46 protein-coding genes, 1 tRNA gene and 1 pseudogene (2 of these 48 only partly in view) are annotated in these 56,572 nt (G+C 70.7%); 29 read left to right on the top strand and 19 right to left on the bottom strand.

Annotated elements, in window-relative coordinates; genetic code table 11:
• Positions 1-353, bottom strand: partial view of a patatin-like phospholipase family protein gene (locus tag OCEPR_RS04905; protein WP_041554033.1) — the beginning only. It extends 412 nt beyond the left edge of the window; only the first 353 of its 765 coding nucleotides appear in the window; it begins with the start codon at positions 351-353; its stop codon lies beyond the left edge, outside the window.
• A 107-nt stretch (positions 354-460) separates the two neighbouring features.
• Here OCEPR_RS04905 and OCEPR_RS04900 point away from each other — a divergent pair, with 107 nt between their 5' ends.
• On the top strand, positions 461-1,225 hold the full coding sequence (locus OCEPR_RS04900) for a serine/threonine-protein kinase (protein ID WP_013457602.1): 765 nt from the start codon (positions 461-463) through the stop codon (positions 1,223-1,225).
• Between the two features lie 52 nt (positions 1,226-1,277).
• Here the strand turns inward: OCEPR_RS04900 and OCEPR_RS04895 are convergent, their stop codons facing one another.
• From OCEPR_RS04895 to OCEPR_RS13000, 3 genes are all read right to left on the bottom strand, one after another.
• Positions 1,278-2,417 (bottom strand): citrate synthase/methylcitrate synthase, encoded by a 1,140-nt coding sequence (locus OCEPR_RS04895; RefSeq protein WP_013457601.1) that lies wholly within the window; start codon positions 2,415-2,417, stop codon positions 1,278-1,280.
• 119 nt (positions 2,418-2,536) lie between these two features.
• The gene (locus tag OCEPR_RS13005) at positions 2,537-3,337 is read right to left on the bottom strand and encodes a HesA/MoeB/ThiF family protein (protein ID WP_013457600.1); all 801 of its coding nucleotides are present in this window, start codon (positions 3,335-3,337) and stop codon (positions 2,537-2,539) included.
• Positions 3,324-3,713, bottom strand: coding sequence for a M67 family metallopeptidase (locus OCEPR_RS13000; RefSeq protein WP_013457599.1), 390 nt, complete (start codon positions 3,711-3,713; stop codon positions 3,324-3,326). The genes OCEPR_RS13005 and OCEPR_RS13000 overlap by 14 nt, the downstream gene beginning before the upstream one ends.
• A gap of 93 nt (positions 3,714-3,806) precedes the next feature.
• On the opposite strand from OCEPR_RS13000, the pseudogene fusA reads away from it, so the two are divergent.
• Positions 3,807-5,780: pseudogene (gene fusA / locus OCEPR_RS04880) on the top strand (elongation factor G); the annotation flags it as partial.
• 58 nt (positions 5,781-5,838) lie between these two features.
• Here fusA and rpmE read toward each other — a convergent pair.
• Positions 5,839-6,069 (bottom strand): 50S ribosomal protein L31, encoded by a 231-nt coding sequence (gene rpmE / locus OCEPR_RS04875; RefSeq protein ID WP_013457597.1) that lies wholly within the window; start codon positions 6,067-6,069, stop codon positions 5,839-5,841.
• 162 nt (positions 6,070-6,231) lie between these two features.
• On the opposite strand from rpmE, the gene OCEPR_RS04870 reads away from it, so the two are divergent.
• The 7 genes from OCEPR_RS04870 to OCEPR_RS04840 all read left to right on the top strand — a co-directional run bounded on the left by OCEPR_RS04870 (position 6,232) and on the right by OCEPR_RS04840 (position 11,712).
• Complete coding sequence (locus OCEPR_RS04870; protein ID WP_013457596.1) at positions 6,232-6,564, top strand: SPW repeat protein; 333 nt, start codon at positions 6,232-6,234, stop codon at positions 6,562-6,564.
• Between the two features lie 162 nt (positions 6,565-6,726).
• Positions 6,727-7,263: a bifunctional pyr operon transcriptional regulator/uracil phosphoribosyltransferase PyrR gene (gene pyrR / locus OCEPR_RS04865; RefSeq protein ID WP_013457595.1), complete on the top strand. Its 537-nt coding sequence runs from the start codon at positions 6,727-6,729 to the stop codon at positions 7,261-7,263.
• Positions 7,260-8,168, top strand: a complete 909-nt coding sequence (locus OCEPR_RS04860; RefSeq protein WP_041554620.1) for an aspartate carbamoyltransferase catalytic subunit — start codon at positions 7,260-7,262, stop codon at positions 8,166-8,168. The genes pyrR and OCEPR_RS04860 overlap by 4 nt, the downstream gene beginning before the upstream one ends.
• Positions 8,165-9,466, top strand: a complete 1,302-nt coding sequence (locus tag OCEPR_RS04855) for a dihydroorotase (RefSeq protein ID WP_013457593.1) — start codon at positions 8,165-8,167, stop codon at positions 9,464-9,466. Before OCEPR_RS04860 ends, OCEPR_RS04855 begins: the two co-directional genes overlap by 4 nt.
• Complete coding sequence (locus OCEPR_RS04850; RefSeq protein ID WP_013457592.1) at positions 9,447-10,238, top strand: iron-sulfur cluster-binding protein; 792 nt, start codon at positions 9,447-9,449, stop codon at positions 10,236-10,238. The genes OCEPR_RS04855 and OCEPR_RS04850 overlap by 20 nt, the downstream gene beginning before the upstream one ends.
• Positions 10,235-11,140: a dihydroorotate dehydrogenase gene (locus tag OCEPR_RS04845; RefSeq protein ID WP_013457591.1), complete on the top strand. Its 906-nt coding sequence runs from the start codon at positions 10,235-10,237 to the stop codon at positions 11,138-11,140. Before OCEPR_RS04850 ends, OCEPR_RS04845 begins: the two co-directional genes overlap by 4 nt.
• A 38-nt stretch (positions 11,141-11,178) precedes the next feature.
• On the top strand, positions 11,179-11,712 hold the full coding sequence (locus OCEPR_RS04840; RefSeq protein ID WP_013457590.1) for a hypothetical protein: 534 nt from the start codon (positions 11,179-11,181) through the stop codon (positions 11,710-11,712).
• Positions 11,713-11,778: 66 nt separating this feature from the next.
• On the opposite strand, the gene OCEPR_RS04835 is transcribed toward OCEPR_RS04840, so the two are convergent.
• Positions 11,779-12,423, bottom strand: a complete 645-nt coding sequence (locus tag OCEPR_RS04835; RefSeq protein ID WP_041554031.1) for a DsbA family protein — start codon at positions 12,421-12,423, stop codon at positions 11,779-11,781.
• Positions 12,424-12,502: 79 nt separating this feature from the next.
• On the opposite strand from OCEPR_RS04835, the gene OCEPR_RS04830 reads away from it, so the two are divergent.
• A complete protein-coding gene (locus OCEPR_RS04830; RefSeq protein ID WP_013457588.1) occupies positions 12,503-13,657 on the top strand; it encodes an acetate/propionate family kinase in 1,155 nt (384 codons plus the stop codon).
• Here the strand turns inward: OCEPR_RS04830 and OCEPR_RS04825 are convergent.
• Positions 13,636-14,376, bottom strand: coding sequence for a ZIP family metal transporter (locus tag OCEPR_RS04825; RefSeq protein ID WP_013457587.1), 741 nt, complete (start codon positions 14,374-14,376; stop codon positions 13,636-13,638). The genes OCEPR_RS04830 and OCEPR_RS04825 overlap by 22 nt on opposite strands.
• A 47-nt stretch (positions 14,377-14,423) precedes the next feature.
• Complete coding sequence (locus OCEPR_RS04820; protein ID WP_013457586.1) at positions 14,424-14,711, bottom strand: winged helix-turn-helix transcriptional regulator; 288 nt, start codon at positions 14,709-14,711, stop codon at positions 14,424-14,426.
• A gap of 61 nt (positions 14,712-14,772) precedes the next feature.
• Between OCEPR_RS04820 and OCEPR_RS12995 the strand changes: the two genes are divergently transcribed.
• Positions 14,773-14,916 carry a hypothetical protein gene (locus OCEPR_RS12995; RefSeq protein ID WP_013457585.1) on the top strand — a complete coding sequence of 48 codons (144 nt, stop codon included), beginning with the start codon at positions 14,773-14,775 and terminating at the stop codon, positions 14,914-14,916.
• Positions 14,917-14,927: 11 nt separating this feature from the next.
• The gene (locus tag OCEPR_RS04815; protein ID WP_013457584.1) at positions 14,928-16,484 is read left to right on the top strand and encodes an acyl-CoA mutase large subunit family protein; all 1,557 of its coding nucleotides are present in this window, start codon (positions 14,928-14,930) and stop codon (positions 16,482-16,484) included.
• Between the two features lies 1 nt (position 16,485).
• Here OCEPR_RS04815 and OCEPR_RS04810 read toward each other — a convergent pair whose 3' ends face one another.
• A complete protein-coding gene (locus OCEPR_RS04810) occupies positions 16,486-16,992 on the bottom strand; it encodes a hypothetical protein (protein ID WP_013457583.1) in 507 nt (168 codons plus the stop codon).
• A gap of 38 nt (positions 16,993-17,030) precedes the next feature.
• Here OCEPR_RS04810 and OCEPR_RS04805 point away from each other — a divergent pair, with 38 nt between their 5' ends.
• Both OCEPR_RS04805 and OCEPR_RS04800 read left to right on the top strand, forming a co-directional pair.
• Entirely contained in the window at positions 17,031-17,420 is a 390-nt protein-coding gene (locus OCEPR_RS04805) for a nuclear transport factor 2 family protein (protein WP_013457582.1), read from the top strand.
• A gap of 149 nt (positions 17,421-17,569) precedes the next feature.
• Positions 17,570-18,106 carry a hypothetical protein gene (locus tag OCEPR_RS04800; RefSeq protein WP_013457581.1) on the top strand — a complete coding sequence of 179 codons (537 nt, stop codon included), beginning with the start codon at positions 17,570-17,572 and terminating at the stop codon, positions 18,104-18,106.
• 63 nt (positions 18,107-18,169) lie between these two features.
• Here the strand turns inward: OCEPR_RS04800 and OCEPR_RS04795 are convergent, their stop codons facing one another.
• Positions 18,170-19,141 (bottom strand): NAD(P)-binding domain-containing protein, encoded by a 972-nt coding sequence (locus tag OCEPR_RS04795; protein WP_013457580.1) that lies wholly within the window; start codon positions 19,139-19,141, stop codon positions 18,170-18,172.
• A 68-nt stretch (positions 19,142-19,209) separates the two neighbouring features.
• Between OCEPR_RS04795 and OCEPR_RS04790 the strand changes: the two genes are divergently transcribed.
• From OCEPR_RS04790 to OCEPR_RS04775, 4 genes are all read left to right on the top strand, one after another.
• Positions 19,210-20,610 (top strand): class II fumarate hydratase, encoded by a 1,401-nt coding sequence (locus tag OCEPR_RS04790; RefSeq protein ID WP_013457579.1) that lies wholly within the window; start codon positions 19,210-19,212, stop codon positions 20,608-20,610.
• Positions 20,611-20,726: 116 nt separating this feature from the next.
• On the top strand, positions 20,727-21,347 hold the full coding sequence (locus tag OCEPR_RS04785; protein WP_013457578.1) for a superoxide dismutase: 621 nt from the start codon (positions 20,727-20,729) through the stop codon (positions 21,345-21,347).
• A 130-nt stretch (positions 21,348-21,477) separates the two neighbouring features.
• Positions 21,478-21,553, top strand: a tRNA-Lys gene (locus OCEPR_RS04780).
• Between the two features lie 49 nt (positions 21,554-21,602).
• On the top strand, positions 21,603-22,694 hold the full coding sequence (locus tag OCEPR_RS04775) for an ATP-binding protein (RefSeq protein WP_013457577.1): 1,092 nt from the start codon (positions 21,603-21,605) through the stop codon (positions 22,692-22,694).
• A gap of 4 nt (positions 22,695-22,698) precedes the next feature.
• Here OCEPR_RS04775 and OCEPR_RS04770 read toward each other — a convergent pair whose 3' ends face one another.
• Complete coding sequence (locus OCEPR_RS04770; protein ID WP_013457576.1) at positions 22,699-24,363, bottom strand: CTP synthase; 1,665 nt, start codon at positions 24,361-24,363, stop codon at positions 22,699-22,701.
• Positions 24,364-24,476: 113 nt separating this feature from the next.
• Here OCEPR_RS04770 and glgP point away from each other — a divergent pair, with 113 nt between their 5' ends.
• The 4 genes from glgP (at position 24,477) to OCEPR_RS04750 (ending at position 29,674) form a co-directional block, all read left to right on the top strand.
• Positions 24,477-26,984, top strand: a complete 2,508-nt coding sequence (glgP, locus tag OCEPR_RS04765; RefSeq protein WP_013457575.1) for an alpha-glucan family phosphorylase — start codon at positions 24,477-24,479, stop codon at positions 26,982-26,984.
• 104 nt (positions 26,985-27,088) lie between these two features.
• Complete coding sequence (gene miaB / locus OCEPR_RS04760) at positions 27,089-28,387, top strand: tRNA (N6-isopentenyl adenosine(37)-C2)-methylthiotransferase MiaB (protein ID WP_049773578.1); 1,299 nt, start codon at positions 27,089-27,091, stop codon at positions 28,385-28,387.
• Positions 28,384-28,800: a hypothetical protein gene (locus OCEPR_RS12260; protein WP_013457573.1), complete on the top strand. Its 417-nt coding sequence runs from the start codon at positions 28,384-28,386 to the stop codon at positions 28,798-28,800. The genes miaB and OCEPR_RS12260 overlap by 4 nt, the downstream gene beginning before the upstream one ends.
• A 7-nt stretch (positions 28,801-28,807) precedes the next feature.
• A complete protein-coding gene (locus tag OCEPR_RS04750) occupies positions 28,808-29,674 on the top strand; it encodes an FAD-dependent oxidoreductase (RefSeq protein WP_013457572.1) in 867 nt (288 codons plus the stop codon).
• Here OCEPR_RS04750 and OCEPR_RS04745 read toward each other — a convergent pair.
• The 4 genes from OCEPR_RS04745 to pdo are packed head-to-tail and all read right to left on the bottom strand — an operon-like array spanning position 29,671 to position 32,966.
• Positions 29,671-31,263, bottom strand: a complete 1,593-nt coding sequence (locus OCEPR_RS04745) for a gamma-glutamyltransferase family protein (protein ID WP_013457571.1) — start codon at positions 31,261-31,263, stop codon at positions 29,671-29,673. The genes OCEPR_RS04750 and OCEPR_RS04745 overlap by 4 nt on opposite strands.
• A gap of 58 nt (positions 31,264-31,321) precedes the next feature.
• A complete protein-coding gene (locus tag OCEPR_RS04740) occupies positions 31,322-31,837 on the bottom strand; it encodes a TlpA family protein disulfide reductase (RefSeq protein ID WP_013457570.1) in 516 nt (171 codons plus the stop codon).
• Positions 31,838-31,846: 9 nt separating this feature from the next.
• A complete protein-coding gene (locus tag OCEPR_RS04735; RefSeq protein WP_013457569.1) occupies positions 31,847-32,224 on the bottom strand; it encodes a rhodanese-like domain-containing protein in 378 nt (125 codons plus the stop codon).
• A gap of 52 nt (positions 32,225-32,276) precedes the next feature.
• Positions 32,277-32,966: a protein disulfide oxidoreductase gene (gene pdo, locus OCEPR_RS04730; protein ID WP_013457568.1), complete on the bottom strand. Its 690-nt coding sequence runs from the start codon at positions 32,964-32,966 to the stop codon at positions 32,277-32,279.
• Positions 32,967-33,114: 148 nt separating this feature from the next.
• Here pdo and OCEPR_RS04725 point away from each other — a divergent pair, with 148 nt between their 5' ends.
• Genes OCEPR_RS04725 through mnmE form a run of 3 tightly spaced genes read left to right on the top strand, consistent with a single transcriptional unit; the run spans position 33,115 to position 36,681 of the window.
• On the top strand, positions 33,115-34,074 hold the full coding sequence (locus OCEPR_RS04725) for a nitrilase-related carbon-nitrogen hydrolase (protein WP_013457567.1): 960 nt from the start codon (positions 33,115-33,117) through the stop codon (positions 34,072-34,074).
• A 12-nt stretch (positions 34,075-34,086) separates the two neighbouring features.
• Positions 34,087-35,367 (top strand): glutamate-1-semialdehyde 2,1-aminomutase, encoded by a 1,281-nt coding sequence (gene hemL, locus OCEPR_RS04720; RefSeq protein WP_041554028.1) that lies wholly within the window; start codon positions 34,087-34,089, stop codon positions 35,365-35,367.
• Positions 35,368-35,370: 3 nt separating this feature from the next.
• On the top strand, positions 35,371-36,681 hold the full coding sequence (gene mnmE, locus OCEPR_RS04715) for a tRNA uridine-5-carboxymethylaminomethyl(34) synthesis GTPase MnmE (protein ID WP_013457565.1): 1,311 nt from the start codon (positions 35,371-35,373) through the stop codon (positions 36,679-36,681).
• Positions 36,682-36,684: 3 nt separating this feature from the next.
• On the opposite strand, the gene OCEPR_RS04710 is transcribed toward mnmE, so the two are convergent.
• Complete coding sequence (locus OCEPR_RS04710; protein WP_013457564.1) at positions 36,685-44,745, bottom strand: translocation/assembly module TamB domain-containing protein; 8,061 nt, start codon at positions 44,743-44,745, stop codon at positions 36,685-36,687.
• 59 nt (positions 44,746-44,804) lie between these two features.
• Between OCEPR_RS04710 and OCEPR_RS04705 the strand changes: the two genes are divergently transcribed.
• Positions 44,805-45,074 (top strand): acylphosphatase, encoded by a 270-nt coding sequence (locus tag OCEPR_RS04705; protein WP_013457563.1) that lies wholly within the window; start codon positions 44,805-44,807, stop codon positions 45,072-45,074.
• 1,000 nt (positions 45,075-46,074) lie between these two features.
• Here the strand turns inward: OCEPR_RS04705 and OCEPR_RS04700 are convergent.
• Genes OCEPR_RS04700 through OCEPR_RS04690 form a run of 3 tightly spaced genes read right to left on the bottom strand, consistent with a single transcriptional unit; the run spans position 46,075 to position 51,372 of the window.
• Positions 46,075-47,823: an acyl-CoA dehydrogenase family protein gene (locus tag OCEPR_RS04700; RefSeq protein ID WP_013457562.1), complete on the bottom strand. Its 1,749-nt coding sequence runs from the start codon at positions 47,821-47,823 to the stop codon at positions 46,075-46,077.
• Positions 47,824-47,839: 16 nt separating this feature from the next.
• Positions 47,840-49,036: a thiolase family protein gene (locus OCEPR_RS04695; RefSeq protein ID WP_013457561.1), complete on the bottom strand. Its 1,197-nt coding sequence runs from the start codon at positions 49,034-49,036 to the stop codon at positions 47,840-47,842.
• Between the two features lie 14 nt (positions 49,037-49,050).
• Positions 49,051-51,372, bottom strand: a complete 2,322-nt coding sequence (locus tag OCEPR_RS04690) for a 3-hydroxyacyl-CoA dehydrogenase/enoyl-CoA hydratase family protein (protein ID WP_013457560.1) — start codon at positions 51,370-51,372, stop codon at positions 49,051-49,053.
• A 209-nt stretch (positions 51,373-51,581) separates the two neighbouring features.
• On the opposite strand from OCEPR_RS04690, the gene OCEPR_RS04685 reads away from it, so the two are divergent.
• From OCEPR_RS04685 to OCEPR_RS04675, 3 genes are all read left to right on the top strand, one after another.
• Entirely contained in the window at positions 51,582-53,222 is a 1,641-nt protein-coding gene (locus OCEPR_RS04685) for a long-chain-fatty-acid--CoA ligase (protein ID WP_013457559.1), read from the top strand.
• A 68-nt stretch (positions 53,223-53,290) separates the two neighbouring features.
• Entirely contained in the window at positions 53,291-54,967 is a 1,677-nt protein-coding gene (locus OCEPR_RS04680; protein WP_013457558.1) for a long-chain-fatty-acid--CoA ligase, read from the top strand.
• Positions 54,968-55,070: 103 nt separating this feature from the next.
• Positions 55,071-56,572 carry the 5' portion of a hypothetical protein gene (locus OCEPR_RS04675; protein ID WP_013457557.1) on the top strand. The gene runs 373 nt beyond the window's last position, so 1,502 of the gene's 1,875 nt are visible here — the first part of the coding sequence; the start codon lies at positions 55,071-55,073; its stop codon lies beyond the right edge, outside the window.

The following is a 56,572-nucleotide window of genomic DNA, read 5'->3' as shown; positions in this document are numbered from 1 at the left end:
TGCAGGTAGACGCTGCGGCCCCGGACCGCGTCGGTGGCCACGGCGGCGAAGGGGCGCTCGAGCCCCTCGAAGTTGCGCGGCAGGTAGCGGCCGAGGAAGTCGCGCAGCTTGCCCGCGGAGAGCAGCCCGCCGCTGGGGCGGAAGTTGATGAGGCGCAGCCAGCTGGTCTTGCGGGCCAGATCCAGGATCTCGTCGGCGGGCATCCCGCTCGCCCAGAGGCTGCCGATGATCGCGCCCATGCTGGTGCCGGCCACCGCGCTCACCGGCAGGCCCGACTCCTCGACCGCCTTGAGCGCGCCGATGTGGGCGAAGCCGCGGGCGGCGCCCCCCGCCAGGGCGATCCCGCGTTTCAACGTCCGGCCTTCTTGGAATTCGGGGCGGTTCGCAGCTTGCACGAACCCACTCTACCGCCGCCGGCGTGAACCGGGTGAGGCCCTTACGGGCACGTTATAGTTGGGTTGTGGGTATCCCTGGACGGGTGCTGTTGGGCGAGTACCGGGTCGTCCGCCCCATCGCGCGCGGCGCGTTGGCGACGGTCTACCTGGCGTTCGACCGGGAGGGCCGCCCTTTCGCCGTCAAAGTCTTTCCCGAGGGGTACGAAGCGCGCGCCGACCGCGAATGGCAGGTGGGGCGCGCCCTCGAGCACCCCAACGTCAACCCGGTGCTGCAGCGGCTCGACATCGACGCCCACCCCGCGGTCCTCCTCGCCTACGCGCCCGGCCGCCGGCTCTCGGAAGAGCCCCCGGCGCCGGGGGAGTTCCTGACCGTCTTTCGGCAGCTGCTCGCGGCGCTCGGGCACATGCACGAGCGGGGCTACGTCCACCGCGACGTCAAGCCCGAGAACGTCATCGTCGACGCCCGGGGGCACGCCCGGCTGATCGACTTCGACCTCTCCGGACCCAAGCGCGAGGCCACCCAGCGGCTGCGCCTGGGCACGATCGCTTACATCGCCCCCGAGCAGGTCCGCGGCGAGAACGTGACCCCGGCGACCGACGTCTACGCCGCCGGGGTGATCCTCTACTGGGGGCTGACCGGGGAGCTGCCCTACGTGGGCACCCCTCAGGTCGTGATGGAAAGCCACCTCCACGCCCCCCTTCCCGCGGCCGCCGGGCTCGAGCCCGACACCCAGCTGGGCGCGGTCCTGGGTCGGATGGTCGCCAAGGACCCGCAGGCGCGCTTCCGCGACGCCCGGGCGGTGCTGCAGGCGCTGGACGCGATCCGCTGAGCGCAAGAAAGAGCGCCGCCGGCCCGGGCCGGCGGCGCTTGCAGGCGACGGATCAGCGCTGATCGATGGGCACGTACTTGCGGTCGAGCTCGCCCACGAACTTGGCCTTGGGGCGGAGCAGGCGGTTGTCCATGCGCGCGTATTCGAGGATGTGGGCGGTCCAGCCCGAGATCCGCGCCACCGCGAAGACGGGGGTGAAGAACTCGGTGGGGATGCCCAGGTCGGAGTAGACAACGCCCGAGTAGAAGTCGACGTTGGGGTAGATGCCGCGCGGGTTGAGCACCTTGCCCGCCTCTTCCTCGACGATGGTGAGGATCTCGTACTCGGTGGACTTGCCGTGGGCCTTGGCCACGATCTCGGCGTACTTCTTGAGGATGACGGCGCGCGGGTCGAGCGCCTTGTAGACGCGGTGGCCCATGCCCATGATGCGCTCCTTGTTGGCCAGCTTGCCCTGGACCCAGCCGCGGGCGGCCTCGGGCTTGCCGATCTCCTGCACCATCTTCATGACCTGCTCGTTGGCGCCGCCGTGGCGCGGGCCCTTGAGGGCGCCCACCGCCGCCACGATCGAGGAGTAGATGTCCGAGGCGGTCGAGTGCACGGCCAGGGCGGTGAAGGTGGAGGCGTTCATGCCGTGCTCGGCGTGCAGGATCAGCGCCACGTCGAGCAGCTTTTCCTGCTCGGGGCTGGGGCGCTTGCCGTTGAGCATGTAGTAGAAGTTCGCCGCGTGCGAGAGCTCGGGGTCGGGCTCGATGGGCATGTGCCCCTCACGCAGGCGCTTGATCGCCGCGGTGACGGTGGCGAACTTGGAGATCAGGCTGACGCTCTTCTCGTAGAGGCTCTCGAAGGAGGTGTCCTCCTCGGTGGGGTCGAAGAGGCCGAGTTCGCTGATGGCGGTGCGCAGCGAGGCCATGGGGTGGGCCGTGCGCGGGTAGTCGGCGAACGAGGCCACCTTCTCGACCGCGATGCTGCGGTTCTTGACCAGTTTCTCCTTGAAGACCGCCAGCTCGTCGGCCGTGGGTAGTCGCTTGTGCAGCAGCAGGTAGGAGACCTCCTCGAAGCTGCTGTGCTCCGCGAGCTCCTGGATGGGGTAGCCCAGGTAGTAGAGCCTGCCGTTCTGGCCGTCGATGAACGAGAGCTCGGTCTCGGTGAAGACGACGCCTTCCAATCCCCGTGCGATTTCAGCCTCTGCCATATCGAACTCCTTTCCGAGCCCGGCGTGCAGACTTTGCGCCGGCTGTTCATCCACAAGTCTAGCATCGGGGACGCGGCCCCGCGGGGTAGCAACGTCCCCATCCGCGGCCTTAGGGCAAGCTACCGAGGAACGCCGCAGAACGCTTCGTAGTCGATCAGGCCCTTCTGCGTGGGGTGGTCGCCGCAGACCGGGCAGTTCGGATCGCGCTCCACCTTGAGCTCGCGGAACTCGACCTCGAGCCCGTCGTAGAGGAGCAGCCGGCCCGAAAGCGGGCGGCCGATCCCCAGCAGCAGCTTGAGCACCTCGGTGGCCATCAGGCTGCCGATCACCCCGGGCAGCACCCCGAAGACGCCCGCCTGGGCGCAGCTGGGCACGCTGCCCGGCTTGGGCGGTTTGGGGAAGAGGCAGCGGTAACAGGGGCCGCCCTGGTGGTGGAAGACCGAGACCTGGCCCTCGAAACGGTGGATCGCCCCGTAGACCAGGGGTTTGTCCGCGAACACGGCCGCGTCGCTCGCCAGGTAGCGCGTGGGGAAGTTGTCGCTGGCGTCGACGACGAGGTCGTAGTCGGCGAAGAGGGCCAGGGCGTTCTCCGAGGTGAGGCGCTGGGCGTGGACCTCCACGGTGACGTGGGGGTTGAGGTCGGCGAGCCGTGCGGCGGCGACCTCGGCCTTGGGCCGCCCCACGTCGGGGGTGGCGTAGAGGACCTGCCGCTGCAGGTTGCTGAGGTCGACGACGTCGTCCTCGACGATGCCGATGCGCCCCACGCCCGCCGCCGCGAGGTACATGAGCAGGGGCGAGCCCAACCCCCCGGCGCCCACCACGAGCACCGAGGCGGCCTTCAGGCGCGCCTGCCCCTCGGGCCCCACCTCCGGCAGGATCATGTGCCGGGCGTAGCGATCGAGTTCTTCACGGCTCCACACGAATCTCCACCTCTTCTCCCTCGGGCAGGAGGTAGGCGCGGGCGCGCCCCTCCGGCAGCCCCAGGATAACGTAGGGCACGCGCCAGGTGGCCTCCGCACGGTCGCGCTCGCTGGGGCGCGGCGGTCCGGCGGGGTGGCTGTGGTAGAGGGCGCAGACCTCGAGCCCCTCGGCGTCGGCGCGCCGCAGCGCCGCGAGCAGTTCGCCCGGCTCCGCGAGGTAATGCACGAGCGGGTGGGGGCTCGCGTTGGCGAGGGGCCAGGCCGCCTGGGCGCACCCCCGCCGCCCCACGAGCAGGCCGACGGCCTCCTCCGGCGCGCGCGCGCGGGCGTCGTCCCACATCGCCCGCCAGGCCCCCTTCCGCACGCACAGCCGCATGCCCCCAGCCTACCAGCGGGGACGTTTGGCCGAAGAAAACCCCGCTCGCACGCGTCGTATACTTGGTGCACGTAGGGAGGCAACGAAAGGAGGACGAACGTGATCCGTACCATCGCCTTCGCCGGACACTCCGGCAGCGGAAAGACGACCCTGGGCGAGGCGCTCCTCTACCTCACCGGGGCCAAGGAGCGGAGGGGGAGCGTGTCCGAGGGCACCACGACCTCGGACTACACCCCAGAGGAAAAGGCCCACGGCATCAGCGTACGTACGGCGGTGCTGCCCCTGGACTGGAAGGGGCACAAGTTTTTCGTGCTCGACACCCCCGGCTACCTCGACTTCATCGCCAGCATCCGCGGGGCGTTGACCGCGGCCGACGCCGCGGTGGTCACCGTGAGCGCCCCCGACGGCGTACAGATCGGAACCGAGCGCGCCTGGACGGTGGCCGAGCGGCTGGAACTGCCGCGCATGGTCGTGGTGACCAAGCTCGACAAGGGGGGCGACTTCTTCCAGCTGCTCGAAGACCTGCGCTCGACGCTGGGCAGCATCGTCCCGGTCCACCTGCCCTGGACGGAGGGGTCGAACTGGGTCGGCCTGCTCGACGTCCTGCGCAACAAGGCGCTGCGGTACGACGGCGAGAAGTACCAGGAAGTCGAGGTTCCGGCCGAGCTGGCCGAGCAGGTGGGGACGTACCGCGAACAGGCGATCGAAGCCATCGTGGAGACCGACGAAAACCTGCTCGAGCAGTACCTGGAGGAGGGCGAGGAACCCGCCCCCGAACAGGTGGCCAAGGCCTTCCACGAGGCCGTGCGCCAGGGGCTCGTCTACCCGGTCGCCATCGCCTCGGGCGAGACGCTGATCGGCGTGGAGCCGCTGCTCGACATCTTCCTGCAGGCCCTCCCCTCCCCCACCGAGCGCTGGGGCGAAGGGCCGCCGCTGGGCAAGGTCTTCAAGGTCCAGGTCGAACCCTTCGTGGGCAAGGTCGCTTACATCCGCCTCTACCGCGGTGAGCTGAAGCCCGGCGACGTGCTGCAGTCGGAAAAGGGGCCGGTCAAGTTCAACAAGCTCTACGTCCCCCGGGGCAACGAGCTGCTCGAGGTGGACCGGGCCGAGGCCGGCTACATCCTGGCGCTGCCCAAGGCCGACAACCTGCACCGCACCATGGCGCTGTGGGCCGAGGAACCCGAAGAGGTGCCGATGACCAAGCTGCCCGAGCCCACCACTTTCATGGCCATCGTGCCCAAGGGCAAGGGCGACGAGGCCAAACTGGGCGAGGCGGTGAACAAGCTCCTCGAGGAGGACCCCAGCCTGCGGCTCGAGCGCAACGAGGAGACCGGGGAGATGCTGCTTTGGGGCATGGGCGACATGCACCTCGAGGTGGCCAAGGAGCGGCTGCACGACTACGGAGTGGACGTCGAACTGAAGCTGCCCAAGATCCCCTACCGCGAGACGATCCGGCGCAAGGCCGAGGGCCAGGGCAAGCACAAGAAGCAGACCGGCGGTCACGGTCAGTACGGCGACGTCTGGCTGCGGCTCGAGCCCGCCGAGGACTACGAGTTCGTCTGGGAGATCACCGGCGGCGTCATCCCCACCAAGTACAAGGAGGCCGTGGAAAAGGGCATCAAGGAGGCCGCCAAGAAGGGCGTTCTCGCCGGCTTCCCGGTGATCGGCTTCCGCGCCGCGGTCTACGACGGCTCCCACCACTCGGTGGACTCCTCCGACCTCTCCTTCCAGATCGCCGCCTCGCTGGCCTTCAAGAAAGTGGCCGAGGCCGCAGGACCCACCCTGCTCGAGCCCATCTACAAGCTCAAGATCATCGTTCCTCAGGACAAGATGGGCGACATCCTCTCCGACCTCCAGGGCCGCCGCGGCCGGGTGCTGGGCTCCGACATGGACGGCGCCCTCGCGGTCATCCACGCCGAAGCGCCTTTGGGCGAGATCCTGGAGTACAGCCGGGTGCTGCGCAGCCTCACCGCCGGCCAGGGGGCCTACAACCTCGAGTTCAGTCACTACGCCGAGGTGCCGCCGCAGCTGGCGCAGAAGATCGTCGAGGAAGCGAAGAGCGAGTGACCCCACACAACCAAGACCCCCGCGCCGCGGCGCGGGGGTCGTTCCAGGCCGGCGGGGCCTAGGCCTTCTTTTTCTTGAGGTTCTTCTTGTACGAGTCCCCGAAGCGGCGCTGGAAGCGCTCGACACGGCCTTCGGTGTCCACGAAGCGCTGCTTGCCGGTGAAGAAGGGGTGGCAGGCGGAGCAGACTTCCACGTGGATCTCCGGCTTGGTCGAGTAGGTTTCGATGACGTTGCCGCAGCCGCAGATGATCTTGGCGGGGACCAGCTTCAGGTGAATGCCTTCCTTCATGGAGTCCTCCTTAGAGGGCGCACGGGCTTGGTCGTGCGGCCAACCAACGCCCCCCACTGTACCAACCGGGCGGGAAGCGCGCAAGCCCGCGGCCGCCGGAGGGAACGACTTGATATTGAACCACTCATGTTTTATAATGCTCGCGGAAGGAGGTGAGCTTACATGAAACGCTGGCAGGACTGGGTCAACCTGGTGCTGGGTCTCTGGCTGGTCGTTTCGCCGTGGATTCTCGCCTTCTCGCAGAACGCCGCCGCGCTCTGGAACGCGCTGATCGTGGGCGCGATCTTCGTCGTGCTCTCGCTGCTCGCCCTCTCCGACGCCAAGCCCTGGGAGGAGTGGTCCGAGCTCGTCGTCGCGCTCTGGCTCCTCGTCTCGCCCTGGGTGCTCGGCTACAGCGCCCTGAGCGCCGCGATGTGGAACGCCGTCATCGTCGCCATCGTCGTGGGCGTCCTGGCCTACACGGCCGCCAGCCAGCAACCCACCCAGGCCGCCTGAAGCCGAGGCACGCTCCGCTTGACCCCGCCCCCTCGGGCGGGGTAAATTGCCTTGACCTTTAAGCCCGTCCCGTGAGGCGGGGAAGGAGGACAAGGTGAACGAACAGCGGAACAATCCGGTAGCGGCGCGCCCCATGCGGGCGGTTTTTTTTAGGGGGGCGTGATGCGCTTCAAGGCCAAAGTGCTCGAGCCCGCCGAGATCGAGCGGGCGCTCCGGCGCATCGCCCACGAGATCATCGAGAAGAACAAGGGCGCGGGCGATCTGGCGCTGGTGGGCATCCACACCCGCGGCATCCCCCTGGCCGAGCGCCTGGCGGCGCTGATCGAGCGCTTCGAGGGCGTGCGTCCGCCGGTGGGCGTGCTCGACATCACCCTCTACCGCGACGACCTCAGCGAGATCGGGGTGCAACCTCGTGTGCGCGAGACCCGCATCCCCTGGGACGTGACCGGCCGCCCGGTGGTGCTGGTGGACGACGTGCTCTTCACCGGCCGCACCGCCCGGGCGGCGCTGGACGCGCTGGTGGACCTGGGTCGGCCGAAACGCGTCTACTTCGCGGTGCTGGTGGACCGCGGTCACCGCGAGCTGCCCATCCGCGCCGACTTCGTGGGCAAGAACCTGCCCACCTCGAAAAGCGAGGTCGTCAAGGTCAAGCTGCGCGAGACCGACGGCGAAGAGGGGGTGGAGCTGTGGGAGCGCTGACCCACCTGCTCGACTTCGCCGGCTGGGACCGCGCCCAGGTGGAGAGCCTGCTCGAGACCGCGCGGATGATGGAAGAGGTGCTCGAGCGCCCCATGAAGAAGGTTCCGGCGCTCAAGGGCTTCACCGTGGCCACCGTCTTCTTCGAGCCCTCGACCCGCACCAAGATCAGCTTCGAGCTGGCCGCGCGCAGGATGTCGGCCGACGTGGTGGGCTTTTCCGGCGCGGGCTCGAGCCTGGCCAAGGGCGAGTCGTTCAAGGACACCCTGCTCACCCTCCAGGCCATGGCCCTCGACGCCTACGTGATCCGCGCCCCGGTGGCGGGGATGGCCCACCAGGCGGCGCGCTGGCTGAGGGGCGCGGTCGTCAACGCCGGCGACGGCCGGCGCGCCCACCCCACCCAGGCGCTCCTCGACGCCTACACCCTGCTGGAGGACCTGGACTCCCTCGAGGGCAAGAAGATCGCCATCGTCGGCGACGTCGCCCACTCGCGGGTGGCCCGCTCGAACGCCGAGCTGCTGCCGCTTCTGGGGGCCGAGGTCTGGGCCGCGGGCCCCGCGGGGCTGCTGCCCGAGCGGCTTCCGGGCGCGCGGCTCTCGACCGACCTGGACGAGGCGCTCGCGGACGCCGACGCGGTGATGGTGCTGCGGCTGCAACGCGAACGCATGGACGAGGGGGCGCTCCCCTCGCTGCGCGAGTACGTGGCCGAATACCAGGTCACCGAGGCGCGGCTGGCCCGCGCCAAGCCGCACGCCCCGCTGTTGCACCCGGGGCCGATGAACCGCGACGTGGAGCTCGAAGGCACCCTGGCCGACGGGCCCCGAAGCCGCGTCGAGCGGCAGGTGCGCGCCGGTGAGGCGGTGCGCATGGCCGTGCTCTACCACCTGCTCGTGGGGAGGGCGGCATGAGGCTGCTCATCAAGAACGCCCGCCTCGTCGACGGCTCGGGGGAGCTCGGCACCGCCGACGTGCTCATCGAGGAAGGCCGCATCGCCTCGCTCGCGGGCGGCGACGCCGAGCGGGTGCTCGACGCCGGCGGCCGCTGGCTCGCCCCGGCGCTCACCGACCCCCACGTCCACCTGCGCACCCCCGGCCAGGAGACCAAGGAGGAGCTGGCCACCGGCCTGGCCGCCGCCGCCCGCGGCGGCTACGGCACGGTCGTGGCCATGCCCAACACCGAGCCGGTGATCCAGGAGCCCGAGCAGGTGCGGGCGCTTTCGGACGAGGCCCGCACCCTGCCCGGAGCGCGCCTTTTGGTGGCCGCGGCGCTGACCGAGAACCAGGAGGGTAGGAAGCTCACCCCCGCGGCGCTCTTGGCCCGGGCGGGGGCGGCGCTGCTCACCGACGACGGCCGCACCAACGAAGACGCGGGCGTGCTCGCCCGCGGCCTGGTCTACGCCGCCGCCGCGGGCCTCGCGGTCGCCGTCCACGCCGAGGACGCCGGGCTGCGCGGCGGCGGGGTGATGAACGACGGCCCCCTGGCCGCCGAACTGGGCCTCGCCGGCAACCCGCCCGAGGCCGAGGCCGCCCGCATCGCCCGCGACCTCGAGGTGCTGCGCTACGCCGCACGCAAGGCGGCCGCGCTGGGTCACGCGCCCCGGCTCTATCTGCAGCACGTCTCCACCGCCCGCGGCGCGGCGCTCGTCGCGGCGGCGCGGGCCGAGGGGCTGCCGGTGATGGGCGAGGTCACCCCCCACCACCTGACGCTGACCGAGGAGGCCTGGCGCGGCTTCGACGCCCGCTTCAAGGTGGCCCCGCCGCTGCGCACCGAAGGCGACGTCGAGGCGCTGATCGGAGCGCTGGAGCGGGGTGGGCTGTCGGCGGTCGGCACCGACCACGCCCCCCACACCGCCGCCGAGAAGGAGCGCGACCTGGAAAACGCCCCCTTCGGCATGCCCAGTCTTGAGGTGGCCTTTCCCCTGCTCTACACCGAGCTGGTGGAGCGGCGCGGGCTGCCGCTGGCACTGCTGATCGAGCGCATGACCACGGGCCCGCGCGCGGCGCTGGGCCTCGCGCCCGCGCGCCTGGCGGAGGGCGCGCCGGCCGACCTGATGCTCTTCGACCCCGCCGAGAAGCGCACGGTGGACCCCGCGCGCTTCGTCTCCAAAGCCCGCTACAGCCCCTGGGCGGGGCGCGAGCTCGTCGGCTGGCCGTTGCTCACCCTGGTGGCGGGAAGGGAGGTCTGGCGTGACGCCGGCCTCGCCTGAGCTCGCCCCCCGGCGGCCGCGCTGGGACGACCACGCGGTCACGATCGTCGCCAGCGAATCGCTGGGGCCCCACCAAAGGCTGGTGCTCGCGATGCCGACGCTCGAGGCGCGGTTCGGGCCGGGGCAGTTCTTGAACCTGAGCGTGCCGGGCCACGTGCTGCGCCGGCCGCTGGCGCCGTCCCGCCACGAGGGGGGGGAGGTCGAGCTGATCGTCACCCCCTTCGGCCCCGGGACCCGCGACCTGGTGGCGCTCCCGGTGGGGACGCGCCTCCAAGCGCTCGCGCCGCTCGGGAATTCCTTCCCGATTCCCGCGGACGAGGCCGCGCTGGTCGGCGCCGGGGCCGGGGCCGCGCCGCTGGCCTTCCTGGCCGAGACCCTGCTGCGCGCCGGTAGGCGCGTCCACGTCTTCCACGGCGCGGTCTCGAACGAGGACCGGCCGCTCGTCCAGGCGGTCTACGAACGGCTGGGGCTCGAGGTGCGCTACTTCAGCGAGGACGGCTCGCTGGGGCGGCGGGGCTACCCCACCGAGGGCCTGGCGGAGCTGCTCGCCGGCGGCGCCGAGGCGACCGTCTACAGCGTGGGGCCCTTCGCGCTGATGCGGGCGGCGGCGCGGCTGGCGATCGAACACGGCCGGCCGGGGTACGTGAGCCTCGACGTCCACATGGCCTGCGGCGTGGGCGCCTGCCTCTCCTGCGCGGTGCAGACGACCGCGGGACAGAAGCACGCCTGCGTGGACGGGCCCGTCTTCGAGGTGCGGGAGGTGGTCTGGTGAACCGGCTCGAGGTCGACTTCCTGGGCGTGCGCTTCCCGAATCCGGTGGTCACCGCGAGCGGCACCTTCAACTTCGGCCGCGAGTACGCCCACCTCTACCCGCTCAGCCGGCTGGGCGCGGTCACCACCAAGGGCGTCTCGCCGCGGCCGATCGCCGGCGCGCCCACCCCCCGCATCACCGAGACCCCGATGGGCATGCTTAACGCCATCGGGCTCGAGAACAAGGGCGTGGACGCCTACGTCGCGGACGAGCTGCCGTGGCTGAAGGCCCAGGGGGCGCGCGTCATCGTGAACGTCTTCGGCGACGAGGCCGCCGACTTCGCCCACGTCGCCCGCAAGGTAAGCCCCTACGCCGACCTGATCGAGGTCAACCTCTCCTGCCCCAACGTCCACGGCGGCCGGCTCCCCTTCGCCCACGACCCCGAGGCCGCTGCCGAGGTGGTCCGACGCGTCAAGGACGCCACCGACCGTCCGGTGCTCGCCAAGCTGAGTCCTAACGGCCCGCTGCTGCCGGTGGCCGAGGTGCTGGAAGCGGCGGGGGTGGACGGCTTCAGCCTGATCAACACCCTGCTGGGCATGCGCATGGACCTGGAGCGCAGGCGTCCGGTGCTGGGCAACCGCCAGGGCGGCCTCAGCGGCCCCGCCGTCAAGCCCGTGGCCGTGCGGCTGGTCTACGAGCTCTACCGACACACCGACCGGCCCATCCTGGGCATGGGCGGCATCGCCAGCGCCGAGGACGCGCTCGAGTTCGCCCTGGCGGGAGCGCGGCTTGTGGCCGTGGGGACGGCCACCTTCGCCGACCCCTACGCGCCGCTCAAGATCGCCCGTGGGCTCGAGGCCTTCTTCCAAGGCCGCGGCGAGCGCTGGCGCGACTGGGTGGGCGCCGCCCATACCCCCGACTGAGGGTGGTCGTCGATACCCCTGGGGCGTATGATGGGGCCATGAAGACCCTCCTGCGCACCTCCGCACTGCTGCTGGCGCTCGCCGCGGCCCTCGCCGCCTGCTCCAAGGCCCCGCTCACCGTCCCCCTGGAGGACTTCAGCATCTCCGTGGACGCGGTGGGCAACACCGCGGGGCAGGTCGTCTACCCCAAGAACGCGGCGCAGTTCGACCGGCCCGTGGTCGACGTCAAGACGATCCGCCTCAGCGGCCAGGTCACCGTGAGCTACACCGCGGTCCAGGCGCCGCTGGTGATGACCTTCTACGCCCGCACCGCCGATCCCGGAGCGGCCGGCTGCACCGATGCGGGCCTCGCCTGGATCTGCGACGCTGCCGGGGAGACCCCCATCAGCGGCGAGTACTCCTTCGCCAACGGCGAAACGCAGCAGGTGACGCTGGGCGACCCCAACCCCGAGGTGCTCGCCGACGGCATCAACCAGGGTCGGATCTGGATCGGCGCCGAGGTCACCTCGGGCGCGGCCACGGGGGTCACCTTCGACTTCACCCAGATGGTCGCCGAAGTGACCGTCTTCTAGCTCCGCGAGTCCAGAGAAACGCCCCCGCCGCGAGACCGGCGGGGGCGCGTGCACGGGGAACCCGGTTCAGTTGCCGGCGAGCGCCTCGTCGAGGATCTTCTTCCACTCGTCGTACGGGCGGAAGCCCTCAATGAACTTGCCGTTGACGAAGAAGGAGGGGGTGCCGCCGAGGCCGAGCTTGCGGGTGAGCTCCTGGTCGGCGAGCACCAGCGGGCGCTTCTCGTGGCTGCTCAGGCAGGCGTCGAAGCGCGCGGTGTCCAGGCCCAGCTGCCGGGCGTAATCGGAGAAGAACGAGGGCAGCTCGCTGGTGGGCACGCGGCCCCACTGCCCGGTGGCGCGGAAGAGGAGCTGGTGGTAGTCGTAGTAGCGGCCCTGATCGGCGGCGCAGGCGGCCGCTTCGCCGGCGAGGATGACGTTGTCCTGACCCGCGAAGGGGAAGTCGCGGAAGATGTAGCGCACCTTGCCGGTGTCCACGTAGTCCGCGAAGATGCGGGGCAGGCTCTTCTCGGAGTGGTCCTTGCAGTGGGGGCAGAGGTAGTTCGAAAACTCCACGACGGTGACCGGGGCGTCGGGGCTGCCGTAGACGAAGTGGGCTCCGGCGGCGGGGTCCGCTTCGGCAGTCGCCTGTTTCGGCGCGCTGCTCAGGTACCATAGGCCGCCCCCAAGCAGTATGGCGATGCCCAGGACCATAAGAAAGATGGCTCGTTGCATGTGAGCAGTATACGCATCCCAGATGAAAAAGGACGCAAAGCCGCGGCCCCGCCCGCCCCGGGTGGATTAGGGTGAGGGCATGAACGTCCTGGTACTCAACGCCGGATCGTCGAGCCTCAAGTTCTCGCTGACGGACACCCGCGCGCACCGCCACCGTCTGCGGGGCCTGGTCGAGCGCATCGGGCTCCCGCAGGCGCAGCTGACCGTCGAAGGCCGGACCGAGGCCGTCGCCGCTGCCGACCACGCCGAGGCCCTGGACGCGGTGCTGCGCCGCCTCGACCTCGACCTGGTCGAAGCCGTCGGTCACCGGGTGGTGCACGGGGGCGACTTCACCGCCTCGAGCCGCATCACCGACGAGGTGCTCGAGCGCCTCGAGGCCTTCGTCCCGCTGGCGCCCCTGCACAACCCCGCGAACCTGGCGGGCATCCGCGCCGCCTTGGCCGCGCTGCCGCAGCTCCCCCAGGTGGCCGTCTTCGACACCGCCTTCCACCAGAGCCTTCCCGAGCGGGCCTGGCGCTACGCGCTCCCGCGCCGGCTGGCCGACGAGCGGCGCTACCGCCGCTACGGTTTTCACGGCACCTCGCACCGCTACGTCTCCGGCAAGCTCGCCCAGGCCCTGGGGCGACCCCTCGAGGAACTGCGCGTCGTCGTCCTGCACCTGGGCAACGGCGCCTCGGCCACCGCGGTCCGTTTCGGGCGCAGCGTCGATACCAGCATGGGCTTCACCCCGATGGAGGGGCTGGTCATGGGCAGCCGCAGCGGCGACCTCGACCCCGGCTTGGTGCTCGAGCTCGTGCGCCGCCACGGGGTCGAGGCCACGGACCGCCTGCTCAACAAGGAGAGCGGGATGCTGGGGCTGGCCGGGCACTCCGACCTGCGCGACGTCCACCGCAGGATCGCCGAAGGGGACGCGCACGCGGCCCTGGCGCTGGAAGTCTACTGCTACCGGATCAAGAAGTACCTGGGGGCCTACGCCGCCGCGATGGGCGGCCTCGACGCGGTGGCCTTCACCGCGGGCGTGGGCGAGAACGACCCGGTGGTGCGGGCGCAGGCGCTCGAGGGGCTCGAGTTCCTGGGCATCGAACTGGACCGCGAAGCCAACGCCCGCGGCGGCCCCCGCATCACCCGCGAAGGCAGCCGGGTCTCGGTCTGGGTGATCCCCACCGACGAGGAGCTCGCGATCGCGCTCGACACCGAGCGCGTGCTCGCAGGTCAGCCGCCCAGCAGCACCTGAAAGGCGACCATGGCGATGCTCGCCAGTACGATGGCGCTGGCCACTGCGCCGGCGTCGGCGTCCTCGAGGGCGTCGGGGATCAACTCGGAAAACGCCATCCAGATCATCGCGCCGGCGGCGAAGCCGAGGCCCGCCGGCAGGACCGGTTTGAACCACTCCACGAAGAGGAAAGCGGGAACGGCCATGATCGGCTGGGGCAGCGAGGAAAAGACGCTCCACAGCGCCGCCTTCCACCAGGGCACCCCGCGCGGCACGAGCACCAGGCTGATGGCCAGGCCCTCGGGAATGTTGTGCACGGCGATCGCGATCGTCACGAAGAGGCCGAAGGCGATCCCGCCCCCGAAGGAGACGCCGACGCCCACCCCCTCGGCGAAGGAGTGAAGGGTCATGACCCCGACGATCAGGAGCGCCTTGCGGGCGTCCAGGCCGTTGAGGTTGCCGATGCCGACGTCTTCGTAACGCTCCAGGAACCGGTGGCTCCAAACGATGAAGACGAGGCCCACCACCGCGCCGATCAACGTGCGCGTCAGGCTGTAGCCGACGCCCTCGTAGATCAGCCCGAAGCTGGCCGCGAGCATCAGGCCCGCGGCGATCGCGTTGCCGATGCCGAGCCACGCCCGCGGAAAACTACGTGCGAAGGCGAAGGGCAGCGCCCCCAACCCGGTAGCGATCGCGGTGATGAGGGCGTAATTGAAGACGGCGAAGGCCTGGCTCTCCATAGGGAGGTATCTTACTGCAAGTAGTTACTACTTGCAACCTACGGAGGCTAGCCGATCTTCTTCGCCAGTTTGTACAGGGTGTCGAGCAGCTCCTTGCCCAGCGGGGTGAGGGTGTACTCGACGCGCGGGGGCACCTCCGGGTACGCCTTGCGCTCAATCAGGCCAAGTTCGGCCAGTTCCTTGAGGCGCTCGGAAAGGGTGCGGGGGCTCACTTTGGTGGCGCGCTCCAAATTGGTGAAGCGAGTGGGGCCCTGCGAAACCGCGTTGATGATGTCCCACCCCGCCTCGTGCGCGATCGCCTTCAGCACTAGTTTGAATTTTCTATAGTCTTCCATACTTCCTGCAGTTTAGCACATTCGTGTCCGTATTAAAACCCTGTAAAAGTACAATACCACTATGGACCCCAAAGAAATCAAGCCCGACTGGAAAGATTTCTTAGCACTGGTAATCGCAACGTACCAGCTCGTACTCGTTCCCGTGTTGATCATCGTCGGCCTGGCGGCGCTCGCGATCTGGGGCCTGGGGCTTTTGCTGCGGTAAGCTGAACGCAAATGGCCGAGAACGACCACGCAACCGAAGGCCTCTACGAGCGGCTGCCCGACGATTACCGCGAACGGCTGGGGCGGCCCGGGGCCTACCCCTTCACGCGCGGGGTCTACCCGCGGATGTACCTGGACCGGCTCTGGACGATGCGCCAGTACGCCGGTTTCGGGTCGGCCGAGGAGACGAACGCCCGCTTCCGCTACCTGCTCGAGCGCGGCCAGACCGGCCTTTCGGTCGCCTTCGACCTGCCCACCCAGCTGGGGCTCGACCCCGACCACCCGCTGGCGCTGGGCGAGGTGGGCCGGGTCGGCGTCTCGATCGCCACGATCGACGACATGCGCCGGCTCTTTGCGGGCATCCCCCTGGACCGGGTCACCACCAGCATGACGATCAACGCCCCGGCGATGATGCTGCTCGCGCTCTACCTGCTCGTCGCCGAGGAGCAGGGGGTGAGCTGGGACCGGGTCGGGGGCACGATCCAGAACGACATCCTCAAGGAGTACATCGCCCGGGGAACCTACATCTACCCGCCCCAGCCCTCGATGCGGCTGGTCACCGACGTCTTCGAGTTCGCGAGCCGCGAGGTGCCGCGCTGGAACACGATCTCGATCTCGGGCTACCACATCCGCGAGGCGGGTTCGACGGCGGCGCAGGAGATCGCCTTCACCCTGGCTAACGGCAAGGCCTACGTGCGCGCGGCGCTGGAGCGCGGGCTCGAACTCGACCGCTTCGCCCCCCGGCTCAGCTTCTTCTTTGCGGCCCACAACGACGTCTTCGAGGAAGCGGCCAAGTTCCGGGCGGCGCGCCGCCTCTGGGCCCGGATCATGAAGGAAGAGTTCGGCGCCCGGAACCCCAAGTCGTGGATGCTGCGCTTCCACACCCAGACGGGCGGCTCGACGCTGACCGCGCAGCAGCCCCTGAACAACGTGGTGCGCGTCGCCTACCAGGCGCTCGCGGCGGTCCTGGGCGGCACCCAGAGCCTGCACACCAACGCCTACGACGAGGCCCTGGGGCTCCCGACCGAAGAGAGCGCCCTGCTCGCCCTGCGCACCCAGCAGATCCTCGCCTACGAGTCGGGGGTGACCCGGGCCATCGACCCGGCGGGGGGCTCGTTCTACCTCGAGTACCTGACCGACCGCCTCGAAGAGGAAGCCCGGCGCCTGATCGATCAGGTCGAGGAGCTGGGCGGCAGCGTGCGCGCCGTCGAGGCCGGCTTCATCCAGCGCGAAATCGAGGAATCGGCCTGGCGCTACCAGAGCGAGATCGAGAACGAAGAGCGCATCGTGGTGGGCCTCAACCGCTTCACCCTCGAGGAAGAGCCGCCGGTGCCGGTGATGAAGATCGACCCCGAGACCGACCGCCGGCGCGCCGCCGAGGTGCGCGCCTTCCGCGAGCGGCGCGACGCCGCGGCGGTGGAGCAGGCCCTGGAGGCGCTCGAGCGGGCCGCCCGCGGCCAGGAGAACCTCTTCCCCTTCGTCCTCGAGGCCTTCCGTCGGCGAGCCACGCTGGGCGAGGTCGCGGGGGCGCTGCGCGCGGTCTGGGGCGAGTACCAGCCCGCGGGCTAGGCTAGCGCCGCCGAGCCAGCGTGCGCCCCAGCACCGCCAACAAGGCCAGGGCGATAAACCCCCACTTCACCGGGGTGGCCACGAGGGCCACCCCGGCCAGCGCCGCGGGCTCGGCCGGGTAGGCGTAGAGCAGCAGCGCGTGCGCCAGGTTCTCCACGTAGTCGGCGGCCGCCGCCCAGATGGGCAGCGGCCAGAGCCGGCCCCCGGGATCGAGCCGCCACAGCCACGCCCCCAGGAAGAGCGCGTAGACCACGGGGTAAAAAGTATCGGCGACGAGGAAGAGGCCGTAGAGCCGCCGCACTTCGGCCCCGCCCGCGCGCAGCCAAGCGAAGAAGTCGGCCGGCGTCTGCAGCAGCACCACGTCCGGCGGCGGCGCCCCCGAGGCCAGCTCGATCGCCGGCACCAGGACCGCCGTGAAGACCGCCAGGAAAACGACCGTGACGGCGCCGAGCACGAAGAAGACGCCCGGCCGCGCCGCCGCCTGGACCCAGGGCAAGAAGACCCGCATGCCTTAGCTTACAAACTAGAATGGGGACGGAGGACCTCATGGAAAACGCAGCCGACGCGGTATGGAAGACCCTGCACCGCCACCTGGCGGCGATCTACGCGGGCGACTGGGCGGCCTACCTGGAAACGACCGCCGAGGACGTCGCCGTCTACGAGTGGTTCGTCACCCCGCACCGCATCGATGGGCTCAGTTTTCACGAGTTCATGATGGAGCACGACTGGATGGGCGTCGGCGCCGACTGGCGCTACGACCTGCTCGACCCGCGGCTGCAGCTCTACGGCACCACCGCGGTGGTGAGCTACACCCTGTTGCTGTCGATCCATCGGGAGGGCGGGATCGAGCACAAGACGATCAACGAATCGCGCGTCCTCATCGAGTTTCCCGAAGGTTGGAAGGTCGTGCACGTCCACAAGAGCCCGGCCGGCTGAGCGCGGCGCGGAGGAAGGCGAACCAAAATTAATACTCATTTACTTGATGGCATGTTCATATATGTGTCATGAGTTACTTTTCATGAGTCATTTGGCCCCTGGCCGACGCCTTTCGAGCTGTCTAAATTGGTCAGTGAAAGGAGACGCCGATGAAAAAGCGTTTGTACGTTTTGGCTCTCGCACTGGCCGGTCTCATCCTCGTCGTTTTCGCCGCCGAAAAGACCATGGACATCTACAACGGATCGCTGGAAGATCGGGTCAACGCCCTCGCCAAGATCCAACCGGGGCTGGGCACGGTCATGATCGAGTACGGCGACCGCTTCGCCAACACCTACTACGCCGCCAAGGGCGGCAACTGGGGTCTGGCGCAGTACCAGCTCAAGGAAGCCATCGAGATCCAGGAGGTCGGCGAGATCACCCGGCCGAAGAACGCGCCGCTGCTGGCCTCGTTCGAGCACGCCTACCTGGATCCGCTCGAGAAGGACATCCGCAGCAAGGACTGGGCCGCCTTCGAAAAGGACTACGCGGCCGCCGTGGAAGGCTGCAACGGCTGCCACAAGGCCACCGGGCACGCCTACGTGGAGTACCGCCTGCCCGAACGGCCCGTCGAGGCCTACATCAACTTCAACCTTAAGACCGATCCAGTGGGCGACGTCGAAGCCGGCGAGGAGCACGAGAACAAGTAGCCTCCCCGCGCGCCCGTGTCCGAGACCGGCGGTGGTTTCCACCGCCGGTCTTCGCCTGCAGGCTCAGCGGCCCAGACCGCGGGCGATCGCGGCCACGGCGATCCGGGCGTGCTCGCGTCCGTTCTCGATGAAAACGCTGCGGGCGTCCTCGCCGTACCCCGCGCTTCCGAGGGCGTAGAGGCCGGGCACGCTCGTCTCAAAGGTCTCCGAGAGCCGCGGCCGGCCGCCCTCGTAACGGACCCCCGCGGTGCGCAGCAGCGCGTCGTCGGCGCGGTAACCGATGAGGACGATCGCCCGGTCGGCCTCGAGCGCCTCCTCGCCCCCGGGCCCCGCCACCACGACCCGGCCGGGCTCGAACCGCCGCACCCGGGTGGCGAAACGGGCCGCGATCGCGCCCTCGCGCACCCGGTTCTCGAAGTCGGGCCGCAACCAGTACTTCACGCCCGGGCGCAGCGCCTCGCCGCGGTGCACCAGCGTAACCCGCGCCCCCGCACGCCAGAGGTCGAGCGCGGCCTCCACCGCGCTGTTCGAGCCCCCGACCACCACGACCCGCTCCCCCCAGTGCTCGAGCGCGTCCCGGTAGCCGTAGCGGACCATCGGCTCCTCCTCCCCGGGTACGCCCAGCCGCCGGGGGTTGAAGAAGTAGCCCGTGGCCACGACCACCGTGCGCCCCCAGACCTCGCCCGGACCGCGGGGCCCCTCGAACCGGACGCGGAAGGCGTCCCGCGCCCCCTCGACGGCGGTCACGCGGGTGCGGTGGACCAGGGGCGCGCGCAGCCGCTCGGCGAGGCGCCGGTAGTAGACCAGCGCCTCCTCGCGCGTGGGCTTGGCCCCGAGGACGGCCATGGGGTGACCGCCGATCTCGATCTTGCGCGCCTCGGAAAAGAAGGGCATGCGGGCGGGAAACCCCTCGATGCTCGCGGCCGGCCGGCGCGCCTCGAAGACGACGCCGCTCAGCCCGAACCGCTCCGCCTCGAGCGCGGCGGCCAGCCCCACCGGCCCCGCGCCGACGATCACCACGTCCACGAACGACATGCCCGCATCCTAGCGCCTAGGACGCCTGTCCAACAAACGGGTCGTAGAATCTGGACTGGAGGTCGACGATGGAATACAGGATCGAGAAGGATTCGATGGGCGAGCTGAAGGTTCCCGCCGACGCCTACTACGGCGCCCAGACGGCCCGCGCGGTGGAGAACTTCCCCATCTCCGGATTGCGCTTCCCCCGCACCTTCATCCAGGCCATGGGGGCGATCAAGCACGCCGCGGCTTCGGTGAACCTAGAGCTGGGGCTGCTCGACGAGGAACGCGCCCGCGCCATCCTCCAGGCCGCGGAGGAGGTGATCGAGGGCAAGCTCGACGACCAGTTCGTGGTCGACGTCTTCCAGACCGGCTCGGGCACCTCGACCAACATGAACACCAACGAGGTGATCGCGGGGCGCGCCAACGAGATCCTGACGGGCCGGCGCGGCGGCAAGGAACCGGTGCACCCCAACGACCACGTCAACTACGGCCAGTCGTCCAACGACACCATCCCCACGGCGATCCACGTCTCCCTCGCCGTCGAGGTGAACGAAAAGCTGCTGCCGGCGCTCAGGCACCTGCACCGGGCGTTGCTCGACAAAGCGAAGGCCTGGGACGACGTGGTCAAGATCGGGCGCACCCACCTGATGGACGCCACCCCCATCCGCATGGGCCAGGAGGCCAGCGGCTGGGCCCGTCAGGTCGAGCTTGCCATCGAGCGCATCGAGAGCACCCTGCCGCGCGTCTACGAGCTGGCTCAGGGCGGCACCGCGGTGGGCACCGGGATCAACACCCACCCCGAGTTCGGGCGCCGCGTGGCCGAAAAGCTGGCCGCCCGTTTCGGGATGCCCTTCCGCGAGGCGACGAACCACTTCGAGGCCCAGCACTCCAAGGACGCCGCGGTGGAACTCGCCGGGCAGCTGGCCACGGTGGCGACCGGCCTGATCAAGGTGGCCAACGACATCCGCTGGCTCTCCAGCGGCCCCCGCTGCGGCATCGCCGAGATCAAGCTGCCGGCGGTGCAGCCGGGCTCCTCGATCATGCCGGGGAAGGTCAACCCGGTGATGGCGGAGGCGCTGATGATGGTCTGCACCCAGGTCATCGGCAACGCCACCACCGTGCAGGTCGCCAACACCCACGGCAACCTCGACCTCAACGTGATGATGCCGGTGATCGCGCGCAACCTGCTCGAGTCGATCACCTTCCTGGCGAACGCGGTGCGCGTCTTCACCGACAAGGCCGTCGTGGGCATGGAGGCCGACCGCGAGAAGGCCGCGAGCTACGTGGAGTGGAGCCTGGCCATGGTGACCAGCCTGGCGCCGGTGATCGGTTACGACCGCGCCGCCCAGATCGCCAAGAAGGCCGTGGCCGAGGGCAAGACCGTGCGCGAGGTCTGCCTCGAGGAGCAGGTCCTCCCGGAGGACGAGCTGAACGCCATCCTCGACCCCTGGAAGATGACCGAGCCGGGCATCCCCGGACGCTAGGGGTTCCTCCGGTACGCCCGGGACGGCGCGCCGTCCCGGGCGTTTGACAATTCCGAGTAAAACGGTGCAGTATGCTAAGGATGCGCCCCCCGCGGGCGGGAAAGAAGGAGGTTGGAATGCCTTACCCGTTTGAACTGCCCGATCTTGGTTACGCCTACGACGCCCTGGAGCCGCACATCGACGCGCGCACGATGGAGATCCACCACACCAAGCACCACGGCGGCTACGTGAACAACCTGAACAAGGCCCTGGAAGGCCACGCCTTCCTGCACGGGGCGGGCCTGGAGGAGCTGCTCACCCACCTTTCCGCGCTGCCCGCCGAGATCCAGACCGCGGTGCGCAACAACGGCGGCGGCCACCTCAACCACAGCCTCTTCTGGGAGGTCATCGCCCCCGGAGGCGCCCACGCCCCCAGCGGCGAGCTGGCCTGGGCGATCGAAGACGCCTTCGGCTCCTTCGACGCCTTCAAGGACGTCTTCGCGAAGGCCGCGGCCACCCGCTTCGGCTCGGGGTGGGCCTGGCTGGCGCTCGACCCCTGGGGCCGGCTGCACGTCCTCTCGACCCCCAACCAGGACAACCCGGTGATGCAGGGCCTCACCCCCATCCTCGGCCTCGACGTCTGGGAGCACGCCTACTACCTCAAGTACCAGAACCGCCGCCCCGACTACATCGCGGCCTTCTGGAACGTGGTGAACTTCGACGTGGTGGGCGAGAAGTTCGCCGCCGCCCGCCGCTAGCCCGCCGGCAGGGTCCCGGGGCCCCCGCGGGGGCCCCGTTGCTTTGACCGCCCGCGCGGTTCCGCGCGCCTGGACGCGCCTTCTCGTCTTGACGCCTTCGGCGTTTCGGGCTAGAGTGGTGCTTGGCCTTGGGCCGTTAGCTCAATTGGTAGAGCCACCGACTCTTAATCGGTTGGTTGTAGGTTCGAGTCCTACACGGCCCACCAGCCACCGCCCCGCGAAGGGGCGGTTCTTTCTTGGCGCTAGAATGGGGCCATGACGCCCGAGCCGCCGCGGCTGATCCCGCTGCCCGAAGGGTTGCTGGGGCCCGACCCGGTCCGCGCCCTGCTCGCCGAGCCCCTGCCCCACGGCGACCCCTGGGGCTGGCTGCTCGCACGGGCGCTCTTCGGGGCCGAGGCGCTGGCGCGGCGGTTTTTGGACGGCACCCCCGCAGGACTGCTGCGCCTCGTCGACGAGGACCTGGAACGCCTGCGCGCCCTGCGCTCCTGGCTGCAGGCGAGCCACGCGCTTTCGGACCTGGGCTGCCGGGAAGCGCTGGCCGCCGAGTGGGCGGCGCTCGAGGTGCTCGACCAAGGCGGCGCGGAGAACCTGGTGGAACTCTTTCGCACCCACGGCCACGCGCCGTTCGCGCTCTACAGCGCCTTCGTATGGACCGGGGCGCTCGAGCCCGTTCCCCACCCGGACCCTGCCGACGAGGGGGTGCTCGTCGGTTACGAGCCCCAGCTCGCGCGCCTGCGCGCCAACGTCGAACGCTTCCTGAGCGGCAAGCCCGCGCTCCCGGTGCTCCTCTACGGCGCGCGCGGCACCGGCAAGTCCACCGCGGTCAAGGCGCTGCGCACCCGCTACGCCGAGCGGGGGCTGCGGCTGGTGGAGGTGCTGCCCGAAGGGCTGGAGCGCCTGCCCTCTCTGCTCGAGCGGGTGCGCGGCCTGCCCCAGCGCTTCGTGCTCTACATCGACGACCTGGCCTACGACGCCGCCGACCCCGGCTGGCGCAAGCTGAAGCTGCTCCTCGACGGCGCGGTCTGGGCCGCCCCGGACAACGTCCTCTTCGTCGCCACCTCGAACCGCAAGAACCTGATCCGCGAACGCTGGAGCGACCGGCCCGACCCCGACGCCGAGCCCGCCGCCTGGGACGGGGTCCAGGAAAAGCTGGCCCTCGCCGACCGTTTCGGCTTGCAGCTCACCTTTCCCCCCTTCGACCAGAAGCTCTACCTGCGGGCGGTGGCCCGGCACCTGGGGCGCGAGGAACTGGACGAGGCCACCCGCGCGGAGGCGCTGCGCTTCGCCATGGAAGGCCGCGGGTTCTCGGGGCGCACGGCGCGGCAGTTCGCCGACCTGACCGCCTGAGCCTTCAGGCCTCGCGGGCGTCCGCCGCCTCGCCGGCGGCCAGCACCCGGTGCGCCCGCTTGTGGTCCAAAGCGGCGGCGACGAAGGCGGCGAAGGGCGGGCTGGGGCGCATGGGGCGGCTCTTGAACTCGGGGTGCGACTGCAGGGCCAGGAAGAAGGGGTGGCCTTCCAGCTCGATGGCCTCGACCAGGCCGGTGCCGCGCCCCTGCATCCCCGGGGTCACGCCGCTGACCACCAGCCCCGCCTGGGTGAGCAGCTCGACGTAGGCGGGGTTGACCTCGTAGCGGTGGCGGTGGCGTTCGTGCACGGTGCGCGCCCCGCCGTAGACGCGCTCGAGCAGCGTACCGGGGCGGATCTGCATCGGCCAGTCGCCCAGGCGCATCGTCCCGCCCATGCCCTCGACCTCGAGCTGCTCGGGCATCAGGTCGATGACCGGATGGGGGGTGTAGGGATCGAACTCGGTGGAGTTGGCCGCCTCGAGGCCGGCGACGTGGCGGGCGAACTCGATGGTCGCGACCTGCAGCCCCAGGCAGATCCCCAGGTAGGGGATCTTCTGCTCGCGCGCGTACTGGACCGCACGGATCTTGCCCTCGATGCCGCGGATGCCGAAGCCACCGGGCACCAGGATGGCGTCCACCCCCTGGAAGGCCTCGCTCAGGTCGCCCTCGATCAGGCCCTCGGCGTCGATCCACTTGACCTCGACGCGCACGCGGTTCTTGATGCCCCCGTGCTTGAGCGCCTCGAGCAGCGACAGGTAGGCGTCGGGCATCTTCACGTACTTGCCCGCCACCCCCACGGTGACGACGTCCTCGGGTTCGCGCAGCACCCGCACGGCGTCGGTCCAGATGCCCAGGTTCGGGAAGACGGGCTCGAGGCCCAGCTTCTTCTCCACCAACTTGCCCAGCCCCTGCTCCTCCAGCACCAGGGGCACCTCGTAGATGTCCTTCACGTCGTAGCTGGAAAACACCGCCTCGGGCCGCACGTTGGTGAAGAGGGCGACCTTGCGGCGCACCTCCTCGGGCGGCTCCTTCTCGGAGCGCAGCACGATGGCGTCGGGCTGGATCCCCACCCCCCGCAGCGTGGCCACCGAGTGCTGGGTGGGCTTGGTCTTGAACTCCTCCGAGGTGCGCAGGTAGGGCACCAGGGTGAGGTGGATGTAGAGGGTGTTCTCGGCCGGCTCGTCGAACTGGAACTGGCGGATCGCCTCGAGGAAGGGCAGGCTCTCGATGTCGCCCACGGTGCCGCCGATCTCGACGATGGCGATCTCCGCCTCCTGCTCGGCGGCCACCTCGCGGATGCGGCGCTTGATCTCGTCGGTGACGTGGGGGATGACCTGGACCGTCTGGGACAGGTACTCGCCCTTGCGCTCGCGCTCGATCACGGCCTTGTAGACCTGACCGGTGGTGATGTTGTTCTTGCGGGAAAGGTCGAGGTCTAAAAAGCGCTCGTAGTGGCCGATGTCCAGGTCGGTCTCGGCCCCGTCGGCGGTCACGAAGACCTCGCCGTGCTCGTACGGACGCATCGTGCCCGCGTCGAGGTTGATGTAGGGGTCGACCTTGATCGCGGTCACGCGGTAGCCGCGCCCCCGAAGGATGGCCCCCAGCGACGAGGTCACGATGCCTTTGCCCAAGGAACTCACGACCCCGCCGGTTACGAAAATGTACTTCATCTTCACACCCTCCGGGATTTCAGCCTACCACAGGCCGGGGGCTGTACCCGTTCGGCTGGTAGCGTTTCCATACGCTCCGCGGCGTGCTACAATCTTCCCCAGCAGGAGGGCCCATGAACGTTCTTGGACGCATCACCGAACTTCCCGAGCTGCCCGAGCCGCTGGCCCCCCTCAAGGAGATGGCCTACAACGTCTGGCTCTGGTGGAGCTGGACCCCGGCGGCTCAGGAGCTCTACCGGCGGATCAACCCGGTGCTCTGGGAGGCCTGCCGCCACAACCCCGTCAAGCTCCTGCTCGAGGCCCGGCCCGAACGCCTCGCCGACCTGGCCGCCGACCCGGAGTACACCGCCAGCGTCGAGGCGGTCTACCAGAGCTTCAAGGCCCACCTGGCCTCGCGGCCGAAGCCCACCACCGGGACGGTCGCCTACTTCTCGGCCGAGTTCGGCTTCCACGAGTCGCTGCCCATCTACGCCGGCGGCCTCGGCATCCTCGCCGGCGACCACGTCAAGGCCGCCTCCAACCTCGGGGTCAACCTGGTGGGGGTGGGCCTCTTCTACCACCGCGGCTACTTCCACCAGCACCTCTCCCCCGAGGGCGTGCAGACCGAGTACCACGAGACCCTCCACCCCGAGGAGCTGCCGCTGCTGCCGGTGCGCGACGCCGAAGGGGAACCCGTCAAGGTGGCCGTCGAGATCGAGGGGCGGAAGGTCTGGATCACCGCCTACCAGGTGCAGGTGGCCACGGTCCCCGTCTACCTGATGAGCACCGACCTGCCCGAGAACGACCCCGCCGACCGCGAGATCACGGCGGAGCTCTACAACGCCGAGCCGGGGATGCGTCTGCGCCAGGAGATCGTCCTCGGCGTCGGAGGGGTGCGCCTGCTCCGCGCCCTCGGCGTCGAGCCCGAGGTCTGGCACATGAACGAGGGGCACTCCGCCTTCATCGGACTCGAGCGCATCCGCGAGCTCGTCGCCCAGGGCCTCGACTTCGACACCGCCCTCGAGTCCGTGGCCGCGAGCGCCCTCTTCACCACCCACACGCCGGTACCGGCGGGGCACGACGTCTTCGGCTTCGAACAGGTCGCCCACTACCTTCAGGGCTGGTGGGAACGCCTGGGCATCCCCCGCGAACGCTTCCTGAACCTCGCCCGCGAGGAGCGCGAGGACGGCGCGGTCTACTCCATGTCGGTCCTCGCCCTGCGCACCAGCCGCTTCGCGGGCGGCGTCTCCCGGCTGCACGGCGAGGTCTCGCGCAAGATGTTCCACGACCTCTGGCCGGGGCTGGAGCCCGAAGAGGTGCCCATCGGCCACGTGACCAACGGGGTGCACACCTGGACCTGGCTGGCCCCGGTGCTGCGCGACCTCTACGAGCGCTACTTCCCCGAGGGTTGGATGCACGCCCTCAGCCGGCCCGAGCACTGGGCGACCGACGCCCTCCCGGCGGGCGAGCTCTGGGCGGCGCGGCGGGCGCTGCGGGAGCAGCTGATCCGCGACGTGCGCGAGCGCCTCGGCGAACAGCGGCTGCGCGCCGGCGAACCGCCGGCGCGGCTGCGGGCGGCCGAGCGCGCCCTCGACCCCGGCACCCTCACCGTCGTCTTCGCGCGCCGTTTCGCCACCTACAAACGCGCCGACCTGCTCTTCCACGACCCCGAACGCCTGAAGGCGATCGTAAACGGCCCCTACCCCATCCAGATCGTCTTCGCGGGCAAGGCGCATCCGCGTGACGAGCCCGGCAAGGCGATGATCCAGAAGATCGTACGCCTGGTGCGGGAGCTCGAGCTGGAAGACCGGATCCTGGTGCTCGAGGACTACGACATCGCCCTCGCCCGCACCCTCGTCTTCGGCGCCGACCTCTGGCTCAACACCCCGCGCCGGCCGATGGAGGCCTCGGGCACCTCGGGGATGAAGTCGGCGCTCAACGGCGGGGTGAACTTCAGCGTCCTCGACGGCTGGTGGGCCGAGGCCTACGACGGTCAGAACGGCTGGGCCATCGGCACCGAACGCGCCTACGACTCGCTGGCGGCGCAGGACGCCGCCGACGCGGCCAGCCTCTACGACACCCTGGAGCACGAGATCCTGCCGCTCTTCTACGCGCGCGACGCCGAAGGCATCCCCACCGGCTGGCTGGGCCGGGTGCGCCGCAGCATCCGCACCGCCGGCGCCGCGTTCTCCGCCGAGCGGATGGTCAACGAGTACCTGAACACCTACTACAAGCCCGCCGAGGCCCACGGCCGGGTCCTCAGCGCCGACGGGCACGCGCGGGCGCGCGAGCTCGCCGCCTGGAAGAAACGCATGGCCGAGCGCTGGCGCCAGGTCCGCCTCGAGGCGCGCGCGCCCGGCGACCTGCGCCTCAACGGCAAGCCGCTCGAGGTGTCCGCGAGCGTGGACCCTGCCGGGGTCGACCCGCGCCACCTGCGGCTCGAGCTGCTGCTGCGCCGCGGCGCGACCGGTCCGCTGCAGCGCGTGGCCTTCCCCGAACCCGAGACGCACGACGGCCGGCTCCACTACCGCATCCGCTACCGCCCCGACCTTCCGGGCAGCTACGTCTACGGCGTGCGCCTCTCGGCCCAGCACCCCGACTTCGCCCAGCCCTTCGAGGTGGCCTTCGTCCGCTGGGCCTGAGCCCGTGCTAACCTGAAGCCGGCAAGGGACCCGGGATCCCCCCGGCCCTCCCTGGAGGAACCGTGAACGATCTTCGCGTCAAACTCATCACCTACGGCTGCCAGATGAACGAGTACGACACCCATCTGGTGGCCAGCGAGCTGGCCTCGATCGGCGCCGCTTTCGTCGACACCGTCGAGGAGGCCAACTTCGTCCTGGTCAACACCTGCGCGGTGCGCGGCAAGCCGGTGGAGAAGGTGAAGAGCCTGCTCGGGCAGCTGCGCAAGGAAAAGGAGCGGCGCAAGGAGCCCTTTCTCATCGGAATGATGGGCTGCCTGGCCAGCCTCGAGGAGGGGCAGGCGATCGCACGCAAGTTCGGCGTCGACGTGCTCCTGGGCGCGGGCGCCATCCACAAGATCGCCGAGGCGCTGGCCCAGACGGGGGCCTTCTGGGACGTGGGCTTCTACCGCGAAATCGACGAGGTCGTCCCGCCCCCGCCCCGGGGGACGCTCAGCGCCTTCGTGACGCTGATCCGCGGCTGCGACCACCGCTGCACCTACTGCGTGGTCCCGCGCACCCGCGGCCCTGAGGTGAGCCGGCACCCCGACCTGATCCTGCGCGAGGTCGAACAGCTGCTGGAGGCGGGCATCGTCGAGGTCACGCTGCTCGGGCAGAACGTCAACTCGTACGGCAAGGACGACCCCGCCTACCCCGACTTCGCCGACCTGATCCGGCGGGTGGCGGCGCTGGGGGTGCGGCGGCTGCGCTTCGTGACCAGCCACCCCATGAACTTCTCCGACCGCATCGTCGAGGCCATCGCCGAAACCCCGGCGGTGGGCCAGTACGTGCACCTTCCGGTGCAAGCGGGCTCGGACCGGGTGCTCCGGCGGATGGCGCGCGAATACCGGCGCGATTACTACCTGGAGCGGGTGGCGCGGCTGCGCGAGGCGCTGCCCGATCTGGTGCTCTCCACCGACATCATCGTCGGCTTCCCGGGCGAGACCGAGGAGGACTTCCAGCAGACGCTCGACCTTTACGACGAGGTCGGTTTCGACGCCGCCTACATGTTCATCTATTCGGCGCGCCCCGGCACGCCCAGCTACGAGCGTTTCGAGGACCTGCCGCGCGAGGTCAAGGTGGAGCGGCTGCAGCGGCTGATCGAGAAGCAGAAGGAGTGGAGCCTGCGGCGCAACCAGGCCTGGGTGGGGCGCGAGGTCGAGGTGCTGGTGCGCGGCCCGGCCAAGGAGGCCCACTGGGTCGAGGGCCACGACCAGAGCAACCACCCCGTGCTGCTCCCCGCCTCGGAGGCGCCGGTCGCTGGGCTCTACCGGGCGACGGTCGAACAGGCCACGCCGCACCTGCTCTTCGGAAAGGTAGCGGAGCGCCTGCTCGCCGCGCCCGAACCGCTGGAGGCGGCCTCATGAGCCCGCTGCTGCTGTGGCTGCTGGTCGCGTCGGGGCTGCCGGTCAGCTACGCCCTGAGCGCGCCGCGCCGCCTCCTCGACCCCATCCAGATCGTCCTCGTCGTCACCGCCTACGTCTTCGGCCTTTCGGTGGCCTGGTTCGCTTCGGGCTCCGGCGCGGTCGCGTGGGCCGCCGGGGTGCTGCTGGGGGCGCTCGTCGGCCGCTGGAACCGGCGGCTGGTGATCGGCGGCATCGGGCTGGCGGCCGCGGAGCAGCTGGCCCTCAAACTCGCCTGGCGTCACGGGGGCGCGGTCGAGCCCGCGGACCTGATCGCCGCCGGCGTGGACCCCGACACCGCCCGCGCCACCCTCGAGAACCTGGCCGCCCGCGGGCTTTGCCAGCGGGACGGCGAACGCTACCGCTTCGAACGGTAGGCGGCCCGTGGAAGCCCTGGTCGTCGGTGCCGGCATCGTGGGGCTGAACGTCGCCCTGGCGCTGCGGGAAGTCGGCTGGGGCGTAACCCTCGTCGACCCCGGGAACCGCCGCGGCCTCGCCGTGGCCATGGTGAACCCGGTACGCGGACGCCGCGGCAGCGTCGTCCCCGAAGCCGGGGCCGCCCTGCCCCTCGCCGCCGCGGTCTACGGCCGCTTCCTGCCGCTGCACCGGGGGGTGTGGCGGCCGGTGGAACCCGAATTGGAACCCAAGTGGCGGCGGAAGCTCGAAGGGAGCGCCGTCGCCCACGTCTGGCGCGAGGGCGGGGTCTGGTTGCCGGAGGCCTTCTGGGTCGAGGCGCGCGCGCTCAGGTCGCGCATGGCCGCGGGACTGCCCCGGATCCGCGGCCGCGCCGTGGCCTGGGGGCCGTCGTGGGTCCGGCTCGCCGGCGGACGCGTCCTGCGCGCGGACCGGGTCGTCTGGGCGGCGGGCGCCGAGGGGGCGGCGCTGGCGGGCGCGGGTGGCCGCTTCAGCGCCGGCAGCCAGCTGCTCGTAGCCGAACGCTTTCCGGTGGCCCGCGCCCGCGGCGTCTACGCCGCCGGCCCCGCGATCGGCGGTTCCTACCTGCCGCACACCGGGCGCTACGCCCCCCACGTGACGCGGCACGGCGAAGTCGCCTGGATGCTCGCGCGGGCGCGCGAGCTGCTCGGCTTCACCCCCAGGCCCACCGGGGTCTGGGCGGGGGTGCGCTGGCGAACGGACGGGACGTACCTCTTCGAGCGAAACGGGGGCTGGGCGATCGGCGGCTTCGGTTCCACCGCCTACCTACTCGCGCCGCTCTACGCCCGGCGGCTGGCCGACCGTCTGGGCGGCTAGAGCACCTGGGCCTGGCCGTCGGCGCGCGGCTCGCTGGCGGCCCACCAGACGCCGCCCTCGCGCAACAGGATCTGCCCTTTGCCGAACGGGCCCCCCTCGGCGAAGACGCGCACCGCGTGGCCCCGGTCGGCCAACCCCTGGGCCACGTGCTGGGGGACGGCTTGCTCGAGCCAGACCTCGCCCCCATCGGCCACCTGCCAGCGCGGCGCGTCGAGGGCGCTCTGGGGGTTCAGGTCGAAGAGGGCCAGGTTGAGGGCCAGCTGCAGGTGCCCCTGGGGCTGCATGAACCCGCCCATCAGCCCGAAGGGCCCCCAGGGCCGGCCTTCCTTGGCGAAGAAGCCCGGGATGATCGTGTGGTAGGGGCGCTTGCCCGGGGCGACGCGGTTCGGGTGGTCGGGGTCGGTTGCGAACCCCGCCCCGCGGTTCTGCAGGGCCGCGCCGGTTCCGGGCACGGCCACGGCCGCGCCGAAGCCCATGTAGTTCGACTGGATGAAGCTGACCGACTGCCCCCCGGCCGCCGCCGCCAGGTAAACCGTGCCCCCTCGGGGAAGCCCGCTCGGCGGCGGCGCCATGGCCTCGCGCCCCACGAGGCGCGCGCGCTCGCGCGCGTAGGCCTCGTCGAGCAGGGCCAGGGCCGGCAGGCGCATCCGGGCCGGGTCGGTCACGTGGGCGCGCACGTCGGCGAAGGCCAGCTTCATGGCCTCGATCTGCAGGTGGTAGGCCTCCACCGACTCGCGGGGGTGCCCCTCGAGGGGCAGGTGGCGCAGAATCTCGAGGGCGAGCAGCGCGGCCACCCCCTGACCGTTGGGGGGCAGCTCGAGGACTTCGAGTTCGCCCCAGCGGGCCCGGAGCGGCGCCACCCACTCGGGCGCATAGCTCGCCAGGTCCTCCGTGCGCAGGTAACCCCCGGTCGCGCGGGCGAAGCGCTCGAGCGCCGCTGCGAAGCCGCCCCTGTAGAACCAGCCGGGGCCCTCCTCGGCGATGCGGCGCAGGCTCGCGGCCAGGTCGGGATTGCGCCAGACCTCGCCGGGTTCGGGGGCGCGGCCTCCTGCAAAGAAGGTCTCGAGGAAGTAGGCGTGGACCTCGCCCTCGAGGTCGCGGTAGGCGCGGGCGGCGCGCCGCCAGGCGCGGGCCGTCTCCGGCGAGACCGGGAATCCTTCCTCGGCGTAGCGGATCGCAGGAGCCAGCACCTGGTCCCAAGGCAGCCGGCCCCAGCGCTCGTGCAGGGCCGCCCAGGCCGCCACCGCGCCGGGCACGGTTACGGACGGCCACCCCCAGCGCGGCATCGCCGCATCCCCCAGCCAACGCTCCGCCGGCAGCGCCCGGGGGCTGGGGCCGGAGGCGTTCAACCCGAAGACCTCGCCCCCATCGGCGACGATCGCGAAGGCGTCCGAGCCCAGGCCGTTGGAGGTGGGCTCGACCACCACGAGCGCCGCGGCCATGGCCACGGCGGCGTCGACCGCGCCGCCGCCGCGATCGAGCATCCGCAGCCCTGCCGAGGCGGCAAGCGGCTGGCTGGTGGCCACCGCGCCGCGGGCGCCGAAGAGCACGTGCTTTCGGGAGGGGTAGGGGTAGCGGGTCGGATCCATGACCCCATCCTAAAGCGAAGGGCCGCCGCCCGCGGGCGGCGGCCCCGTGGTTCCCCGTTCAGGGCGCGATCTGCGCCAGCGAGGCCTCGAGGATGCGGGGGCTGATCTCACCCACGTGCTTGGCGACGAGCCGGCCCCCTGCGTCGAAGAAGTAGGTGGTCGGCAGGCCGGTGGTGGCGAGCTCGCGCTGGAGGACGTTCTGGGGATCGAGGAGGACCCACTCCATGACCAAACCGGAGTCGTCCAGGAACGAGCGCACCAGCGGGGCCGAGCGGCCCTGGTCCTGGCTGGCGAAGACGAAGGCGACGTCCGAGCGCTCCGCGGCGGTGCGGGCCAGAAGGGGCATCTCCCGGCGGCAGGGCGGGCACCAGGTCGCCCAGAGGTTGAGCACCAGGGGGCGGCCGACGAACTGCCGGAGCTGCACCTCGCGCCCGCCCAGGCTGCTGAGGCGGACGTCGGGAACGTCGACCCCGGCCGGGCTCCTCCCGGGGCGGCTCGGAGCGAGCAGGTACCAGCCGAGCAGCGCGGCGGCGAGGACCACGGCGATCAGGGCGGTGAGGTTGACCTTCTTCATCGCCCCTCCTTAGCGAACGACCGGGTAGTTGCGCTGGATCCAGGCGAGGATGCCGCCCTGTTCGTTGTAAATGTTGCGGAACCCCTTCTTCTTGAGGAACTCCGCGGCCTGCTGGCTGCGGTTGCCGCTGCGGCAGTAGAGGTACACCGGCTTGTCCTTGGGAAGTTCCTTGTACCAGCTCTCGATGGTCTGCAGCGGCCGGTTGACCGCTCCGGCGATGTGCCCCTCGGCGTACTCGGCGGGGGTGCGGACGTCGACGATGAGCACGTCGGGCCGCCCCAGCTGGGCGTAGAGGTCGTCGGCGGTGACGTTCGTGTACGAGCCTTTGGGGGCGCAGGCCGCCAGAACGAGCAGCAGGATGCCCCACAACACGGTCCACTTGCGCATACCACGTCCTCCTAACCGAAGCGGAGGGGGCCGGGCCCCCTCCGCGAATCTGCTACGCCGTCGCCGCGACGGCCTTCTTGACGGCTTCCAGGAAGGCGGAGACCGGCTGGGCGCCCAGCACCCGCTGCACCCCGCCGTTGATGATGGCGTCGGGCACGCCGCTGATGTTGTACTTCTGCGAGAGCCCGGGGAACTCCTGGGCCTCGACCATCTCGCCCATGATCTTGGGCGAGGCGTAGGCGAAGCGGTGGGCGGTGCGCACCGCCTGCGGGCAGTAGGGGCAGGTGGGGGTGACGAAGACCTGCATGGTGACCTCCGAGGGGAGGTCGTTCAGCTCCTTGACCACGTCCTCGGGCAGGCCGTGGCCGTCGCGGCCGATCATCTCGATGTCCTCGAGCAGGCTGGCGAACTCGTAGCCGGCGGGGATGCCGCGGTAACGCACGTTGACGGCGTCCGACCCCTGCTCGCGCAGGATGATGGTGGGGGCGTCCTCGACCCGCATCTCCTCGGCCTTGGCCTTGCCCTCCGGGGTCGAGAGGTCGTGGACCACCAGGTGCACCTTGTCCGAAAGCGGTGCGATCTCCTCGAGTAACTGTTGCGTCTCCTTGCAGTACATGCAGGGCTCCTTGCCCGGCGCGACGATCGTGGAGGTGTCGGTGAAAAGGACCAGTTCCACGTCGCGGGTCAGGTTGCCCAGGCGGTCGCGGACGATCTGCTGTTCTTGTTCTCCCAGTAACGGCATGCTTCCTCCTCGGTCTGTGTCAGGGATATACCCCGGTAGGGGTATCAACACACGTATCAGAGTTTAGCATAAAAAGACGGGTTTTGTGTGGCCTGGGCTACCCCATACCCGATCGGCGCAGGCGGGCGGGGGTGGGGTACCCTGGGGTATGGACGTCCACTTGGTCGCGGTGCAGGCGCGCGTCGAGCCCGAGGCCTACCGCAGCGCCGCGGCGTTTCGCGAGCGCACCCTCGAACTCGCCCACCGCGCGGTGGCGGGGCTGCCGCCCCGCGAACCCCGGGTCGTGGCCTTCCCCGAAGCCTACGCCCTGCCGCTCGTCTTCTGGCTCGACACCCCCGACGCGGTCGCCGCGGCGCCCACGGCCCTCGCCGCCGGCCTGCGCCTGCTGGGCAGGGGTCTGCTCGACGACCCGCGGGCGCTGCTGCGCCGCCCCGCGCCCGACCTGCTCTACCACGAACGCATGCCGGCGGTCTGGCCCGTCTACCGTGAGGCCTTCCGCGAAGCCGCGCGGGCGACGGAGAGTTACCTCGTCGCCGGCTCCCTGTTCGGACCGCTGGTGGACCACGAGCCCGCCCGGGGCCTCCTCCGCCAGGGGCCGGCCTCGTACAACTGGCTGGCGCTCTTCTCCCCCGAGGGCAGCGTCCTCGCGCGGATTCCCAAACTCCGGCTCACCCCCGACGAACGCAAGGCCTTCCTGAGTCGCGGGGAGTTCGGCCCCCACGTCGTCCACACCCGCCTGGGCCGGCTGGGGGTGCTCGTCTGCCTCGACGCCTTTCACGAGGCGCTGGTCGAGCGCGTGGACGCCGCAGGCGCCTGGCTGCTGGTGCAGCCCTCGGCGAACGCCGCGGCCTGGAACGGCCCCTGGACCGCCGACCCCGGCCGGATCGAGGGCGAGGTCTGGCTGCAGGAGGGGCTCGCGAAACAGCTGCGCGGGCGCGAGAACCTACGCTACGGCCTCAACCCGATGCTTAACGGCGAGTTCTACGACCTGCGCTTCGAAGGGCGCAGCAGCGTCGCCGCCGCCGGCCGCCACCTGGCGCTGGCCGACGCGCCCACCGGCGACGCGGCGGTCCGCGCCACGGTGGAACGGCCCGTGCCGGAGGGGTAACCTGTGAGGGGTATGCGAACGAGCGAAAACGAACGCCTTTTCCACGCCGCGCGCGCGCTGCTACCGGGCGGGGTCTCCAGCCCGGTGCGCGCCTTCGGCTCGGTGGGCGGCACCCCGCGCTTCCTGGTCAAGGGCCGGGGCAGCCGGGTCTGGGACGCCGACGGCAACGAGTACGTGGACTACGTGGGCAGCTGGGGGCCGCTGATCCTGGGCCACGCCCACCCCGAGGTGGTGCGGGCCGTCCAGGAGACGGCCGCGCAGGGGTTGAGCTTCGGGGCGCCCCACCCGCTCGAGGTCGCCCTGGCCGAAGCGGTGCGGCGGGTCTACCCGGTGCTCGAGCGGCTGCGTTTCGTCAACTCGGGCACCGAGGCGACGATGAGCGCGCTGCGGGTGGCCCGCGGGTTCACCGGGCGCGACCACGTGCTCAAGTTCCGGGGCAACTACCACGGCCACGCCGACGGCCTGCTCGTCGAGGCCGGTTCGGGCGCGCTCACCTTCGGACGGCCCTCGAGCGCGGGGGTGCCGGAGGCCTACGCCGGGCTCACCCTGGTGGGGAGCTACAACGACCCCGAGGCGCTGGAAGCGGTCTTCGCCCACCACGGCGAGAACATCGCCGCCGTCATCTTCGAGCCGGTCGTGGGCAACGCCGGCGTCATCCCCCCGAAGCCGGAATTCCTCGCCGCGCTCAGGCGGCTGACCCGCGAGTACGGGGCCCTGCTCATCGCCGACGAGGTGATGACCGGTTTCCGGCTCGCCCCGGGCGGGGCCACCGAGCGCTACGGCCTCGAACCCGACTTGGTCACCCTGGGCAAGATCCTGGGCGGAGGGCTGCCAGCCGCCGCCTACGGCGGGCGCGCCGAGGTGATGGCCCAGGTGGCCCCCGAGGGACCGGTCTACCAGGCGGGCACCCTGTCCGGGAACCCGCTGGCCATGGCCGCGGGCCTGGCCACCTTGCAGGCGCTGGAGCGCGAGCCCGGGATCTACGACCGCCTCGAGGCCTACGGAGCGCGGCTGCAGGCGGGGCTCGCCGAGGTCCTGACCGCGGCCGGGGTGCCCCACACGATCAACCGGGTGGGCTCGATGCTCACCGTCTTCTTCACCGAGGGGCCGGTCGGCGGCTTCGAAGCGGCCTCGAAAACCGACACCGCGGCGTTCCGCCGCTTCTTCCACGCCCTGCTCGAAGGCGGGGTCTACTGGCCGCCCTCGGCCTACGAGGCCGCCTTCGTTTCGGCGGCCCACGGCGACGAAGACCTGGAACGCACACTCGCCGCCGCCCGCCGCGCCTTCGCCTAGCGCATGCTCCCCAGCCTGCACGACACCATCGCCGCCGTGGCCACCCCGCCGGGTCCCGGCGGGGTGGGGGTGCTGCGGGTGAGCGGGCCGCAGGCGCTCGAGGTGGCCGCCCGCGTCTGGCGGGGGCGCGACCCCCGCACCAGCCCCGGGGGGCGCTTCTGGCACGGCTGGATCGTCGATCCGGCGACCGGGGAGCCGGTGGACGAGGCCGTCCTGCTCGTCTTCCGCAGCCCGCGGTCGTACACCGGAGAGGACGTCGTCGAGCTGCAGACCCACGGCTCGCCCGCCGTCCTGGGGCGCGTGCTGCGCCTGCTGCTCGAGGCGGGCGTGCGGCCCGCCGGCCCCGGCGAGTTCACCCTGCGCGCCTACCTGAACGGCCGGATGGACCTGGCGCAGGCGGAAAGCGTGCTCGCTTTGGTAGAGGCCGAGAGCGAAACCGCGCGCCGCCAGGCGCTGCGCGGGCTCACCCGCAAGCTCTCGCAGAAGATCGACGCCCTCGCGGACCGTTTGCTGGACCTGCTGGCCCACATCCAGGCCCTCCTCGACTACCCCGAGGAAGGGGTCGAGCCGCACGCCGCGGAGCGGGTGATCGCCTCGGTGCTCGAAGAGGTCGAGGCGCTCCTCGCCACCGCCGACGCCGGCCGCCGGGTGCGCGAGGGGGCCCGCCTGGCCCTCGTGGGCGCGCCGAACGCCGGAAAGTCGAGCCTGCTCAACGCGTTGCTGGGTTTCGAGCGGGCGCTGGTGCACGACCGGCCCGGCACCACCCGCGACTACCTGGAGGCGGCGCTCGAGATCGAGGGGGTGCCCCTCGTCGCCGTGGACACCGCCGGCCTGCGCCGGACCGACGACCCGGTCGAAGCGGCGGGCGTCGAACGGGCGCTGGCGGTGGCGCGCGAGGCGGACCTCATCCTCTACCTGGTCGACCGCTCGCGGCCGCGGCCCGACCCGCCCAGCCTGCCGTGGGCGCGCACGATCCGGCTGGCCACCAAGGCCGACCTGCCGGCCGCCTGGCGCGACCCCGACTTCCTCGAGGTCTCCGCCCACAGCGGTCAGGGCCTGGACGCGCTGCGCGCCCGGATCCGCGCCCGGCTGCTGGGAGGGGCGTCAGAGAGCGAGGTCTGGATCACCTCGGAACGCCACCGCGAGGCGCTCGCCGAGGCGCGGGCCCATCTGCTCGAGGCCCGCGGCGCCCCCGAGGACCTGATGGGCATGTCGCTCGAGGCGGCGGCCCGCGCCCTGGGCCGCATCACCGGTCGTGAGGCGACCGAGGAGACCGTCGCCCGCATCTTTCAGAACTTCTGCGTGGGCAAGTAACGCTCAGAACCGCCACTCGACGCCGAGCCGCAGCTCGCCGGTGCGGAGCTTGAGGATCAGGTCGAGGTCCGGGCGGATCGCGTAGAGCATGGAGAAGCGCACCTGGGGCTCGAGCAGATCGCCGCCGAGCTCGCTCTCCACCCGCAACCGCAGCCCGTCGATGCGGTATTCGGCGCCGAGCACCTGGCGTCCGCCCAGGTCGAGGCTGTAGCTGACGAAGAGGTCGGGGCTCAGGTACTTGCCGACCGTGAACTGGGTGGTGCTGACGTCGCCTCCGGCGAAGACGTCGGTTTGCACGGTGAAGACGTCCAGGCCCAGGGCCTTCGCCAGCTCGTACTCGAGCTGGGAGATGAGCAGGTTCTGGATCGCCAGCGAGGCCACGCCCTCGGCCACGGTCGACTCCCCGCCCAGCGCCAGCAGGCCGAGCAGCTCCTCCTGGGTGTAGGGCAGCAGCCGGCCTCCGGCCTCGGCCCAGAGCCGGGGCTCGAGCACCAGCCGGGCCCGGCCGTCGTCGCGGACGAAGTGCCCCTCGCTCTCGAGGTAGAGGTCGATCTCGCGGTCGGCGCTGCGCAGCCGGGTGTGCGCCCGCAGGTAGATGTCGGGGTAGAGGCCGGCCACGGGGCTGAAGCGCGCCCACGCCTGGTCGACCGTGAAACGGTGGCGCCCCAGCAGGAACTCCCCGCGCAGGCCCACCACCTCGCCGCTCAGGTAGGGATCGGCGAGTTCGCCGCCGAGGAAGACCTCGCCCTCGGCCTCGCCCTGGGCCAGGGGCTCCTGGATGAGGAGGCCGCCCTTGCTGAAAAAGCGCACCCGGTCGAAGCGCAACGGGTAACGGTAGCGCCTCTCCTTGAAGGCGACCTCGCGCTTGCCCTCGGGGCGCGAGAGGACGGCCCGCACCACCTCGGTTTCGCCGCTGAGGGTGAACCCGCCGTCGGCGTAGGTGAGCAGGAGGTCGGGGCGTACGGTCCCCGACTGCAGGTAGTACTCGGGGTAGGCCACGGGGAGCTCGCCGGTCAACCGCAGCACCAAGGGCCGCAACCGCCCTTCGAGCCGCGCGCTCGGGGTGCGCAGGTCCAACTCGGTCCCGGGCAGCTTCAGGGTGCCGCGCACCCCCTCGACCATGCCGATCAGTGGAAGCTCGGCCGAGCCGTCGATCTGCAGCGTCAGCGCGTCGGCCCTCCCCTGCCCCGAGACGGTCCAGCGGGCGCCGTAGGGGCGCGTCAACGAGCCCGCCCCCCCGACGCGCAACCGCTCGCCCTCGCGCTCGACGCGCAGCCAGTCGAAGCGGCCGTCGACCGCGGCGACGCCGAAGTCGAAGCCCTCGGCCTCCAGCCAGGCCGACGGTCCCAGAGCGCGCAGCTTGAGGCTGCCGGCCGCGCGGGGGCGGTAGGGCCGCCACTGAGGAACCACGCCGAGGATCGGAGTGAGCACCGTGTCCTTGATCTCGACGGTCAGGTCCGCGTCGTCGGGGCCCCAGTAGCCCCGGCCGCGGATGCTCCCGTCTCCGCTCAGGTCGAGGGCGTCGACGTAGAGGGTGCGGCGCTCGTAGCGCACTGCCGCCTCTCCGCGCAGACGCTTGCCCTCGCCCGCGAAGTCCAGCCGCTCGCCCACGAGCACGCCGTAGCCCGACCAGGGGTCGTCCAGCGGGACGCTGGCCTTGACCGCCCCCGTCCAGTAGGCGGTGCCCGGCGGGGGGCCCGCCCAGGCGCCGGTGAGGAAGTGCAGCGGTAGCCGGACGAGCTCGCCGTGGAGGTCCAGCCGTCCCTCCGCCAGCCGGGTCTCGATCCGGCTCTGCCCCAGGGTCAGCTCGAGCGTCTTGAGCCGGTCGCTCCAGTAGAGCGCCGCCTCCATGGGGTAGGTTTCCCCGGCCACGGTGAGGCCCTCGCTCACCAGGCGGCCGGCCCAGAGCCTGCGCGTGTAGCCGAGCGTCGCGTCCACCCGTCCCGAAGCGTAGGGCAGCCGGTTCAGCACCTTGGGCAGGCGTTCGATGCGCATGCCCTGGATCACGAAGGCGGCGCTCTCCACCTTGGGCAGCCAGCGCTCGGCGTCGGCCCGCAGGTTGAAGGACATCCGCCCCGCGTCGCCCGCCAGCTCGCCCACCAGGGCCGCCCCGCCCGCGGCCCCGGTCCAGTCGAGGTCGAGCCCGGCGTCCAGCGGGGGCACCGGCCACTGCCTCAGCCGCAGCTTCCCCCGCCAGCCGTCGCGGTAGCGGACCTCGCCGCCTCCCCAGGGGGTGTCCAGCTCCAACTTCGCACGGCGAAGGTCGCCCGCGGCGTCCAGGCGGGCCTCGCCGCCGCGGTACCGCGCCGTCCAGGCCCCGTCGAGCCCTACGCGCGCCTCCAGGCGCCCCCGGCTCCACGGCAGCCAGTCGCTGGGCGGATGCAACCAGCTGAGTTCGAGGGCGCGGGTGCGGCCGCGAACGATCACCTCGCCCGGAAGCGCTTGGTTCAGGATCAGGGTGCCCGAGAACCCGGCGTCGCCGGGTGCGTAACCCAGCCAGCCCTCGCCGATCCCCTCCGGACGCAGGCGGGCGCGCCCGTCCGCGAGGTTCACCTCGGCCGTGAGTGCGCCGCCGCCGAGGGGGTAGCGCAGCCCCACCCGCTCGCCCTCGCCCCTCAGCGTCCAGCCGTCCAGGTGCGCCGCGCCCGAGGCCGTGCGCCGGGCCAGGTCCAGCTCGAGCCCGCCCAGCCGCAGTTCGGGGTAGGCGATCCGCACCGCCTCCCCCCGCCACGCCCCTTCGAGTCGGGGCCAGGCGCCCTCTCCGCCGGCGGTCAGCTCGCCGTCCGGAACGCGCAGCCGGCCGGCCCAGCGTCCGTCCGTGCGCGCGACCCGCCCCTGGGCCCACCCCTCCACGTCGAGCCGCGCCGCGGCGCCCAGCCGGCCGCTAAGACGCAGCCCCAGGGCGCGCAAGTCCAGCTCGGGCTCGCGCCAACCGCCGCGAACCCGCCCGCTCCAGCTCACGCCGCCCAGGCGGAAGCCCTCCAGGTCGATTTCGGGTCCCGAGGCCCTCAAAAGGGCGCGCAGGCCGTCCGCTCGCAACGCCAGTCCGGCCGCGCGCCCCTCGAGTTCGAAGGTGTGCCCGAGCACCCGCCACTGCCCCAGCGCCCAGGCGTCGCCGGGCCAGCGCCCCGCCGCGTCCAGGGCGCCCAGGCCATCGGGAAGGGGCCCGGAGTAGGCCCACGCCAGCGACCAGGGGCGCAGCGAGAGCCGGCCGGCGAGCGGCTCCAGCGGCCCCGTCCCCTGCAGGCGGAACCGCGAACCCTCGCCGATCGCCAGTACGCCCCCCCAGCGCGCGCTCTCGAGCCGCAGCCGCCCCACCCAGCCCTCGCCCACCTGCAGCAGGTCGGCCGACAGCGCCGCGCCGCCGCCCTCGAGCCGCCCTTCGAGGCGGCCGGGGTTCCAGCCGAGCTCGAGCGTGCCCGCGTACGCCCCGTAACCCTGAAGCTGCACGCCGGCGTCCGCGGCGTCGAGCCGGCCGCGAACGCCCCCCTCCGCGAGCGCGAGGTCCAGGTCGAACCCCCCGGTCCAGCGCCCCTCGCGGTAGCGCACCTCGCCGACGACGCGCGGCCGCGGCAGGTCGAGGGCGACGACCGCCCCCTCGCGCCCCCAGCCGGCGTCGAGCCGGCCTTCGAGCAACCGGCCTTCCAGCCGCGCCTCCCCCGTGCCGGGCGTCCACGACCCGTTCAGGTCGAGCCACGGCCCCACGAGCCGCAAGGGGAGCACCAGCGACCCCGGCGGGCCCGAAGCCGCGGCGTAGGCGCGCACCGGAAGGCCCAGGAAGGGGTCGAGGTCCAGGCCGTCGACGGCCACGCGCGCCCGGTCGGGCGCGAGATCGACGCTCAGGCCGGGCCCGCGCGCCGTGAAGGCCCAGCCGCCGTCGTAGTCGAACCGGGAGACGATGCGCGCCTCCCCCTCGCCCGAAACCGCCAGCTCGGCCCGCAGCCGGGGCGCGAGGACCGCGCCTCCGGCTGCGGCGGACAGCGCCCAAGACGCCCGCCCCAGGCGCCCCGAGCCCTGGGCGCTCAGGTCGAGCCGGCCGTCGGCGGCGACCGTGCCAGAGGCGCGGACGCCGAAGCCCGCGCCGTCGAGGCGGAGCCGGTCGCCCTCCCCGGTCGCGCTCAGGTAGGCCCCGGGGTAGGTCCAGTCGGCCGCGCCCGAAAAGGCGCCGTCCCGGTAGCGCAGGCGCGCGTGCAGCCGGCCGGCGCTGCGGCGCAGGTCGCCCAGCCCGGCCGCGCCCTCCAACCGCCACGACGCCAGGCGCGCCCCCGAACCGGCCAGCTCGAGCTGCAGCGGGGCCGCCCAGAAGACGCGCCAGTCCAGCCCGTCGCCCTCGGCCGAGAGCGGCCCCGCCTGGGGTACGCCGCGGTAGACCACGGCGTACCCCGAACCGCGCCACTTCGCGCCCTGGCCGCTGAACGCCAGCAGGGCGTCGGCCGTCGCGGTCGCGTACCGCAGGCGGCCACGGTAACGCCCCTCCCGGGTGTCGAGCCGCAGCGCGCCGCCCACCGGTCCCTCGAGCTGCAGCTGGGCGACGCCGGCGTTCCAGTCCCCTTCGAGGGCCCAGCGACCGTCACGGGCGCGCAGGTGCACCCCCGCGGCGTCGGCGGTTACGCCGACGCGCACGCCGCCGGCGGCGTAGTCGAGGGCGCCCGCCGCCGCGGGCCGCAGCTCCAGCCGGCCCTGCACCGCGCCCAGCCCCGTCAAGGCGGCGTCGGGCCCCGTGGTCAGGCGCAGGCCGGCGCTGCGCACCGGATCGTAGACCGCGAAGGCCCAGTTCGCGCCCTCGGGCCGCAGCAGCAGCGCCAGCCGAAAGCCGGCCGCCTCGAGCGTCCCCGCCAAGCTCCCGCCGCGCCCCTCCAGGTCCAGGGTCCCGGCCAGCCGCCCTGCCAGGTCCAGGCCCAGGGCCCGTCCCAGCGGCGCCAGGTCCCAGCCGTCCACCCGGAGGCGTCCGCGCTCGAGCCGGGCCGCGCCCCCCGGGGCGCGCACCTGAGCGCTCCAGCCGCCGTCGCGCCGCAACGCCGCCTGGATCCGGTACCCCTGAACGCCCAGATCGAAGCTCCCTTCGAACCGGGCCCCCTCGCCCTGGAAGCGGCCCTCCAACCGGAGGGGACGGCCCGCGATCTGCTCGCGCCAGTCCACCGACCCGCGGTAGCGCAGCCCTTCGCCCTGCAGCCGGATGGGGCCGCCCAAACTCCAGACACGCCGCGGCAGGGAGGCGCTGAACGTCCAGGCCTGCTCGCGCAGCCCCGGCCAGCGCCACACCCCCTCCCCCACGGCTTCCAAGGCGGTCCAGGGCCCCTCGACCACCAGCTCTCCGGCCAGGTAGCGGGCGTCGAGCACCGTGCGCGCGAAGAGTTTGGAGGCGTTCAAGTAGCCCGAGCTCCGGTACCCCGGTCCCGCGCCCTCGAGCTGCAGGGTGCCGAAACCGTGCGCCCGCCAGCGCCCCGAGGGCCCCTCGAAGGTCAGGTCGCCCGACCAGCCCCGGTCGTAGGCCAGGCGGCCGTTCCAAACCCCCGGGAGCCCCAACGCGTCGCTGGCGAAGCCCCGGGCCTCGAGCCTTCCCGCGGGCCCCGCCCCCTCGAACCGGAGCCGGCCCTGCTGCAGGGCGCCCTCCCAACGCAGCGCGCGCCCCCGCCGCCGCAGCCCCACGAACCCGTCCAGCTGCGGAAGCCCGGCCCGGACGTCGTAGGTCAGCGCCGGCAGGTCGGCCCGCCCGCCGAGCTCCACAGGCCCCAGCCGCGGGAGTTCCAGCCTGCCCGCGAGCGCGAGCGCCGACCAGGGGCCGCGGGCGGTCGCCTGCCCCCAAGGGGTCGCGAGGGTCAGCGAACCCGAGCGCAGGTCGCCGGTCGCGTACAGGTTCCCTTCGTAACCGTAGCCCGTCCAGGGGAGCGCAAGGGAGAAGGGCAGCGCCCCCTGCAGCTCGACGCGGCCGGCGCCGACGCGCAGCCGCCGGCCGCGCAGCTCGACGGGCAGCGCCGCGAAGCGAACGTCGCCGATCGAAGGCGGGTGCAGGACGCCGTCGATCCGGGGTTCTGGCCAGAGCGGACCCTCGGCCTGCAGGTAGCCGCGCCAGACCGAATCGAGAACGCCTCCGCGCCCCACGAGCCGCACCTCCTCCCAGGGGGAAACGACGCGGGCTTCCCCGCTCCAGCGCCCGTCTTCCAGGGCCAGGGCGCCCTCGTAGCGCAGGCCTTCCCCCAGCCGCACCCGGCCGTCGATCCGGTAGACGCCCGGCGCGATCCGGAAGCGGGCCTCGTCCAGGGTGCCGCGCACGCCGGCCGCGTCGGCCACGCCGGCGAGCGGCACCTCACCAAGCGGGGTGTCGGCGACGCCGTCGAAGCGCAGCGTCTCTCCTGCGAGCTCCGAGGTCAGGGAGAGGTAGCGGCCCTTCAGCGTGGCGTTGCCGCGCCACGCCGCCTCTGGGGTCCAGACCACCGCACCGCTCAGCTTCAAGCCGCCCAGCACCCCGACGGGCAGGTCGGCGAGCTTCGCCTGGAAGCGGCCGTCGGCCCAGAGCCCCGCGCCGTAGCCGTCGGCACGCAGGCGCCAGCGCGCCCCCTCCTGCACCACCTCGAGCGGCAGGTTCAGGTAGGGCGAACGGTAGGCGAGCTCGGCGCGGAAGCCGCCGCGCCAACGCCCGCTTCCCCCAAGGCTGCCGACGACCATGGGGATCGGATCCAGCTTCAGGCTCAGGTCGTCCCAGCGCCCCGCCAGGGCGAGCGGACCCAGCCGGCCCGACACCTCCATGCCCGCGCCCTGCAGCCCGCCCGAGAGGTCGAGGGGGGCCTCGGCCAGCGGCAGCCGCACCCCCGGGCTCTCGGCCTGCACCTGCCAGCGGGTGCCCTCGCCGGAAAACACCACCTGCGCCGCGCCGTCGAGCGGCACCGGCCAGACGAGCCGGCCCTGGCCCCGGTAGCGCACCCCCTCCCCGCTCAACTCGATGCGGCTGCCCTTGTCGTCGGTGACCTCGGCGACGTAGCCGCCGTCCTGCCAGTCGAAGACGCTGCGCCAACCGCGCTCGAGGAAACGGCCGGTGGTCTCGGCGTGCAAGGTGAAGCCGTCCGCGTAGGCGAAGCGGCCGTCGTAGCCGATGCGGCGGGCGAACAGTCGCCCCTCGCCCTGGAAACGGCCCTCCAGGTGAAGTTTTTCCCACCCGCTTCCCTCGATGACGAGGGGGCCCTCTCCGGTTGCGGGAAGGCCGACCTTCCAAAGCGCCAGGAGGGCCTCGAGTCGGGGGCGGCCCTCGGCCTTGAACCGGTAACTGCGGCCCGGCACGTCCACGACGCCGGTTGCGCTGACGGGGCCGTCCAGGCTCCGGCCCTGCAGCTCGGAGGTGATCACGTGGTCCCGGTAGCGAAGCCGCCCGTCCACCTCGCGCACCGGGAATCCGGCGAGCGTCACCCCGGCGTCCCGGACGGCGGCCTCCCCTATCCAGTGCCCCTCCCGGTAGCCGAACCGGCCCTCGATCCGGCCGTACTGCCCGCCCCGCCACCAGAAGCGGCTCAGCGCCAGGTCGCCGGCGAAGGTGGTGGACCAGTCGTCGGCCGAACGAAGCTCGAGCTCGCCCGCGAGCGCGCCCTCGTCGGTCTCCACCCGCCAGGCGAACCTGGGCAGCGAACCCGAAAGCTCGGCCCGGTAGGGCGGAAGCGCGAAGCGCGGCCAGGCCGCGCTCTCGAGCCGCACGTCTTCGAGGACGAGGCGACCGAGCACGGGTTGCAGGCCGCCCGCGCCCGCCGCGCCCCCGAGCGCGGGAAGCGCCCCCGGGTCCAGCCGCACGGTCCCGCCCCTCAGCTCGACCGCGAGCGGGAGCTTGCCGCTCAGGGCCGCGAAGAGGTTGTAGCCGAGGCGCAACTCGCCCACGCGCGCTTCCAGACCCGGGGCGTCGATCCGCACGTCTTCGAAGCGCAGCCCGGTGAGCGCGTAGCCGCTGACCCGGGCCCATTCCACCTGAAAGGGCTGGTCCCGAAGCGCCTGCTCGAGCCCCCATTGGATCAGAGGCGGAAAACCCGGCAGCGCCGCGAGCACCGCCAGGAGTAAAAAGAGCCAGCGCTTCCTGAACCGCACGTTCCTATCGTATCCGGCGGCGGCTGGGATAGATGAAGGTTTTCACGTAATCTAGGGCCATGAAGCGCCGCATCGTCGCCCTCGTTTCCGGCCGGGTGCAGGGCGTGGGCTATCGCGCCTTCGCCCGCAAGCACGCCATGGAGCTGGGCCTGGCCGGCTACGCCGAGAACCTGCCCGACGGCCGGGTGGAAGTGGTGGCCGAAGGACCCGAAGACGCGCTGGAACACTTCCTGCACTTCCTCCGCCAGGGCCCGCGCCTGTCCAAGGTTGAGGAAGTCGAGGTCCAGTGGAGCGACCCGGTGGGGCTGGAGGGGTTTCACGTTTACTAATAGTCGGTAGTTCGTGGTGCGCGGTACGCAGTAGGGGCGGACCTGCGTGTCCGACCTGATTGGTGTGCAGTTTGTAATACGTAGCAAGATCATGGTTTATGGCCTGTAACCCCTGGCCTGTAGTTGGCCGTCAACGGCAACGAAACGTCGGCTTTCTGTCCGGCATGGACCCCGGATCTCGTTCGTTAATAGCTCGCTCGCCCGGGGACGCAGGAAAGGCAGGATGTAGGGGGTGGGATCTGGGAGGTGGAGCTCATTTTCAGAAGAACACGAACGGGCTTGGGCGCGACGCATCAGAACACGAAGTTGGGTTTTCCTACCACTTATCCCCTACACCCCACATCCCGGCGAAGCCGGCTATATGGCCCGCGCCGCACCCGAACCCCACGGTTTAGTCGCCGCAAATACCGCTCCCTCCCCCGGGGGAGGGCTGGGGTGGGGGTTGTTGGCGATCCAAGGCCCAAACGCCACGTTTGGAATTAGCGGTCTGCCCAGCAAATGAGGACCCATATACCCTCGTCCGGCTAAACAACCCCCCTCTGACGGCTACGCCGCCATCTCCCCCAAGGGGGAGGTTCTAGAGTTGGTCATCAAACAAACCGTAGCGTTCATCATGCTTTAGGCTCTGGATCCCCCGCTTTCGCGGGGGCAGGTCCAGCTCGCGCAGGCCTACGGCCTGCTTGACTGGAATGACGAAAGACTTGTCAGGTTGATAAATGTTCGTCACCCCAGCAAAAGCTGGGGTCCAGACCGAGCCACCGAGCCGCGATTGAGGCTGAACCAACATCCCGACGAATAGACGACGGTCGATTAACAGCGACCGAATCTCGGCTTCACGACCAGCATGGACCCTGAATCAAGTTCAGGGCAGGCTCCTGAATCAAGTTCAGGGCAGGCTTCCGGATCTCGGCGGCTGCGCCGCCCCGTCCGGGGAGGCGTCGAAAACCCGCCCCTTGCGGGGCGGGCGGGCACATGGAAACGCCGTGCGGATGGCGCGCGGCTACTTGATGGGGTAGCCCTCGGCCTCGAGCACCGCGCCGGCGATCTGGCGCTCGAGCGCCACCTGGTTCACCGGCTCGTGCTTGCTGAGGCGGCGGGCGGCGGCCATGAGCACGCGCAGGTCGTCGCCTTCCTCCAGGTAGGGCAGCACCGCCTGGGCCAGCTGGGCCGCCTTGTCCTGGGCGCGGGCCAGGTAGTAGCGGGTCATGGCGGCCTCGAGCTCGCCCCCGCGCTTCTGCGTGCGCAAGAGCGCGCTCTCGGCGGTGAAGGCGTCGATGAGGATGTCGGCCGTCGCCATGAGCACTTCCTGCTCCTTGACGATCTTCTCGCCGAACTTCTGGCTGGCGATGCCGGCGATCATCAATGCCAGCTTCTTCAGCCCGGCCACGTAGGCCCACTCGCGGTCCCACTCGTTCTCGTACTCCTCGCCGAACGAGGGCTCGAGCAGCTCCTCCTGCAGCTTCATCGCCGCCTCGACCAGCGGCAGCTCACCCTTGAGGGCGCGGCGCAGCAGCATGCCGGGAATGAGCAGGCGGTTGATCTCGTTGGTGCCCTCGAAGATGCGGTTGATGCGGCTGTCGCGGTAGGCCCGTTCGACCATGTACTCCTCAATGTAGCCGTAGCCGCCGTGGATCTGCACGCCCTCGTCCACCGCGTAGTCGAGCACCTCACTGCCCAGCACCTTGATGATCGAGGCCTCGATGGCGTACTCCTCGATGGCGTCGACGATCTGGTCCTTGCCGCGGGCCTCGATCTCGTCGTCGATCAGGCCCACGGTGCGGTAGGTGGCCGACTCGGCGGCGTAGATGAGCGCCGCCATGCGCGCCAGCTTCTGCTTGATGGCGCCGAACTTGGCGATGGGCAGGTTGAACTGCTGGCGCTGAAGGGCGTACTTGGCCGACTCCTTCAGCACCTCCTTGGCCGCGCCCACCGCGGCCGCGCCCAGCTTGTAGCGGCCGATGTTGAGCACGTTGAAGGCGATCTTGTGGCCCTTGCCGATCTCGCCCAGCACGTTCTCCACCGGCACCTTGACGTCCTCGAGGATCACCTGGCGGGTGCTCGAGGAGCGGATGCCCATCTTGTGCTCCTCGGGGCCCAGGCTGAGGCCGGGGGTACCCTTTTCCACGATGAAGCCGGTGAACTTCTCGCCGTCGATCTTGGCGAAGACGATGAAGACGTCGGCGAAGCCGGCGTTGGTGATGAACTGCTTGGTGCCGTTCAAGACGTAGTGCTTGCCGTCTTCGCTCAGGGTCGCGGTGGTCTTGGCCGCCAACGCGTCGGAGCCCGAGCCGGGCTCGGTGAGGCAGTAGGCGCTGATCCACTCGCCCGAGGCCAGCTTGGGCAGGTACTTGGCCTTCTGCTCGGGCGTGCCGAAGTAGACGATCGGCAGGGTGCCGATGCCGGTGTGGGCGCTGAAGGTCACCGAGAAGCCACCGGTGACGGCGATGTTCTCGGCCACCACGCTTGTGACCACCTTGGGCAGGTCGAGCCCGCCGTACTCCTCGGGCACGTCGGGGCCCAAGAGGCCCTGCTCGCCGGCCCTCTGCATGAGCCGCACCGAGTGCTCGTACATCTTCTCCTTGTCGTGCTCCATTTCGTCGAGCACCGGCAGCACTTCGCGCTCGGCGAAGGTGCGGGTGGTCTCGGCGATCATGCGCACGGTCTCGTCGAAGTCCTCGGGGGTGAGCGCCTGCTCGGGCTTCTCGAGCAACCAGCCGCCGCCCTTCTTCCACAGGGGTTTGTCCGCCATCGTTACGACCTCCTCGTTAAGCTCCGTACACCTCAAAAAGTCCGGCCGCGCCCATGCCGCCGCCGATGCACATCGTCACCAAACCCTTACCGCCGCCGCGCCGGCGCAGCTCGTGGATCAGCTGGGTGGTCAGCTTGGCGCCGGTCGCCCCCAGCGGGTGGCCCAGGGCGATCGCGCCGCCGTTGACGTTGACCTTTTCCTCGGGCATCCCCAGCTCGCGGATCACGGCCAGCACCTGGGCGGCGAAGGCCTCGTTGAACTCGATCAGGTCGAGGTCGTCCATCGTCCAGCCCGCCTTCTCGAGCGCCTTGGGAACGGCCTTGGCCGGCCCCACGCCCATCACGTCGGGCTCGACGCCGGCGACCTGGAAGGTCACGAACCTGGCCAGGATGGGCAGGCCCAGCGCCTCGGCCACGGAGCGTTCCATCACCAGCACGCCGGCGGCGCCGTCGGAGTAGGGGCTGGCGTTGCCGGCGGTCACGGTGCCGCCCTCCTTGAAGGCCGGTCGCAGCTTCGCCAGCGCCTCCAGGCTGGTGTCGGGGCGGATGAGCTCTTCGTAGTCGAAGACCGCCTCCTCGACCTTCTTCTTGCGCCCCTGCCAGCTCACCTTCCGCACCGGTACGGGAATGGTCTCGTCCTTGAAGCGGCCCTCGGACTGGGCGGCGTGGGCCCGCTGGTGGCTGCGCAGCGCCCACTTGTCCTGGTCCTCGCGGCTGACGTTCCAGCGCTCGGCCACGCGTTCGGCGGTGAAGCCCATGCCGATGTAGCTCGAGTAGCTCTCGGGGCTCCAGGTGTCCGGGGTCAGGCTCTCCTCGAGCCGGTAGTGGAAACCCGACATCGGCACCTGGCTCATCATCTCGACGCCACCGGCCAGCACCACGTCGTTGATGCCGCTCAGGATGGCCTGGGCGGCCAGGGCCACGGTCTGCAGGCCGCTCGAGCAGAAGCGGTTGATCGTCGCCCCCGGAACGTCCACCGGGAAGCCGGCCTTCAGGAGGGCCAGCCGGGCGATGTTCAGCCCCTGCGAGGCCTCGGGCATGGCGCAGCCCCAGAGCACGTCGTCGAGCTTGGCGGGGTCGAGGCCGGCGCGGCCCACGGTCTCCTTCATCACCAGGGCGCTCAGCTCCACCGGGTGGACGCTGGCGAGCGCCCCGTTCTTCTTTCCCTTCGCCACCGGCGTGCGGGCGGCGCTTACGATTACGGCTTCGCGCATCGTCGTCTCCTCCTTTAGTTGCGCAGCGTCTTGCCCGTCTTGAGGGTGTGGGCGATCCGCTCCTGGGTCTTTCGGGTGCCGAGCAGTTTGAGGAAGGCCTCACGCTCGAGGTCGAGGATGTCCCACTCGCTTACCTCGCGGCGCGGGCCGTCACCCCCCGAAAGCACGTAGGCGAGCTCGCTGGCGATCCTCACCTCGTGGTCGGTGATCTGGCCCGCCTCGCGGAAGCTCCAGACCGCGTACTTGAGGTTGCCCAGCGCCTCCTTGCCGAGCGCGGTGATCTTGCCGCGCACCGGGCTGACGTAGTCGGGCGCCAGGTCGAGCACCCGCTGCTTGGCGTCGGCGATGAGGCGGTCCTTGTTCATCGAGATGCGGTCGCCCTTCTGCAGGTAGCCGATCTCGAAGGCCTCGAGCGCGCTCGTCGAGGTCTTGGCCATGGCGATGACCTCGAAGGCCCGCTTGACCGCGGCAAAGGGGTCGGCCTCCGCCCCCATGGCGCCCGTGTACGGGGCCAGGTCCTCGGTGAAGCGGAAGAGCAGCTCCTTGGTGCCGCCGCCCGCGGGGATGAGGCCCACGCCCACCTCGACCAGGCCGATGTAGCTCTCGGCCGCCGCCTGCACCCGGTCGGCGTGCAGCGTCATCTCCGCACCGCCGCCCAGGGTGAGGCCGAAGGGCGCCACGACCACCGGGAAGGGCGCCTCGCGCAGCCGCATCGTGCTCTTCTGGAAGAGTTTGACCGCCATCTCCAGCTCGTCCCACTCGCCCTCCTGGGCCAGCATCAGGATGAGCGCCAGGTTGGCCCCGGCGGAGAAGGCGCGCTCGTCCTCGCGGCCGATTACCAAGCCGGCGAGGTCGTTTTGCTCGATGTACTTCATGCCGTAGTCGAGCATCTTGAAGATGCCCTCGCCCAGCGCGCCCATCTTGGTGCGGAACTCAAGCAGCAGCACGCCGTCGCCGAGGTCGTAGAGGCCGGCGTCCTTGGACTCCTTGACCACCTTGCCGGCGTCCTTCAGGGTCTGGATCTCGATGACGCCGGGTAGCTCCGGCACCGGCACGTAACCGCCCTCGAGCGCCAGCATCTGGCGGCTCGCGCCCTCCTTCTTGTAGAACGAACCCTCGGCCTTGGCCAGCAGCTCGGGCTTTTCCAGCCCGGCGGCCTCGATCAGCTCGGCGGTCTTGTCGAGTCCCACCGCGTCCATCTGCTCGAAGGGGCCCATCCGCCAGCCGAAGCCCCACTTGAGGGCGCGGTCCACGCTCACGACGTCGTAGGCGATCTCCGGCGTCTTGGCCAGGGTGTACTGGCTGCTGACGGCGAAGAGGTCGCGCAGGAAGGCGCCGTACTTGCCGGGCAGGTCGAGCACGGCGGCGATCCGCTTGGGCAGGGAAAGCTGCTTGGCCTCGTCCACGCCGGGGATCTTCGGCTTCTGGCGCGGCCGGTACTCGAGCGTCTTCCAGTCGAGGGTGTAGATCTCCTTGCCCTCTTTCTTGTAGAAGCCGCACTTGGTCTTGTCGCCCAGGCAGCCGCCCTCGATGACCTTCAGCACCCAATCGGGCAGCGAGAAGTCCTCGCCGGTGGTGTGGGCCAGCTCCTCGGCCACCATCTTGAGCACGTCCAGGCCGGTCAGGTCGGCGGTGCGGAAGACGGCGCTCTTGGGTCGGCCGATCAGCGGACCGGTGAGCGCGTCCACCTCGTCGATGGTGAGGTCGTGCTTCTCCATCAGCGCCACGGCCCGGAGCATGCCGTAGACGCCCAGGCGGTTGGCGATGAAGCCGGGCACGTCCTTGGCGCGCACCAGCCCCTTGCCGAGGATGCGGTCGCCAAAGTTCTCGATGGCCTCGAGCACCGCCGGGTCGGTGTGGGGGGTGGGGATGATCTCCAGCAGGTGCAGGTAGCGCGGCGGGTTGAAGAAGTGGGTGCCCAAAAACCGCTTCTTGAAGCGGTCGCTGCGCCCCTCGAGCAGCGCCTTCATGGGGATGCCCGAGGTGTTCGAGCTCACGATCGCGTGCTCGGGGAGGACCTCTTCGAGGCGCGCGTAGAGCTCCTGCTTGGGCTCGAGCTTCTCGATGATGGCCTCGATGACCCAGTCAACGTCCCCAAGCAGCTCCAGGTCGTCGCGTGTGTTGCCGATCGTGATCAGCGCGGCGCGGTCCTTCCGCATGAAGGCCGCGGGCCTCGCCTTCTTCGCCCGCTCGAGCCCTCGCTTGACGAACTCGAGCGGGTCGTCCTTGCCGGGTATGTCCAAGAGCACCACCGGCACGCCGGCCGAGGCCAGCAGGGCGGCGATGCCGCTGCCCATGGTCCCTGCGCCGACTACGCCAACTTTCTTGATTCGCATAGCCTCCTCCTTATACCGAGTATAAACTTATACCGACACCACACCCCTTGTCCAGTGCCGCCGCCACGTTTCGCGTCGGGACCATTCTACCCGCTGGGGGTCCCGCCCGCGGGCCGGGTCTTACGCCCTGGCCGCCGCCGCGCCAAACCCGTTATATTGACCTCGATGCAATCTTGTACCGGGTCCACCGGCACACCGCGGAGGCGCGCATGAACGAACCCTTTTGGCGAGAGCACTACGACGACGGCGTTTCCTTCCAGCTCCCCCCGCTCGAACCGTTGCCGACCACGCTCCGGCGCGTCGCCGAACGCCAGCCCCGCAGCACCGCGATCGTGTTCCTGGGCTCGCGGATCAGCTACCGGCGGCTGTGGAACGAGGCCCGGCGCTTTGCGGGCGCGCTCGCGGCCTCCGGCGTCGAGCCCGGCGACCGCGTGGCCCTGATGCTGCCCAACAGCCCTCAGTTCGTCGTCGCCTTCTACGGCGCCCTGCTGGCCGGCGCGACGGTCGTGAACGTCAACCCCATGTACACCGCGCGCGAGCTGGCCCACCAGCTCGGCGACTCCGGGGCTCGAGCGCTCGTGCTGCTCGATCTGCTCTGGCCCCGCTTCGAGGAGATCCAGGACGAGTTCGCCCTCAAGGCCGTGGTGCGAACCGGCATCCAGGACTACCTGCCGTTTCCCAAGAACCGGCTCTTTCCGCTCAAGGCCCGGCGGGAAGGAACCTGGCCCGAACGCTTGGGCGGCACCCCCTGGAAGGCCTTCCTGCGCAACGGCCGCGAAAGCGCGCCGCCGCCTCGGGAACCGCGACTCGACGACCTGGCCCTGCTGCAGTACACCGGGGGCACGACCGGAACGCCCAAGGGCGCGATGCTCACCCACCGCAACCTGGCCAGCAATGCCCACCAGGTCAAGGCCTGGATCCCCGATTTTCGCGAGGGCGGCGAGGTGATCCTCGGGGTCATCCCCTTCTTCCACGTCTACGGCATGACCGTGGCCATGAACCTCGCCGTCGTGGGCGGCGCCCGGCTGGTGCTGCTGCCGCGCTGGGACACCAAGCTGACGCTCGAGACCATCCAGCGCGAACGCCCCACCCTCTTCCCCGGCGTGCCCACGATGTACGTGGCCATCAACACCTCGCCGCTCACGCCGCGTTACCGGCTCGGCTCGATCCGGGCGTGCATCTCCGGCTCCGCCCCGCTCCCGGTCGAGGTGGCCCAGACCTTCGAGAAGATCACCGGCGCCAAACTCGTCGAGGGCTACGGCCTCACCGAGTCCTCGCCCGTCACCCACGCCAACCCGATCTACGGCCGCAGGAAGAAGGGGGCCATCGGCCTGCCGCTGCCCGGAGTCGAGGCGCGGATCGTCGATCCCGACGGCCAACCCCTGCCCCCGGGCGAGGTGGGCGAGCTGGTGGTCAAGGGGCCCAACGTGATGAAGGGGTACTGGAACCGGCCCGAGGAGACGGCGCAGACGCTGAAGGACGGCTGGCTGTTCACGGGCGACGTGGCGCGGATGGACGAGGAGGGGTACTTCTACATCGTCGACCGCAAGAAGGACATGATCATCGCCGGCGGGTACAACATCTACCCGCGCGAGGTGGAAGAGGTGCTGTACCAGCACCCGGCGGTCAAGGAGGCCGCGGTGGTGGGGGTGCCCGACGCCTACCGGGGCGAGACCGTGAAGGCCTTCGTGGTGCTCAAGGAAGGGTACGAGGGCCAGGTGAGCGAGGAAGAGTTGAAGCAGTTCGCCAAGGAACGCCTGGCCGCCTACAAGGTGCCCAAGCTTTGGGAGTTCCGCGACGACCTGCCGAAGACGGCGGTGGGGAAGATCTTGAGGAGGATGCTGAAGTAACCAGGGGCGCGATCGACCTTTGCGCGCCCGGCCGGTATACTGAAGGCTAAGAAAACTGGAGGCGCAACATGGAACGACCCTGGTACGCCCATTACGACGAAGGGGTGCCGCGCGAAGTGGACTACCCCGAGGTTCCCCTCTACGAGCTGATGCGCAGGACCGCGGAGGCGAACCCCGAAAAACAAGCCCTCGACTTCCTGGGCCGACGAATGAGTTACGGCCAGCTATGGGAGGAGACGCGCCGCTTCGCGCGGGCCCTCCAGGACCTCGGGGTCAAGCCGGGCGACCGCGTGGCCATCATGCTGCCCAACACCCCGCAGTTCATCATCGCTTTCTACGGCGCGTTGCTGGCCGGCGCCGTGGCCGTGAACACCAACCCGCTCTACACCCCGCGCGAGCTCTCGCACCAGCTGCGCGACTCGGGCGCGGAAACGCTGGTGATCCTCGACCTGCTCTGGCCCCGCTACGCGGAGGTGGCCGGCGAGGTTCCGGTGAAGCGCGTGGTGACCACGGGCCTCCAGGACTACCTGCCCTTCCCCAAGAACTGGCTTTTCCCGATCAAGGCCAAGAAAGAAGGCCGCTGGGTGAACCTGCCGCGCGACCCCAAGCGCCACGACTGGAAACGGCTGCTCCAGGCCCCGCCCAGCCCCGAGGCGCACCCGATCGAGACCGACGACCTGGCGCTCCTCCAGTACACCGGCGGCACCACCGGGGTTTCCAAGGGCGCGATGCTCACCCACCGCAACCTGATCAGCAACGTCTTTCAGGTCGATGCCTGGGAACCCGGACAGGTCTGGAAGAACGGCGTCATGCTCAGCGTGATCCCCTTCTTCCACGTCTACGGCATGACGGTGAGCATGAACTACTCGGTGATGCGGGGCATGAAGATGGTCCTCCTGCCGCGCTTCGAGATCGCCGAGGTGGTGGCGGCGATCGAGAAACACCGGGTGACCCACTTTCCCGGCGTGCCCACGATGTACGTGGCCTTCAACACCTTCCCGGGCATCGAGAAGCGCAACATCCGCACCATCAAGGTCTGCCTCTCGGGCGCCGCGCCGCTGCCCGTCGAGGTGGCCACCAAGTTCGAGGAACTGACCGGCGCCAAGCTGGTGGAAGGCTACGGCCTCACCGAGGCCGCGCCGGTGACCCACTGCAACCCGCTCTACGGCGAACGCAAGGTGGGCTCGATCGGCCTGCCCTTCCCCTCGGTGGACGCCTACTGCGCAGACCCCGACGGCCACCCCCTGCCCCCGGGCGAGGTGGGCGAGCTGGTGGTCAAGGGGCCCAACGTGATGAAGGGGTACTGGAACCGGCCCGAGGAGACGGCGCAGACGCTGAAGGACGGCTGGCTGTTCACGGGCGACGTGGCGCGGATGGACGAGGAGGGGTACTTCTACATCGTCGACCGCAAGAAGGACATGATCATCGCCGGCGGGTACAACATCTACCCGCGCGAGGTGGAAGAGGTGCTGTACCAGCACCCGGCGGTCAAGGAGGCCGCGGTGGTGGGGGTGCCCGACGCCTACCGGGGCGAGACCGTGAAGGCCTTCGTGGTGCTCAAGGAAGGGTACGAGGGCCAGGTGAGCGAGGAAGAGTTGAAGCAGTTCGCCAAGGAACGCCTGGCCGCCTACAAGGTGCCCAAGCTTTGGGAGTTCCGCGACGACCTGCCGAAGACGGCGGTGGGGAAGATTCTCAGGCGGATGCTGCGCAAGGAAGAGGAAGAAAAGCAGCGTCCCGAAGGGTAGCGCCCCGGTCGCCCCACCGCATCCCCCACGTCTGCGGACGTGGGGGCGTTCCTTGGTCCGCGCGTGCCCCGGCCGGGCGGAAACGTTGTGGTAGCATGCTGGCATGAAAACAATCAAGTTACTTATCCTTCTATGGGCTGGGCTCGTATTTTCCTTGGCCCTCGCCAACGACCCTTGGGGCCTCGAAGTGCTCGAGCAGAGCGCCCGCCAGGGAATCGAGCCGCGCACCCCTGAAGACGCCCTGGCCCTGGCGCTGGACGTCGACGTCGAGGACCTGGCGGCGTTGTACGCGGAGCTGCCGCAGTCCTACCTGCGCCGTTTCGAGAACCTCGGCCCGGTCCGGGAGGGCGAGCCGCGCTTCAGGCCGGGCGAGCCGCTCTACGTGGACGCACCCCTCCGCAGGGACACGCCTCCGCCGCCCGACGCCCGCATCCGCCGCCTGCTCGCCGACAAGGCCAAGCGTTTTCTGGCGCGCAACGGGATCGAAGCGGGGCAAGAGGGCTTCGACCGCTGGCTCGAGTTGGCCAAGACCTGGTACTGGAGGGACGTGCTCACCCGAGCGGGCCCGCGTTACGTGGTGCCGCTCTTCAACGCCCGCGGGGAGTGCGTGGGCACGGTCGTCGTGCCCGCCTGGAAGCATCCGGGCAGCCTCGTCCGAACCGTGACCAGCTGCCAGCGCAACTATCCGTACCTTGGCGAGGCCGACGCCCGCAAACGGCTGGCCGAGGAAGGCCTCGAACCCGTTCGCGGCCTTGTGGCCGCCTTCCTGCCCGGTCCGGCCAATCTCCGGCCCCTGGGCGCCTGCGACGCGGCCAACACCTTCGGTGACGGACGCCTGGGCGTCTGGACCGACGGGGTGCACGCCGTCGGAGTGGCCAGCGGCAACGTCTACCGGCTCACCCAACCGTTCGATGATCTGAAGCGGCTCGCCGGAAGGCTGCGCTACGCCGTGCAGTACGTGCAGGTACCCGACGAAGACCCCCGGCAGATCACGCCGGTCTACCCGGGTTTCTTCAAGCTCGTAGGCTGCGGCGACCCCCAGCGCGACGACTACGAGGGGACCCGGCCGCAAGGCCGGCTACCCGCCTCGGTGATGTCCGCCCGAAAACGCAGCGCCCTCCTGGAGCGGCAACTGGCACAGGGCGGTCCGGACCGTCCGACGCCCGAAGCGGCGCGCCGTCGATTCGAGGACGGCTTTCTTTTTCGCAGTGACGTGGGCATGCTGCGCTCGATCTTCGGCGAGCGCCTGCCGCCCTGGGCGCTCGAGGCGCTGGCGGCCCTTCCCGAGGAAACGCCGGTAATGGACGTCCTGCAGCTGCGCGAGCCCTACTTCGTGCGTTCGCTGGTGCGCCTGCCCGAGAACCCGCCGAACGATCCGCTCGTTGACCTGGCCCTCGACGCCGTCGCCCGGGACCGGATGCGCGTCCCTCTGGGCACCCCCGCCCTTACGCTCGAAGAGGCCCGACAGCGAGTCTGGACGTTCACCCGGGGCCTCTTCGTCTCGCGGTACTACACCGAGCTGGTCGACGAAAAGGGGCGCTGCGTCCTCATGGCGAGCGTTCCCGTACAGGACGAGGCGGGCGGCTTCGGAGAAATGCTGGCGGC

The sequence above is a fragment of the Oceanithermus profundus DSM 14977 genome (assembly GCF_000183745.1).
GTDB lineage: Bacteria > Deinococcota > Deinococci > Deinococcales > Marinithermaceae > Oceanithermus > Oceanithermus profundus.
Note: the sequence above shows the minus strand (reverse complement) of the source record. Positions and strands in the feature narration are given on the sequence as shown.

Coding starts and splice junctions, on each gene's coding strand:
- OCEPR_RS04725 (WP_013457567.1), top strand. CDS start 33,115: ATGGACGTCCACTTGGTCGCGGTGCAGGCGCGCGTCGAGCCCGAGGCC.
- OCEPR_RS04770 (WP_013457576.1), bottom strand. CDS start 24,363: ATGAAGTACATTTTCGTAACCGGCGGGGTCGTGAGTTCCTTGGGCAAA.
- OCEPR_RS12260 (WP_013457573.1), top strand. CDS start 28,384: ATGAGCCCGCTGCTGCTGTGGCTGCTGGTCGCGTCGGGGCTGCCGGTC.
- glgP (WP_013457575.1), top strand. CDS start 24,477: ATGAACGTTCTTGGACGCATCACCGAACTTCCCGAGCTGCCCGAGCCG.
- pdo (WP_013457568.1), bottom strand. CDS start 32,966: ATGCCGTTACTGGGAGAACAAGAACAGCAGATCGTCCGCGACCGCCTG.
- OCEPR_RS04740 (WP_013457570.1), bottom strand. CDS start 31,837: ATGAAGAAGGTCAACCTCACCGCCCTGATCGCCGTGGTCCTCGCCGCC.
- OCEPR_RS04870 (WP_013457596.1), top strand. CDS start 6,232: ATGAAACGCTGGCAGGACTGGGTCAACCTGGTGCTGGGTCTCTGGCTG.
- miaB (WP_049773578.1), top strand. CDS start 27,089: ATGAACGAGTACGACACCCATCTGGTGGCCAGCGAGCTGGCCTCGATC.
- OCEPR_RS04815 (WP_013457584.1), top strand. CDS start 14,928: ATGGCCGAGAACGACCACGCAACCGAAGGCCTCTACGAGCGGCTGCCC.
- OCEPR_RS04805 (WP_013457582.1), top strand. CDS start 17,031: ATGGAAAACGCAGCCGACGCGGTATGGAAGACCCTGCACCGCCACCTG.
- hemL (WP_041554028.1), top strand. CDS start 34,087: ATGCGAACGAGCGAAAACGAACGCCTTTTCCACGCCGCGCGCGCGCTG.
- OCEPR_RS04795 (WP_013457580.1), bottom strand. CDS start 19,141: ATGTCGTTCGTGGACGTGGTGATCGTCGGCGCGGGGCCGGTGGGGCTG.
- OCEPR_RS04695 (WP_013457561.1), bottom strand. CDS start 49,036: ATGCGCGAAGCCGTAATCGTAAGCGCCGCCCGCACGCCGGTGGCGAAG.
- OCEPR_RS04895 (WP_013457601.1), bottom strand. CDS start 2,417: ATGGCAGAGGCTGAAATCGCACGGGGATTGGAAGGCGTCGTCTTCACC.
- OCEPR_RS04735 (WP_013457569.1), bottom strand. CDS start 32,224: ATGCGCAAGTGGACCGTGTTGTGGGGCATCCTGCTGCTCGTTCTGGCG.
- OCEPR_RS04830 (WP_013457588.1), top strand. CDS start 12,503: ATGAACGTCCTGGTACTCAACGCCGGATCGTCGAGCCTCAAGTTCTCG.
- OCEPR_RS04680 (WP_013457558.1), top strand. CDS start 53,291: ATGGAACGACCCTGGTACGCCCATTACGACGAAGGGGTGCCGCGCGAA.
- OCEPR_RS04825 (WP_013457587.1), bottom strand. CDS start 14,376: ATGGAGAGCCAGGCCTTCGCCGTCTTCAATTACGCCCTCATCACCGCG.
- OCEPR_RS04785 (WP_013457578.1), top strand. CDS start 20,727: ATGCCTTACCCGTTTGAACTGCCCGATCTTGGTTACGCCTACGACGCC.
- OCEPR_RS04820 (WP_013457586.1), bottom strand. CDS start 14,711: ATGGAAGACTATAGAAAATTCAAACTAGTGCTGAAGGCGATCGCGCAC.
- OCEPR_RS04745 (WP_013457571.1), bottom strand. CDS start 31,263: ATGGATCCGACCCGCTACCCCTACCCCTCCCGAAAGCACGTGCTCTTC.
- OCEPR_RS12995 (WP_013457585.1), top strand. CDS start 14,773: ATGGACCCCAAAGAAATCAAGCCCGACTGGAAAGATTTCTTAGCACTG.
- OCEPR_RS13000 (WP_013457599.1), bottom strand. CDS start 3,713: ATGCGGCTGTGCGTGCGGAAGGGGGCCTGGCGGGCGATGTGGGACGAC.
- OCEPR_RS04700 (WP_013457562.1), bottom strand. CDS start 47,823: ATGGCGGACAAACCCCTGTGGAAGAAGGGCGGCGGCTGGTTGCTCGAG.
- OCEPR_RS04800 (WP_013457581.1), top strand. CDS start 17,570: ATGAAAAAGCGTTTGTACGTTTTGGCTCTCGCACTGGCCGGTCTCATC.
- rpmE (WP_013457597.1), bottom strand. CDS start 6,069: ATGAAGGAAGGCATTCACCTGAAGCTGGTCCCCGCCAAGATCATCTGC.
- OCEPR_RS04775 (WP_013457577.1), top strand. CDS start 21,603: ATGACGCCCGAGCCGCCGCGGCTGATCCCGCTGCCCGAAGGGTTGCTG.
- OCEPR_RS04840 (WP_013457590.1), top strand. CDS start 11,179: ATGAAGACCCTCCTGCGCACCTCCGCACTGCTGCTGGCGCTCGCCGCG.
- OCEPR_RS04835 (WP_041554031.1), bottom strand. CDS start 12,423: ATGCAACGAGCCATCTTTCTTATGGTCCTGGGCATCGCCATACTGCTT.
- OCEPR_RS04705 (WP_013457563.1), top strand. CDS start 44,805: ATGAAGCGCCGCATCGTCGCCCTCGTTTCCGGCCGGGTGCAGGGCGTG.
- OCEPR_RS04690 (WP_013457560.1), bottom strand. CDS start 51,372: ATGCGAATCAAGAAAGTTGGCGTAGTCGGCGCAGGGACCATGGGCAGC.
- OCEPR_RS04855 (WP_013457593.1), top strand. CDS start 8,165: ATGAGGCTGCTCATCAAGAACGCCCGCCTCGTCGACGGCTCGGGGGAG.
- OCEPR_RS04685 (WP_013457559.1), top strand. CDS start 51,582: ATGAACGAACCCTTTTGGCGAGAGCACTACGACGACGGCGTTTCCTTC.
- OCEPR_RS04810 (WP_013457583.1), bottom strand. CDS start 16,992: ATGCGGGTCTTCTTGCCCTGGGTCCAGGCGGCGGCGCGGCCGGGCGTC.
- mnmE (WP_013457565.1), top strand. CDS start 35,371: ATGCTCCCCAGCCTGCACGACACCATCGCCGCCGTGGCCACCCCGCCG.
- pyrR (WP_013457595.1), top strand. CDS start 6,727: ATGCGCTTCAAGGCCAAAGTGCTCGAGCCCGCCGAGATCGAGCGGGCG.
- OCEPR_RS04790 (WP_013457579.1), top strand. CDS start 19,210: ATGGAATACAGGATCGAGAAGGATTCGATGGGCGAGCTGAAGGTTCCC.